This window comes from Snodgrassella sp. M0351, assembly GCF_016100575.1.
In the GTDB taxonomy this organism is placed as follows: domain Bacteria; phylum Pseudomonadota; class Gammaproteobacteria; order Burkholderiales; family Neisseriaceae; genus Snodgrassella; species Snodgrassella alvi.
In genome coordinates this window covers 980,414-1,038,084 of record NZ_JACFSG010000001.1, presented here as the reverse complement: position 1 = coordinate 1,038,084, position 57,671 = coordinate 980,414, and the positions used below count along the sequence as shown (strand labels likewise).

At 39.2% G+C, this 57,671-nt stretch carries 52 protein-coding genes and 1 tRNA gene (2 of these 53 running past the window's edge); 27 read left to right on the top strand and 26 right to left on the bottom strand.

Features of this window, described 5'->3' with window-relative positions; genetic code table 11:
- The 5 genes from H3V01_RS04665 to H3V01_RS04645 form a co-directional block, all read right to left on the bottom strand.
- Positions 1–9 carry the start of a hypothetical protein gene (locus H3V01_RS04665; RefSeq protein ID WP_084553126.1) on the bottom strand. 336 nt of this gene lie to the left of the window's left edge, so the window shows 9 of its 345 coding nt (coding positions 1–9); it begins with the start codon at positions 7–9; the stop codon falls past the left edge of the window.
- A 266-nt stretch (positions 10–275) separates the two neighbouring features.
- Positions 276–1,085: an enoyl-ACP reductase FabI gene (fabI, locus tag H3V01_RS04660; protein ID WP_025330840.1), complete on the bottom strand. Its 810-nt coding sequence runs from the start codon at positions 1,083–1,085 to the stop codon at positions 276–278.
- A gap of 157 nt (positions 1,086–1,242) precedes the next feature.
- Complete coding sequence (gene trxB, locus H3V01_RS04655) at positions 1,243–2,199, bottom strand: thioredoxin-disulfide reductase (RefSeq protein WP_198186116.1); 957 nt, start codon at positions 2,197–2,199, stop codon at positions 1,243–1,245.
- A 134-nt stretch (positions 2,200–2,333) separates the two neighbouring features.
- Entirely contained in the window at positions 2,334–2,525 is a 192-nt protein-coding gene (locus H3V01_RS04650) for a zinc-finger domain-containing protein (protein ID WP_037395126.1), read from the bottom strand.
- 92 nt (positions 2,526–2,617) lie between these two features.
- Positions 2,618–3,541: a branched-chain amino acid transaminase gene (locus tag H3V01_RS04645; RefSeq protein ID WP_041879414.1), complete on the bottom strand. Its 924-nt coding sequence runs from the start codon at positions 3,539–3,541 to the stop codon at positions 2,618–2,620.
- 329 nt (positions 3,542–3,870) lie between these two features.
- On the opposite strand from H3V01_RS04645, the gene H3V01_RS04640 reads away from it, so the two are divergent.
- The 3 genes from H3V01_RS04640 (at position 3,871) to pyrF (ending at position 6,350) form a co-directional block, all read left to right on the top strand.
- A complete protein-coding gene (locus H3V01_RS04640) occupies positions 3,871–4,212 on the top strand; it encodes a LapA family protein (RefSeq protein ID WP_084553124.1) in 342 nt (113 codons plus the stop codon).
- Between the two features lies 1 nt (position 4,213).
- Positions 4,214–5,398 carry a lipopolysaccharide assembly protein LapB gene (gene lapB / locus H3V01_RS04635; protein ID WP_025330835.1) on the top strand — a complete coding sequence of 395 codons (1,185 nt, stop codon included), beginning with the start codon at positions 4,214–4,216 and terminating at the stop codon, positions 5,396–5,398.
- Positions 5,399–5,621: 223 nt separating this feature from the next.
- Positions 5,622–6,350, top strand: a complete 729-nt coding sequence (pyrF, locus tag H3V01_RS04630; RefSeq protein WP_198186115.1) for an orotidine-5'-phosphate decarboxylase — start codon at positions 5,622–5,624, stop codon at positions 6,348–6,350.
- A 76-nt stretch (positions 6,351–6,426) separates the two neighbouring features.
- Here the strand turns inward: pyrF and ubiM are convergent, their stop codons facing one another.
- The gene (gene ubiM, locus H3V01_RS04625) at positions 6,427–7,641 is read right to left on the bottom strand and encodes a 5-demethoxyubiquinol-8 5-hydroxylase UbiM (protein ID WP_198186114.1); all 1,215 of its coding nucleotides are present in this window, start codon (positions 7,639–7,641) and stop codon (positions 6,427–6,429) included.
- 167 nt (positions 7,642–7,808) lie between these two features.
- On the opposite strand from ubiM, the gene H3V01_RS04620 reads away from it, so the two are divergent.
- From H3V01_RS04620 to prmB, 4 genes are all read left to right on the top strand, one after another.
- Positions 7,809–8,432: a Smr/MutS family protein gene (locus H3V01_RS04620; RefSeq protein ID WP_084547799.1), complete on the top strand. Its 624-nt coding sequence runs from the start codon at positions 7,809–7,811 to the stop codon at positions 8,430–8,432.
- 237 nt (positions 8,433–8,669) lie between these two features.
- Positions 8,670–9,182 carry a DUF2062 domain-containing protein gene (locus H3V01_RS04615; RefSeq protein ID WP_051506454.1) on the top strand — a complete coding sequence of 171 codons (513 nt, stop codon included), beginning with the start codon at positions 8,670–8,672 and terminating at the stop codon, positions 9,180–9,182.
- A 4-nt stretch (positions 9,183–9,186) separates the two neighbouring features.
- On the top strand, positions 9,187–9,693 hold the full coding sequence (locus H3V01_RS04610; protein ID WP_025330830.1) for a hypothetical protein: 507 nt from the start codon (positions 9,187–9,189) through the stop codon (positions 9,691–9,693).
- Between the two features lie 77 nt (positions 9,694–9,770).
- Complete coding sequence (gene prmB, locus H3V01_RS04605) at positions 9,771–10,676, top strand: 50S ribosomal protein L3 N(5)-glutamine methyltransferase (RefSeq protein ID WP_198186113.1); 906 nt, start codon at positions 9,771–9,773, stop codon at positions 10,674–10,676.
- 44 nt (positions 10,677–10,720) lie between these two features.
- Here prmB and H3V01_RS04600 read toward each other — a convergent pair whose 3' ends face one another.
- The 3 genes from H3V01_RS04600 to clpB all read right to left on the bottom strand — a co-directional run bounded on the left by H3V01_RS04600 (position 10,721) and on the right by clpB (position 15,362).
- On the bottom strand, positions 10,721–11,194 hold the full coding sequence (locus H3V01_RS04600; RefSeq protein WP_084586808.1) for a CYTH domain-containing protein: 474 nt from the start codon (positions 11,192–11,194) through the stop codon (positions 10,721–10,723).
- A 97-nt stretch (positions 11,195–11,291) separates the two neighbouring features.
- A complete protein-coding gene (locus tag H3V01_RS04595; RefSeq protein WP_198186112.1) occupies positions 11,292–12,611 on the bottom strand; it encodes a serine hydrolase domain-containing protein in 1,320 nt (439 codons plus the stop codon).
- A 177-nt stretch (positions 12,612–12,788) separates the two neighbouring features.
- Positions 12,789–15,362, bottom strand: a complete 2,574-nt coding sequence (clpB, locus tag H3V01_RS04590; protein ID WP_037395109.1) for an ATP-dependent chaperone ClpB — start codon at positions 15,360–15,362, stop codon at positions 12,789–12,791.
- A gap of 796 nt (positions 15,363–16,158) precedes the next feature.
- Between clpB and H3V01_RS04585 the strand changes: the two genes are divergently transcribed.
- Positions 16,159–16,461, top strand: a complete 303-nt coding sequence (locus tag H3V01_RS04585) for a hypothetical protein (RefSeq protein ID WP_198186111.1) — start codon at positions 16,159–16,161, stop codon at positions 16,459–16,461.
- A 652-nt stretch (positions 16,462–17,113) separates the two neighbouring features.
- Here H3V01_RS04585 and H3V01_RS04580 read toward each other — a convergent pair.
- The 6 genes from H3V01_RS04580 to yaaA form a co-directional block, all read right to left on the bottom strand.
- Positions 17,114–20,374, bottom strand: coding sequence for a type I restriction endonuclease subunit R (locus H3V01_RS04580; protein ID WP_198186110.1), 3,261 nt, complete (start codon positions 20,372–20,374; stop codon positions 17,114–17,116).
- Between the two features lie 5 nt (positions 20,375–20,379).
- Positions 20,380–21,723 carry a restriction endonuclease subunit S gene (locus tag H3V01_RS04575; protein WP_198186109.1) on the bottom strand — a complete coding sequence of 448 codons (1,344 nt, stop codon included), beginning with the start codon at positions 21,721–21,723 and terminating at the stop codon, positions 20,380–20,382.
- Complete coding sequence (locus tag H3V01_RS04570) at positions 21,723–22,274, bottom strand: hypothetical protein (protein WP_198186108.1); 552 nt, start codon at positions 22,272–22,274, stop codon at positions 21,723–21,725. Before H3V01_RS04570 ends, H3V01_RS04575 begins: the two co-directional genes overlap by 1 nt.
- Positions 22,275–22,328: 54 nt before the next feature.
- Positions 22,329–23,975: a type I restriction-modification system subunit M gene (locus H3V01_RS04565; protein WP_198186107.1), complete on the bottom strand. Its 1,647-nt coding sequence runs from the start codon at positions 23,973–23,975 to the stop codon at positions 22,329–22,331.
- Between the two features lie 964 nt (positions 23,976–24,939).
- Positions 24,940–25,030: transfer RNA gene (locus tag H3V01_RS04560), tRNA-Ser, on the bottom strand.
- Between the two features lie 107 nt (positions 25,031–25,137).
- Positions 25,138–25,920, bottom strand: coding sequence for a peroxide stress protein YaaA (gene yaaA, locus H3V01_RS04555; RefSeq protein WP_198186106.1), 783 nt, complete (start codon positions 25,918–25,920; stop codon positions 25,138–25,140).
- A gap of 208 nt (positions 25,921–26,128) precedes the next feature.
- On the opposite strand from yaaA, the gene H3V01_RS04550 reads away from it, so the two are divergent.
- From H3V01_RS04550 to H3V01_RS04540, 3 genes are all read left to right on the top strand, one after another.
- On the top strand, positions 26,129–27,313 hold the full coding sequence (locus tag H3V01_RS04550; RefSeq protein ID WP_198186105.1) for an O-succinylhomoserine sulfhydrylase: 1,185 nt from the start codon (positions 26,129–26,131) through the stop codon (positions 27,311–27,313).
- 158 nt (positions 27,314–27,471) lie between these two features.
- Complete coding sequence (gene trxA, locus H3V01_RS04545) at positions 27,472–27,801, top strand: thioredoxin TrxA (protein WP_037395093.1); 330 nt, start codon at positions 27,472–27,474, stop codon at positions 27,799–27,801.
- Positions 27,802–28,525: 724 nt separating this feature from the next.
- A complete protein-coding gene (locus H3V01_RS04540) occupies positions 28,526–29,788 on the top strand; it encodes an MFS transporter (protein ID WP_025330819.1) in 1,263 nt (420 codons plus the stop codon).
- A 103-nt stretch (positions 29,789–29,891) separates the two neighbouring features.
- Here the strand turns inward: H3V01_RS04540 and H3V01_RS04535 are convergent, their stop codons facing one another.
- The 3 genes from H3V01_RS04535 to aroA all read right to left on the bottom strand — a co-directional run bounded on the left by H3V01_RS04535 (position 29,892) and on the right by aroA (position 33,806).
- Positions 29,892–31,280, bottom strand: coding sequence for a phosphomannomutase/phosphoglucomutase (locus H3V01_RS04535; protein WP_198186104.1), 1,389 nt, complete (start codon positions 31,278–31,280; stop codon positions 29,892–29,894).
- A 91-nt stretch (positions 31,281–31,371) separates the two neighbouring features.
- Positions 31,372–32,412 carry a Holliday junction branch migration DNA helicase RuvB gene (gene ruvB / locus H3V01_RS04530; RefSeq protein ID WP_041879459.1) on the bottom strand — a complete coding sequence of 347 codons (1,041 nt, stop codon included), beginning with the start codon at positions 32,410–32,412 and terminating at the stop codon, positions 31,372–31,374.
- 80 nt (positions 32,413–32,492) lie between these two features.
- Positions 32,493–33,806 carry a 3-phosphoshikimate 1-carboxyvinyltransferase gene (gene aroA, locus H3V01_RS04525; RefSeq protein WP_198186103.1) on the bottom strand — a complete coding sequence of 438 codons (1,314 nt, stop codon included), beginning with the start codon at positions 33,804–33,806 and terminating at the stop codon, positions 32,493–32,495.
- Between the two features lie 193 nt (positions 33,807–33,999).
- Between aroA and H3V01_RS04520 the strand changes: the two genes are divergently transcribed.
- From H3V01_RS04520 to hfq, 15 genes are all read left to right on the top strand, one after another.
- The gene (locus H3V01_RS04520; RefSeq protein WP_084547712.1) at positions 34,000–34,617 is read left to right on the top strand and encodes a hypothetical protein; all 618 of its coding nucleotides are present in this window, start codon (positions 34,000–34,002) and stop codon (positions 34,615–34,617) included.
- Between the two features lie 173 nt (positions 34,618–34,790).
- The gene (gene cmk, locus H3V01_RS04515) at positions 34,791–35,465 is read left to right on the top strand and encodes a (d)CMP kinase (protein ID WP_198186102.1); all 675 of its coding nucleotides are present in this window, start codon (positions 34,791–34,793) and stop codon (positions 35,463–35,465) included.
- Between the two features lie 223 nt (positions 35,466–35,688).
- Positions 35,689–37,374 carry a 30S ribosomal protein S1 gene (gene rpsA / locus H3V01_RS04510; protein ID WP_037395078.1) on the top strand — a complete coding sequence of 562 codons (1,686 nt, stop codon included), beginning with the start codon at positions 35,689–35,691 and terminating at the stop codon, positions 37,372–37,374.
- Positions 37,375–37,380: 6 nt separating this feature from the next.
- The gene (locus H3V01_RS04505) at positions 37,381–37,698 is read left to right on the top strand and encodes an integration host factor subunit beta (protein WP_037395076.1); all 318 of its coding nucleotides are present in this window, start codon (positions 37,381–37,383) and stop codon (positions 37,696–37,698) included.
- 147 nt (positions 37,699–37,845) lie between these two features.
- Complete coding sequence (gene zapE / locus H3V01_RS04500) at positions 37,846–39,006, top strand: cell division protein ZapE (RefSeq protein WP_041879476.1); 1,161 nt, start codon at positions 37,846–37,848, stop codon at positions 39,004–39,006.
- An 88-nt stretch (positions 39,007–39,094) separates the two neighbouring features.
- On the top strand, positions 39,095–39,520 hold the full coding sequence (gene ndk, locus H3V01_RS04495; RefSeq protein WP_084585077.1) for a nucleoside-diphosphate kinase: 426 nt from the start codon (positions 39,095–39,097) through the stop codon (positions 39,518–39,520).
- Positions 39,521–39,598: 78 nt separating this feature from the next.
- Positions 39,599–40,360: a hypothetical protein gene (locus H3V01_RS04490; RefSeq protein ID WP_198186101.1), complete on the top strand. Its 762-nt coding sequence runs from the start codon at positions 39,599–39,601 to the stop codon at positions 40,358–40,360.
- A 99-nt stretch (positions 40,361–40,459) separates the two neighbouring features.
- The gene (gene rlmN, locus H3V01_RS04485; RefSeq protein ID WP_198186100.1) at positions 40,460–41,542 is read left to right on the top strand and encodes a 23S rRNA (adenine(2503)-C(2))-methyltransferase RlmN; all 1,083 of its coding nucleotides are present in this window, start codon (positions 40,460–40,462) and stop codon (positions 41,540–41,542) included.
- A 4-nt stretch (positions 41,543–41,546) separates the two neighbouring features.
- Positions 41,547–42,311 carry a type IV pilus biogenesis/stability protein PilW gene (gene pilW / locus H3V01_RS04480; protein ID WP_041879487.1) on the top strand — a complete coding sequence of 255 codons (765 nt, stop codon included), beginning with the start codon at positions 41,547–41,549 and terminating at the stop codon, positions 42,309–42,311.
- The gene (locus H3V01_RS04475; protein WP_198186099.1) at positions 42,311–43,201 is read left to right on the top strand and encodes a RodZ domain-containing protein; all 891 of its coding nucleotides are present in this window, start codon (positions 42,311–42,313) and stop codon (positions 43,199–43,201) included. The genes pilW and H3V01_RS04475 overlap by 1 nt, the downstream gene beginning before the upstream one ends.
- A 1-nt stretch (position 43,202) precedes the next feature.
- Positions 43,203–44,471: a flavodoxin-dependent (E)-4-hydroxy-3-methylbut-2-enyl-diphosphate synthase gene (gene ispG, locus H3V01_RS04470; protein ID WP_025330805.1), complete on the top strand. Its 1,269-nt coding sequence runs from the start codon at positions 43,203–43,205 to the stop codon at positions 44,469–44,471.
- A 66-nt stretch (positions 44,472–44,537) separates the two neighbouring features.
- Positions 44,538–45,830, top strand: a complete 1,293-nt coding sequence (gene hisS / locus H3V01_RS04465) for a histidine--tRNA ligase (RefSeq protein ID WP_198186098.1) — start codon at positions 44,538–44,540, stop codon at positions 45,828–45,830.
- Positions 45,830–46,456, top strand: coding sequence for a YfgM family protein (locus H3V01_RS04460; RefSeq protein ID WP_041879496.1), 627 nt, complete (start codon positions 45,830–45,832; stop codon positions 46,454–46,456). Before hisS ends, H3V01_RS04460 begins: the two co-directional genes overlap by 1 nt.
- Positions 46,457–46,588: 132 nt before the next feature.
- Positions 46,589–48,040, top strand: coding sequence for a ribosome biogenesis GTPase Der (der, locus tag H3V01_RS04455; RefSeq protein WP_084547720.1), 1,452 nt, complete (start codon positions 46,589–46,591; stop codon positions 48,038–48,040).
- A gap of 85 nt (positions 48,041–48,125) precedes the next feature.
- A complete protein-coding gene (gene hfq / locus H3V01_RS04450) occupies positions 48,126–48,374 on the top strand; it encodes an RNA chaperone Hfq (RefSeq protein WP_025330801.1) in 249 nt (82 codons plus the stop codon).
- A 50-nt stretch (positions 48,375–48,424) separates the two neighbouring features.
- On the opposite strand, the gene H3V01_RS04445 is transcribed toward hfq, so the two are convergent.
- The 7 genes from H3V01_RS04445 to H3V01_RS04415 form a co-directional block, all read right to left on the bottom strand.
- Positions 48,425–48,757, bottom strand: a complete 333-nt coding sequence (locus H3V01_RS04445) for an SMR family transporter (RefSeq protein WP_084553110.1) — start codon at positions 48,755–48,757, stop codon at positions 48,425–48,427.
- Between the two features lie 260 nt (positions 48,758–49,017).
- Complete coding sequence (locus H3V01_RS04440; RefSeq protein ID WP_025330799.1) at positions 49,018–49,695, bottom strand: epoxyqueuosine reductase QueH; 678 nt, start codon at positions 49,693–49,695, stop codon at positions 49,018–49,020.
- Positions 49,696–49,824: 129 nt separating this feature from the next.
- Positions 49,825–50,322 (bottom strand): thiol peroxidase, encoded by a 498-nt coding sequence (tpx, locus tag H3V01_RS04435; RefSeq protein ID WP_037395044.1) that lies wholly within the window; start codon positions 50,320–50,322, stop codon positions 49,825–49,827.
- Between the two features lie 290 nt (positions 50,323–50,612).
- A complete protein-coding gene (locus tag H3V01_RS04430; RefSeq protein ID WP_198186436.1) occupies positions 50,613–51,113 on the bottom strand; it encodes a dihydrofolate reductase in 501 nt (166 codons plus the stop codon).
- 5 nt (positions 51,114–51,118) lie between these two features.
- The gene (locus H3V01_RS04425; RefSeq protein WP_198186097.1) at positions 51,119–51,913 is read right to left on the bottom strand and encodes a thymidylate synthase; all 795 of its coding nucleotides are present in this window, start codon (positions 51,911–51,913) and stop codon (positions 51,119–51,121) included.
- 36 nt (positions 51,914–51,949) lie between these two features.
- Positions 51,950–53,023 (bottom strand): tRNA dihydrouridine(20/20a) synthase DusA, encoded by a 1,074-nt coding sequence (gene dusA / locus H3V01_RS04420; protein ID WP_198186096.1) that lies wholly within the window; start codon positions 53,021–53,023, stop codon positions 51,950–51,952.
- 171 nt (positions 53,024–53,194) lie between these two features.
- Positions 53,195–55,798: an SEL1-like repeat protein gene (locus tag H3V01_RS04415; RefSeq protein WP_198186095.1), complete on the bottom strand. Its 2,604-nt coding sequence runs from the start codon at positions 55,796–55,798 to the stop codon at positions 53,195–53,197.
- A 426-nt stretch (positions 55,799–56,224) separates the two neighbouring features.
- Here H3V01_RS04415 and H3V01_RS04410 point away from each other — a divergent pair, with 426 nt between their 5' ends.
- Positions 56,225–56,419, top strand: coding sequence for a CsbD family protein (locus H3V01_RS04410; protein ID WP_025330793.1), 195 nt, complete (start codon positions 56,225–56,227; stop codon positions 56,417–56,419).
- A gap of 147 nt (positions 56,420–56,566) precedes the next feature.
- On the opposite strand, the gene H3V01_RS04405 is transcribed toward H3V01_RS04410, so the two are convergent.
- Positions 56,567–57,671 carry the 3' portion of an MFS transporter gene (locus H3V01_RS04405; RefSeq protein ID WP_198186094.1) on the bottom strand. Its footprint extends 80 nt past the window's final position, so only the last 1,105 of its 1,185 coding nucleotides appear in the window; the start codon falls outside the window, past its right edge; the stop codon is at positions 56,567–56,569.

Here is a 57,671-nt window from a genome sequence, read left to right as displayed (position 1 = left end):
TTTCTTCATTATATTTTTGAATTTTATACACGAATGAATTGTCGGGATGAGAGGAGTTACATCTGGCATCAGCTCTGTTGCCATTATAAATAGAAATAATAAAATTATTAGAAATTATTATTGATAAATAGACTTTAGTGATTCAAAGCTTACATTACAAAAGCCAAACCTGAAAAAAGTTTGGCTTTGCATTTACTGAGTTTTATATCAAAACAGCTGATACAAAATATTTTATATACTCTAAATTAAGTTTGATTAATAAAACTATTTACAATTTAGCTGTTATGAGTACTTACCAGATCTTCCGGTACGCCCAGAGCATTGATACTGTAACCGCCATCAACATATGTGATTTCGCCTGTGATACCTGAAGCCAGATCTGATAACAGGAAAGCAGCAGTATTTCCAACTTCATCAATAGTGATATTACGACGAATTGGATTTTGTGCGGACACATGAGCCAGCAAACGGCCGAAATTGGCAATGCCTGAAGCAGCAAGAGTTTTAATCGGGCCTGCTGAAATACCATTGCATCGAATTCCTTCCTCTCCGAGGCAGGCTGCTGTGAAGCGGATACCTGCTTCTAATGATGCTTTAGCCATGCCCATTACATTATAGTTAGGTATGGCACGTACTGCACCAAGATAGGTCAGGGCAAGAATAGAGCTGTTATGGCCACTCATTAACGGACGGGCAGCTTTAGCCAGTGCAGGCAAGCTATAAGCAGATACTTCATGAGCCGTCATAAATGCTTCGCGTGTAATACTATCCAGAAAATCCCCGTTTAAGGCTTCTTTTGGTGCAAAAGCAATAGCATGTACCAGACCATCAAGCTGTGACCAGCTTTTCCCCAAATCAGAAAACAACTGGCTGATTTCATCATCACTTTGTACATCACAGCGATATACCAGTTCTGAACCCAGTTCGGCAGCCATTTTGCGTACCCGGTCTTCTAGTTTGTCTACAACATAGGTGAAAGCCAGTTCTGCTCCCTGTTCACGACAGGCTTTGGCAATGCCATAGGCAATAGAGCGTTCAGAAATCATACCGGTGATGAGGATTTTTTTGCCTTGCAAAAAGCCCATAATTATTATCCTTGAACGTGATTTGTGTTTAGCTTAAAGGTCGCATTATAACTAATATTTACTTTTACGCGAAATATAGCGCTAGAGTAGAAACTTTAAAACCGGCTGATGTGATGACATTCAGCCGGTCAATATATAACTAAATATAACTAAAAAATTATTCAGTTAATCCGGATAAATAATGGTCTGCATCGAGTGCAGCCTGACAGCCTGATGCAGCGCTGGTAATGGCCTGACGGTATATGTGGTCTTTCACATCTCCTGCGGCAAATACGCCGGGAATATTTGTTGCGCCGATGTTGCCATCATTACCACCTTTGGTAATGAGATAACCTGTTGCATCCATATCCAGCTGACCTTTGAAAATTTCGGTGTTGGGCTGATGGCCAATAGCAATGAATATGCCGGTTACTGCCAGAATTTCACTTTCATTATCGGCATAATTAATGCGTACTGAGTTTACTCCTTTGTCATCACCAAGAATTTCATTAACGGTAGCATTAAGTTTAAGAATGATTTTGCCTTCTTTTACCCGTTCCAGTAATCTGTCAATCATGATTTTTTCAGCACGAAAGTTGTCACGGCGATGTATCAGGGTAACGGTACGTGCGATATTTGCCAGATACAAAGCTTCTTCAATCGCAGTATTACCTCCGCCGACAACAGCTATATCCTGATCTTTGTAAAAAAAGCCGTCACAGGTGGCACACGCGGAAACGCCTCTGCCAGCAAAAGTTTCTTCACTGGGTAATCCCAGGTACTTGGCAGAAGCACCTGTTGCAATGATTAATGCATCACAGCTGTAACTTCCCATATCACCAATAAGAGTAAACGGGCGATGCTGTAAATCCACCTGATTGATATGGTCAAAAATCATATTGGTACCAAAGCGTTCGGCATGTTCCAGAAAACGCTGCATCAATTCAGGACCTTGCACACCATAGACATCAGCCGGCCAGTTATCCACTTCGGTTGTTGTCATCAACTGACCACCCTGTGCCATACCGGTAATCAGTGTAGGTTTCAAACCTGCACGGGCTGCATAAACTGCAGCTGTATAACCGGCTGGTCCGGAACCAAGGATAATTAATCGGCTGTGTGTGAGTTCGCTCATGACATTTCCTTATTATTTGGGCAATACTAGGTAGGATAAATGGAGGTAACTGTACCACAATATCAAAAAAGAATTAAATTCTCCAATTTCGATTTAATAGAATAGTTATTGGTTATCTGCACGCCTGAACAAAGTTAGTGATGATTGTCAGCAATACCATCCAGATGATATTGTTTGCCACAATAGGGGCATTCAATACTACTGTTAGATTGAATGGGTAAAAATACCCGGGGATGACCATTCCATGTTTCATGTTCCGGGCCGGTACATATCAATGGTAAATCATGCGGTGTAATGGTTGTAACTGATTGGGCAGTATTACTCATAATTATTTCCCTTGGTTGAGCTGAGAGCTAATCATACAAAACAGGCCTGATTACAGCAAATAATGTTGTAATCAGGCCTTTTATTCAGATAATTAAATGATATAAGTCAGCCAGGATTCATATTTGGTATTTTTGCCATGAACAATGTCAAAATATCGCTGCTGAATCTCTGTAGTCAACGTACCGCGGGAGCCACAACCAATTACGCGACCGTCAACTTCACGGATAGGTGTTACTTCAGCTGCCGTGCCTGTAAAGAATACTTCGTCTGCGCAATAAACTTCATCACGGGTAATATGCTTTTCAGTAACGGTTAAATTCATATCAGCTGCGATAGCCATTACTGTACGCCGGGTAATCCCATCCAAAGCTGCATCCAGAGCCGGTGTGTAAAGTTTGCCATCATTGACGATAAATATATTTTCCCCGGATCCTTCAGCAACAAAACCGTTTGAATCCAGCATTATTGCTTCATCATAGCCATTACGGGTAGCTTCGGTATTAGCCATAATAGAATTCATGTAGTTGCCATTGGCTTTGGCTTTAATCATGGTGATATTGGGGTGATGACGGGTGAACGAGCTGATTTGCACGCGAATACCCTTTTGCATACCTTCTTCGCCAAGATAGGCTCCCCATGGCCAGGCAGCCACAATTACCTGTACATCATTTTGATCTGGTGCTACACCCAGTTTGTTTGAACCATAAAAAGCCATAGGTCGAAAATAGCAGGAAGCCAGTTTGTTGGCTTTAACTACTTCAATGTGAGCCTGATTGATTTCTTCCATTGTGAATGGCAGATGCATGCCAGTAATTTTGGCGGAGTTAAACAGACGTTTAGTATGATCCTGTAAACGGAAAATGGCTGTTCCGTTTTGCGTTTCATAAGCACGTACGCCTTCGAAAACCCCCATACCATAATGCAATGTATGAGTTAAAACATGAGTTTGAGCATTTCTCCACTCAACAAGATTACCATTAAACCAGATAAAACCGTCTTGGTCGGCCATAGACATAATAAAACTTCTCCAAAATAAGACATTAAGCTGCGGTGGCCGGAACCCTGTGTTGCAATGGATAGGGCAAGGCAGGATTGGTGACTAGGCAGTACAAAAAATAATGGTAACAACAGCTGTTGGTCTTATCTTTAGCCGATAGCCGCTGTTACTTTATGTAAAAGTAAATATTATCACTGCCTGTTTTGCTTGCCAATGCTGAAAGCAGGGGGCAGTTTTTGCTAAAAAGGCGTGAAATCGTTTAAACTGTGTTGCTTCCTCAATAATCCGGCTTGTATCTGACGTCTGATTAAATCTTCAGAAAACAGTACAGAGTAAGGTGAATAAGTATGAAAATTATTTATGCATTAATAAAAATAGTGGTATTGCTGATATTGTTGCTGCTTGCTGTAAGCAATACACAAATGACTGCATTCAATTATTTACCCGGACAAACTGTCAATTTGCCATTAATTGTCCTATTACTGATATTTTTTATTATTGGTGCTGTTTTTGGTGTGTTTGCCATGTTTGGGCGGTTATTACGTCTGCGCAGTCAGGTCAATCAGTTACAGACTAAGCTTGATAAACAAATTAAGGCAGCCGCTCAGGCAGTACATACTGAAAATCTTGCCACTACTGCTACTCAGTCACAATCCGGTAATTTTGATCAGAAGAAAGTAAATAATTAATATGGATAGTAATGATTTCTGGATGTGGCTGGCACCAGTTATTTTGTTACCTGTATTTTTTGCTATGGGCTGGTTTGCTGCCCGGGTAGATATGCGGGCAGTGCTGAAACAGGCGAAAGCCATTCCGGAAGGATTTTATAAAAGTCTGGATGCTCTGGCTGAGAATAAAAGTGCGGTTGCAGTACGTGAACTGGCTGAGGTTGTCGATCAGCAAAATGATGCCCGTCAAAGCACGTATGAGCTGCATCTGACATTAGGGAAGTTGTACCGTCAGCGTGGTGAAAATGATAAGGCCATCGCTTTACATCAGAAATTACTGGAGCTACCAGAAACTATCGCAGAACGTCGTGATATTGTCGCTTTCGAACTTGGACAGGATTATCAGGCCGCCGGTCTGGTAGACCGTGCTGAGCAGATTCTGGTTGGTTTGCTTAATGGCAGTAAAGCCAGACAGGCACGGCAGATATTGCTGAATATTTATCAGCAGGATCGGGACTGGGAAAAAGCCATTAAGCTGGCAGAAGAACTCAGTACCGGAGATCAGACTTATCAATTTGAAATTGCTCAATTTTATTGTGAGCTAGCTCAATTAGCTTTGTATCAGTCTGAGTACAATAAAGCACGTGAGTATATTTTTCAGGCTCTGGCGGTTAATCGCAAATGCAGCCGGGCTAATATGATTCTTGGTGATGTAGAACTGAAACAACAAAATTTTCAGGCTGCTGTAGATGCTTATAGCGCTATTGAAAAACAGAATTATGAATATCTCAGTCTGGTAGGTGAGCGTTTATATGATGCCTATGATGGTATGAATAAAGCAGCAGACGGTCTGGAAGTTTTAATTGGTTTTGCCCAGACGTTTCCGCAGCTGGATTTATCTGGCGTGATATATGAAAAGTCTTTACCTGTATATGGTGAAGACCGAGCTACCGAAATTGTTATTGATCTGGTGCGGCGTAAGCCTACTCTGACTGGAACTTACCGTTTACTCGGCGTTTTACAAAATACTATCAGTTCGAAGTGGAAAGCCGAAGTTGATATGATGCGTTCAGTAGTGGGCATGCAGATGCAAAAATCTGTGATGTACCGTTGCCGCCATTGTCATTTTAAATCTCAGGTATTCTTCTGGCATTGTCCGGCTTGTAATAAATGGGAAACATTTACGCCAAATCGGATTGATGTGTAGTTGGCTGATAAGTCTTATCAGTTGCTGAATATTTGCTCTGATGTACAGAAATTCTGCACACAATCAGTTACAGATGATTTTTTAAAATCATAAATGACTTTTAAAAATAATATGATATTAAATTGGAGTTTAATATCATATTTAATATTTCTATGAATAAGTTTTTAGCAATATACATATATGTGTATTGTTAAAGACAATATTGAATGATGATTTGCGAAATATGAATCCATTGATGCTTGATACTACTTTAATGAATCAGAAAGCAAAACCTGTCATTGTGGCGCTGGATTTTGCCAATGCTGAAACAACACTGGATTTTGTTCGTCAGTTGGACCCGGATTTGTGCCAGCTTAAAATAGGTAAAGAACTATTTACTGCTACTGGCCGCTATCTGGTTGAGCAGCTTGTATTACAAGGCTATCGGATTTTTCTTGATTTAAAATACCATGATATTCCCAATACCGTAGCGTCTGCCTGTAAAGTGGCTGCTGATATGGGCGTGTGGATGGTAGATATGCATGCATCGGGCGGTCGAAGAATGATGGAAGCTGCTGCTGAAGCTGTTAGTAATTGCAGCCAGCCGCCATTATTAATTGCAGTAACGGTATTAACCAGTATGACTCAGAATGAACTGGCAGAAATCGGTATAAAATCATCCATAGATGAAACAGTTATTCGTCTGGCTGAATTAACCCGGCAATCCGGTCTTGATGGCGTGGTTTGTTCTGCTCAGGAAGCATCTTTATTACGCGGACAGCTCGGGCAGGATTTTTTACTGGTTACGCCCGGTATCAGATTACAAAATTCAATTACAGATGATCAGCGGCGTATTATGACTCCAAAAGCAGCTTTAGCTGCAGGCAGCAGCTATCTGGTAATGGGCAGACCGGTAACGCAAAGTCAGAACCCAATTGAGCTATTGCAACAAATTAATAACGGTCTGATTTAAGCAGAAAAATTTTGATAAAAAATAGCTGCTAACACATATATGGTTAGCAGCTATTTTATTGGTTGTATAAATTGGATTATCCGGTTAACTGTTTGCTAATCAGTTTTTTCACCGGAGGCAGATTATTGCTGATACGCAATACCAGTGAGCGCATCAGTCGGGCAGGGTGGCTGTCGTTAGTAAATAAAGACACCATAGCGTTAGTTCCGTGATACAGAATCCGAGTATGCGGCATATGCTGTCTCTGGTATTGAGCTAGTAATGTCTGGCTACCAATATCTTTTCCTTTAGATACGGCTTCGTTAATCAGTTTGGACAATATGCCTACTCCGCTTAGTCCAAGATTAAAACCATGAGCTGTTACTGGGTGCATACCAACTGCCACATCTCCAATAAGGGCACTGCGCTGAGCATAAAATGCATTGGCATGGACGCCGACAAGCGGGTAATGATGAACAGTGCTAACCAAATGCATCTCACCTAGTTTACCTTTGAGCTGTTGGGTAATATCTGCGGCCAACTCAGCAGGAGACATGGCTAGAATGTCTCCTGCATGTTCATTATTAATAGTAACAACACAATTAGTGAGATTTTCTTCAAGTGGCAGCAGAGCAAGAGTACGCCCGTAATGGAAACACTCCAGTGCAGTATGCTGATTACTCAATGTATGCTGCATTCGGAAAACAATTACTGTACGCCCGAAATCATGAATCTGAGCCGAAACACCCAACTGGCGGCGTGTATTGGAAAAACGGCTATCGGCAGCAACAAGTAGTTTCCCTTTGATTAGCCGGCCATCATCCAGCTTGGCTTCAATTTGATTTGCATGATCATTTTTTACATCAATAATACTATGGCCAGTAATTATATTTACATTATTAAAGGCCTGGACTGCTTCGTATGCAGCACGCCGGATATTATGATTACTGATTAAAAAACCCAGTGTATTGGCCGGTTTGCCGCGAGCCATTGTTGGCTGTTCAAAATGGAGCTGATAGTTAGAATAGCCGTTAATTACTTTAGCATCACGCAAAGGATAAATTTCATCTGGTGCAATTTTGTCCCACATATCCAACTGCTGCATTAATTCTTTTGAATAATGTGTCAGAGCAATTTCCCTGCCATCAAAAGGCGGGTGCGCCAGTACAGCCATTTCCTGTTTTTCAACTACAGTAATTGAAAGTCCTGATGGAGCTAAAGCGCGTGCCAGACTTAAACCAGCAGGTCCGGCTCCGACGATAATGACATCAGTTTCTTTATCTGAGTGTGAAGACACATTATTTGCTGCCATAAAATCCATTCCTGAATGAATATATTCAATACAGCGTTAGAATAACTGAAAATGAGCTTGAATCCTATATCCGTTTGAAAGAAAGTTAATAAACGTCAAGCTTAACCCTTAAATTATTGCTCTGTTAAAATCATGGTAATAGGATTTATATATGAATGATTATACAAATGGTTAAAAACTCATTTCAGGATCAATTGCAGCAACTGGGTAAACAGGCTAAAGCGAAACGTCTGGCAGAAGAGCAGCAGGCAAAAGAAGTACAAAAGCGCCAGACAGATGTCAATTTTGCTGAAGCGATCGGAAAAGATATTACGCCATTAAAGGCAAGAAATCAGTTTCAGCATCCGCGTGATACCAGCCCGATTAAATTGCGAACCCGTCAGGAAGAATCAACAGATGAAAGCAGCTATTTTTATGTTGGTGAAAATCAGAATGATACTGCACCGCCAGTGTTCAGTAAAAATGGTCGCGGTACAGCTGATATTAAGCGCTTGCAGGCGAAGCAATGGCCTATCGTAGCTTATGTAGATTTACATGGCTATCGTCAGGATGAAGCTCAGGAAGTATTGAATGAATTTATTGATTATATTCAGCAATATGGAGTAGTAGGTGAAATAGTCCATGGCAGCGGACTGGGATCAAAGGATTATCAGCCTGTATTGAAAACACTTGTACGCCGCTGGTTAATGGCACACCCCGAAGTGCTGGCTTATGCTCAGCCAAATGAGCGTAATGATGGTGCAGTATATGTGCTGGTTAAAAAGAAGCATCGTGCGTTTGAACGGGAATAAATTTGTGTTTAATTACCTGTTTTAACCAATCAGCATAAAGTAAAAGTGAAAATCAACAGAATCAGGTTAAACCGGATATTGGTATTGAATTATTATCATCGCAAATATCTGATTTTTTGTTTGATTTATAATTAAAAAATTAGGTTATGTTTTTTAGTATGATAATCTGTATTGATAATTTTCAAATTTGGTCTCGGCAAGATGATAGATAGAAGCCTAACCAAATGGATTCAGTATATGCGGCAAAAAATGCCAACACAGGCATCATTATTTGCTTCTCCATGGTTTAAACCATTTGCACGCTGGTTTGACAGGCCATATTACTGGCAGCTCAATCGAGAACGTGCTGCCTCTGCTGTAGCTGTTGGCATGTTTTGTGGTCTCATGCCCGGACCTACCCAAATGCTTACCGCTCTGATAGTGGCTTATGTGGTACGCACACATTTACCCGTGGCACTTTTAACTACACTGTATACAAATCCGCTAACTTATATACCCTTATATTACTGTGCTTATCAGATTGGTGAGGGCTTATTATATGGTCAGTGGGGCAAAGCCATGCCTGAATTGCCAGAGTTTAAATTAGGTCATCTCGGGACTGAATTATGGCAATGGCTGATTCAGTTTGGTAAGCCTTTACTTTTGGGTGTGCCAGTATTGGGCATGATACTTGCAACCCTCGGATATATTGTGGTCTGGAATGGCTGGCAGTGGTTTGCCCGCAGACATGTGACCACCATTCAGAAATAAAGACATGCAAAGATCATTAACGGATAACGAGTTGAGGTTGGTCAGAAAGTTTCTGGGTAATGCAGCAGACTGGACAAAAGTGCAGATAGTACGTGATGCATGGTGGCTAGTACATCCGCATGCTGCCATAACATGCGGAAATCATATTATTTTTCCGGCGGCATATTATGTTGATGATTTTACTCAGTCGGATTTGAGCATGCAAGGCTGGCTGATGCATGAGCTTATGCATGTCTGGCAAAGCCAGCATGGTTTTCCAATTTTATTTGCCGGAGTCTGTCTTGCACTTAAAGCAGGCTACTATCAGGCTCGTGCCTACCGGTATCCGCCTCCGGAAACAATTATCAGCCTCAATCAGCTGAATATGGAGCAACAGGCGAATATAGTACAGCATTATTTTCTGGCATTAAACGGTGATAAACGGTATCAGCATTCACAGGTGGATTTTCGTCGCTTGCTTAAACCGCTTATCAGACATCCGGATAATCGTAGTCTGTTACCGCATTATTAACAGCCGGCTTTGGCCGGTTATTTTAGATAACTTTTTAACTGTTATAATTCACACTTGTTTTATTGCCGGAGTGATACATGTCTGTATTTGAAGCAGCAGCGCAGCAACTGCATACTGTACGTGATTTTTTACGCTTTACTGTAAGTCAGTTTCAAGAGGCAGAATTATTTTTTGGTCATGGAAATGATAATGCCTATGATGAAGCTGCCTACCTGATTTTACATACCTTACATTTGCCACTGGACACATTAGAACCGTTTCTTGATGCCCGTTTGCTCGACACAGAAAAGTCACTGCTGCTACAGCTTGTTCAACGCCGTACCAGTGAACGCATACCAGTGGCTTATCTTACCCATCAGGCATGGCAGGGAGCATATGAATTTTATGTTGATGAAAGAGTAATCGTGCCGCGTTCATTTATTTATGAGCTTTTAGGTGCACCGCTTCATCCATGGATTGAATATGATGAACTGGTACACAGAGCACTGGATTTATGCACGGGCAGCGGTGCACTGGCTATTCAGATGGCGGACATTTATCCGGATGCGATGATTGATGCAGTAGATATCAGTCTTGATGCGCTTGAAGTAGCAGGTATGAATATTGAAGACTATGGATTAGAGGATCAAATCAATCTTATTCATACCGACCTGTTTACCGGTATTGATACAACTTATGATTTAATCGTGTCAAATCCGCCCTATGTAGATGCCGAATCAGTCGCACAATTGCCAGAAGAGTATCTGCATGAGCCAGAACTGGCATTAGGCAGCGGGATTGATGGTTTGGATGCTACTCGGCAGATTATTCAGCAGGCTGCCAGATATCTTAACCCAAAAGGGGTATTGCTGGTTGAAATCGGACATAATCGCGAAGTACTGGAGCAGGCATTTCCAGAATTGCCATTTACCTGGATGCCTACCAGTGGCGGAGATGGTTTTGTCTTTTTGCTGACACGCGAACAATTATTAGGTGAAGCGTAGATTAACTGTGATATATCTGGTTAGATTGTTCAGAAGTCTGCAAATTAAGAATTATGCCACGATGTAAAAGGCTTTCTGACCAGATTATTATTGTAATATCTGGGATCATCCGATACTTCCTGTCCTATCCAGTCTGGAAAAATAATATGCTCATCAGTGTGGTTTAATTCAACTTCAGCCACAATCAGGCCTTGATTCACACCTAAAAATTCATCAATTTCCCAGATAAGTCCATTTAAAGGTATGCGGTAACGATATTTTTCAATTATTGGCTGCTCTGCCATATGAGTGAGCATATGTCTGGCATCTGCAACCGGAATTGAGTATTCAAATTCGGTACGGGTAATGCCACGATTTGTGCTTTTAATCGTTATCCATGCTTTATCATCACAAATACGGATACGTACGGTTCGTTCTTTAACCGTCGATAAATAGCCCTGACAAAGATGCTTAGCTGATGCCAGATTCCGCCACGCATTGCCTACTACCAGAAATTTACGTTCAATTTCCTGTGCCATAATAAAATCTTGTGAATCAAACTATATGCCAAAAAGCACCAGAAACTGTTTGGCAGTAAACTGGTGCACAGATTTGTGTCAGGCTAAATAATAACAGTTATGATGCAAGTCTGTTAGCAATTGCATTAAACATTAAAGATGCTTCCAGTGGCTGTTCCAGAAAAGAGGGCTCAGCTTTAGGCCAAGTAGACCATTGCACAATAACCAGCTTCTGTTTCTGATTAACCATAATAATCTGTCCGTAAATTCCTAAAGCCCACATGCTGTCCTGACTGTTCAGCCCTGTTTTTGGAGAAACATCATTTACAATAGCCGGTACACTATTATTCCACCATTCATAGCCATAACTTCCTTCCGGATGCAGTTTGCTGACTGAATTTTTCGCCTGATTCCAGTTACGGGAATCTTTAACCCAGTTTTTAGGTAAAATCTGCCTGCCATCTGGCAGCGTACCATTATTCATTACGAAGAGGCCAAATTTACCCCAGTCTTCAAGCGTGGCATTAAATCCGTGTGCACCCACATCATGTTGTCCCACGGTATAACTGTGCCACACACCATCTCTGTTCATACCGAATGGTTGCCAGATTTCATTCTGTAGATATCGGGCAATACTTTCACCAGTTGCTTTTTCCAGTGTGTCTCCTAGCAGCCATGCACCACCGGATGAATAAGACCATGCTTTACCGGGCTTAGCATATGATTTGCGGCCGGGTGCTTTTACCAGACTGTTAACGCACGTATAAGTATCAGGATTAGCCTCACATTGAGTAAGTTGTGAAAAATCTGATTTCGGATCAGTGTAATCTTCGTTCCAGTTCACACCAGAAGTATGTTGAAGCAGTTGACGAATTGTCACGTGCTCCCATGCTGTTCCCCGCACATCAGGATTATATTTCACTATCTCATCATTCAGCGATTTGATTTTACCTTCTTTAAGAGCAATACCTACAAGTGTAGAAACCACCGATTTACCCACTGAGCGTGATGTCCAAAGTGTAGTAGGATTATTACCATTGGCGTAATAATCCCATACTACTTTGCCATCTTTAATTACCATCATTCCAGTTACATTATTACGCTTTAAATAATCTTTTAGCAGATATGACTGACCATGAATCTGATAATTTACATTAGACAGATTTTGAGGCGCTCTGGGCAGTGGCAGGCCATGAGCAGCGTGAAAAACATCACCGGGATAAGAGCGATAGTCATTACGAAAGCCAATTGCCCGTTGTTGCTGATTCCAGCTTAACATGTTTTTGACATCCGGTAATTTTTTGTCCAATGGAGAAGGGCAATTGTTGAGACCTAATGATTTACAGCTATTTGGCGTAGTTGCTGCATGAATGTTAAAACTGGTAGTTAAACACAGACTTAATAAAGCAGTTTTAAAAGTTTTATTTATCATTTTCATAAAATATTCTGTATATCATCTAAATTATTATCAGGTATCTTAGAAGCTTATAAATGCCACCAATATTTAAAGTAATAATTTCAATGATTTTGGTTTATTAATTATATAAAATAAATATATAAAGCTGATTTGAAATTAAAAAGAAACCTGCTTTACAGCAGGTTTCTCAATTGATAATCAGGCAAAAGTCAAAATACCATCCTGAGCCGTTAACATAATTGTACTGTTAGGAGCATAGTCTCCAGCCAGTAATTCTTTAGCCAGTGGATTTTCGATTTCAGTCTGAATGGCCCGTTTCAGAGGACGTGCGCCATAGACCGGATCAAATCCCACCTTAGCCAGTACATCCAAAGCGGCATCATCAACCTGTAAATGTAAATCCATTTTTTCCAGACGCTGACGCAGACCGGCAAGCTGGATATTAGCGATAGCACGAATATTGGATTGGTTAAGACTATGGAATACAACAACTTCATCAATACGGTTAATCAGTTCAGGGCGGAAGTATTGTTTAACTTCATCCATTACTACTGCCTTAATCGCAGCATAATCATCGCTTTCCATTTTCTGGATTTCCTGACTGCCAATATTGGAAGTCATAACGATAACCGTATTTTTGAAATCAACTGTACGTCCCTGACCATCAGTTAAACGACCATCATCCAAAACTTGTAGCAAAATATTAAATACATCCGGATGAGCTTTTTCGACTTCGTCCAGTAAAACCACACTATAAGGATTGCGGCGTACCTGCTCAGTTAAAAAACCGCCTTCTTCATAACCAACATAGCCGGGAGGTGCACCAATTAAGCGCGCAACGGAATGTTTTTCCATATATTCCGACATATCTACACGAATCAGATGGGTTTCGCTATCAAACAAAAAGCTTGCCAGAGTTTTACACAACTCTGTTTTACCTACACCGGTGGGGCCGAGGAACAAAAAGCTGCCATATGGTTTATTCGGGTCTGATAAACCGGAGCGTGAGCGGCGGATTGCATCTGCTACAGCGCGTACAGCTTCATCCTGTCCCACTACACGTTCATGCAATACTTCTTCAATTCTCAATAGTTTTTCCCGTTCACCAGCCATCATTTTGGATACCGGAATACCGGTCATGCGCGAAACAATTTCGGCAATTTCTTCTGAACCTACTTTAGTGCGTAACAGCTTGTTAGGCTGATTATTCTGTTGCCCGTTGTCAGCAGCCTGTAACTGGGATTCAAGCCGGGGTAATTCTTCATACTGCAGCTTAGCCACTTCTTCCCATTTACCATTACGCTTAAGCGCATCCATCTTAACTTTTAGCTGATCAATCTGCTCTTTAATTGTAACGCTGCCTTGAGCTTTGGCTCGTTCTGCTTTCCAGATTTCATCCAGATCGGCAAACTCACGCTTAACATTATCCAGCTCTTCATCCAGCAGTGCCAGACGCTTTTTGCTGGCTTCATCATCTTCTTTCACCAGAGATGCGCGTTCAATTTCCAGCTGTATTTCACGGCGTTTAAGCTTGTCCATACTTTCAGGCATAGACTGGCTTTCAACTTTAATTAATGATGCAGCCTCATCAATCAGGTCAATGGCTTTATCTGGTAAGAAACGGTCGGTAATATAACGATTAGATAATTCAGCAGCAGCTACTATTGCCGGATCAGTGATTTCTACACCATGATAGATTTCATAGCGTTCCTGTAAGCCACGTAAAATGGCAATGGTATCTTCAACTGTTGGTTCTTTTACCAATACTTTCTGGAAACGGCGTTCCAGAGCAGGGTCTTTTTCAATATATTGACGATATTCATCCAATGTTGTCGCACCGATGCAATGCAATTCACCCCGCGCAAGAGCCGGCTTGAGCATATTACCTGCATCCATAGCACCATCGGCTTTACCAGCTCCTACCAGTGTATGTATTTCATCAATAAAAATAATGGTATTGCCTTCGTCTTTAGCCAGATCATTAAGTACTGCTTTCAGGCGTTCTTCAAATTCACCCCGGAATTTTGCACCGGCAATCAAACTAGCCAGATCCAGCAAAAGCAAACGCTTATTTCGCAAAGAGTCTGGAACTTCATTATTCACAATTCGTTGAGCTAAACCTTCAACAATAGCAGTTTTACCTACACCCGGTTCACCGATGAGTACAGGGTTGTTTTTAGTACGCCGTTCAAGCACCAGAATAGTGCGCCGGATTTCATCATCTCGCCCGATCACAGGATCCAGCTTACCCGAACGTGCTTTTTCAGTCAGGTCGGTTGTATATTTTTTCAATGCTTCACGTTGATCTTCTGCGTTAGGATTATCCACACTTGCGCCTCCGCGAACGGCATCTATCGCCGAATTCAATTTATCTTCTGTAACACCAGCCTGTTTCAGAATACGTCCGCATTGTCCGTTTTCCTGAACAGCACCAAGCAAAAACAACTCGCTGGCAATATAAGCATCATTACGTTTAATAGCAGCTTTATCCATCAGATTGAGAATGTGCTGCAATTCAGTACTGGGTAGGATTTCACCCCCCTGACCGGATACTCTGGGTAAACCATTAATAGTAGAGTCAACCTGCTGTTTAACCTGTGCAACATTTGCACCAGCCTGGGTAAGTAAAGCAGCACAGCCACTATCATTATCATTCAGTAAAGCCTTCAATATAAATACGGCTTCCAGATAACCGGCATCCTGTCCTAAAGCAAGACTTTGTGCATCTTGTAAAGCTTGCTGAAACTTTGCGGTAAGCTTATCGAATCTCATCAAAATTTCCTTTAGTTATATTTTCATTAACAGATATATTGGTATCAGAAAACTAATGTCAAGTACCAGTATGGATAAATATTTTGATTGGATTTAAATTCCTGATTTATAAAAAATCAACCTAAATATACTTATATTTTTTATTTATGTTTATTGAAGAATTCAAGTCTAAATTTCCTACTTTGTATAATTTTATGGTGCATTATCAATATTATTGAAACAAAATCTATATGAGTAGAAATTGTGAGCGTTTATCAGGATATTTTTAATTCAAAACGTCTGAAGCTACTGAACTTTAATTTCAATTATGTTGTTTTACTTTTTCAATTTACTTAATAAATTAAAAATGTTTTAAAAACATATATATATGATTGATTATTTTTATTATTCAGCCTTTACTATCATTTCAAAGTACTTCAGAATTTCACAAATTTTGTGAGTATATCTGTGGATAACTATAAAAAAACAAGGTGAATCAATCCAATTTAAGCGTGATTAATTTTTGTGCAATTGCTTTGCTTATATCTCTAATATTTTGAGAAAAAAGTACTTGAAATTTTGATTTAGAATTTTAAATTTCTCTATTCCCGTATTTGTGAGAATAAAGATAAATTTTTAACGAATGTAATATCAGATATTTATATCAATAATATCTGAATAACTTGAATATTAATTCAATTTCTCCATGCTAATTTCTGTAAATGGTGTAAAATTTAGATATTGAGATTTTTTTAATATATGAGCCATGAGAACTGAAGAGTTTAATAAATGCCGTGAATTTCTTGAAGGGCAAATCATGCGAACTCCTGATAATAAAGAGTTGATTGCTACTTATCAAAAATTGCTCGAACTGAAAAGCATTTATGATACAGAAATTCATATATCAATGCTGGATAAAAAAGCTCGGAAAATGGAGTTTCAGCAACATGTTCAAACAAGTTTATCTTCAGGATCCAGTAGTGCTGAAGATAATCCCGAGCTGAAAGATGGTAATTCCAAATATACTGAACTACAAGAAAATCAACCTAATTTGATGGCAAATCAAACAAACTGGTATAACTATCAGCGAATTAAGCATCATGATTTCGGGAATAGTTAATTAGTTTCACATGGTAGAGTATAAAAATATATGTCTATGATATGTATGTTAAAATTGTAAAATAAAAGTTTCAGGATATCGATGCGAAACTTTTATTTTACATATCACAATAATTTGCTGAATCTTTTAAAAACTATAAGGATTTTGCTTTTTATAAGTAAATAATTTTGCTTTTAAAGTAGTCATTTCTTCTAATATTCTTTAGTTGAGACAGAAAATGCTGCTTTCTTCTATCTATCTCATTATTAAAAATTAAATTTTTAAAATTTAATTTTATACTTTTAATGGCAGTTACTGAAAATAATATTTCAATATATTTTGTAATAATTCTTCAAAACAGCCACCTTCTAGAGTCACAAATAACAGAATAACTTTATTTTGAAATTAAATGCTACTTCTAGTAAAGCTCCCGATAAATTAAAGTTATGAAATTTGTTACATTAACATCGGATGTTTAAAATCAAAGTATTAATGCTGTCATCTTTTTAAAACCAAACTAATTGACAAAGGAATTGGGGATTACTCTTATAATGGGCTTTAAAAGTGCATAAAAAGTGATTTTGCCAGCACAGTCACGTATGTTAAGTACATTAAGCAGTGACTGCACTTTACAATTTAACTTTATATGATTATTAAAAATAACTATAAATAATTATTTTCGTTTGCTGTTATCGGCAATTTTTATCATCATTGCAGCATAAATTAGCTCTTGAAGCTCCTTCATTTTTTTAGGATCTTTCAAGCATGTCATGGTTATATCATTATTTGTTTTACCTGAAGCAAACATCGCATTAATGAGCTCTTTAGGGAAGTCGCCCAGCATGACGTGTTGTTTAGTATTATTTTTTAATTGATTGATAATAATTGGGTTATCTTCTAATTTATTGGTTATATTTGTGAAGTAGCTTACAGTATCGTTTTCCGTCAGCTGATCTCCGCTAAATAGACTATTAAATCTTGCAATTATCTCAGACAGTAATACTTTATTTTGATCTTTAGGCGAGCCTGTTCCTATACCTGTTGTGGGTGGTAATTTGCTATCTTTTGCTTCTTCAGCCTTGAGCTTAATATCTTGTTGTTTTAAGCGTGCCAGGCGATAATGTGTCATTTGCACATTACTTAAATCAATTTCCTCAATAAATGGAGTTTCTTTTAATAATGGACGTAAATAACGCGCATAGAGATTTAATTTTTCCAAGCGTATATCTTCATAATTAACCAACTGAGACATAAATTCATAAAAGCGGCTAAATGAACCTAAGTCTTTTTTAAAGATTTCTAGACGATCTTTTTCTTTTTTAGCTTCGTTTAGTGAAGTTTGTGCATTATCAATAATGACATCATCAGTTGTATTTTTGACATGCTCATAAAATTCCAGTGCTTTTTTATAAGTTTCTACAGCATTACTATAACGTTTTTGCCAGCGGTCTATTGCTGGTTTACAAATATTGCTTATGGCCGCACTACTTTTATTTTCATCAAAAAATGCTTGGCAGAACTGCTCTACCTCCGTCCACTGAAAAATACCCGCTGCTTTTAATTTTTCAAATAGATCAAAAATAATATCAGGATCAGAAACATCAATAAGTTCGGCTGTTTGGTAGTAAGGCAAAAAAGCTTTTTTTATTTCTTGTGGATCGTTACAAAAATCAATAATAAAGGTGCCTGTTTCTTTTTTTCCTGGATAAGTACGATTCAAGCGAGAAAGTGTTTGAACACAATCCACCCCTCCTAGTTTTTTATCCACATACATAGCACATAGTTTGGGTTGATCAAAACCTGTTTGGAATTTATTGGCAACAAGCATCACTTGATAATCATCTGTATCAAATGCTTTGCGCATATCCCGCCCTTTAAGGCTGGGGTTCATATTTATTTCTGTAAATTTCTCACCCAATAAACAAGCACTATCAGGATCATTTTCAGTGAAGCATACTTCGCCAGAAAAGGCCACAATTGCCTGAATATTGGTATATCCTTTTTCTTGAATATAGCGGTCAAAGGCCAGTTTGTAACGTACAGCTTCTTTACGTGAACTGGTAATTAACATTGCTTTGGCTTGTCCCGCTAATAAGTCCATAATATTATCTTTAAAGTGCTCTATAACCACTTTTGTTTTTTGCGCAATGTTATGTTCTTGCAAACGTACCCATTGATTAAGTTTAATTTTTGCTTTTTTACCGTCTACCTGATAATCATTGTCGGCAATTTTTCGTGCTAATTTATACGCTACTTTATAAGATGTGTAGTTTCGCAATACATCTAAAATAAAGCCTTCTTCAATTGCTTGGCGCATTGAGTAAACGTGAAATGCATAAGGTTTGTTTTTTTTAGAGGGCGGTAGCGTTGGGTTAGGTAAAACTCCAAACAACTCTAATGTTCTAGGTTTTGGTGTAGCCGTAAAAGCATAATAGTTTAGATTAGCGTTGCCTCGTCTAGCCTCCATCATGTCATTAAGTTTATCTTCGATATCTTGTTCTTCCTCATAGTTCTCTGATAGTAAAACATCTTTAACTTTATTCGCTGTTTTTCCTGTTTGGGAAGAGTGTGCTTCATCAGCTATGATGGCATAGCGACGTCCTTTTAGCTGCGTATCTTTCTCTATGAAATCCAATACGTGAGGAAAGGTTTGAATGGTCACAATAATAATAGGTTTGTTAAGCTTGAGTGCATTAGCCAGTTTTTCTGATTTTGAACCACTACCTTCTTTATGTGTTATTTTGGCTACCATCCCTTCTTCATGTTCAAATTGATAGATAGTATCCTGTAACTGATCATCCAATACGGTTCTGTCAGTCACAACTATGACTGAGTGAAACTGTTTTTCGCCATGTTCATTATGAAGTGTTGCCAGTTGATGTGCTGTCCAAGCGATAGAGTTAGACTTTCCAGAGCCTGCACTATGCTGGATAAGATAGCGATAACCAGCACCTTTATTTTTTGCCTCAGCTATTAATTTTTTGACAACATCCCATTGATGATAACGGGGGAAGATCATAGACTCTTGTTTTTGCTTGCGTCCTGTTGCATCTTCTTTTTCTTTAATTTCCAGATGGATGAAACGTCCGATAATCTCTAACAAGGTTTCAGGGTATAGGACTTCATCCCATAAATATTGAGTAGCATATTGATTAATATCTTCAGGAACATCATTGCCTTTACCACCTTCTTTTGTACCTTTGTTAAAAGGTAGAAAGTTTGTTTTACTACCTTCTAGTCGTGTAGCCATATAGATTTCATACTGACTTACCGCAAAATGAACGAGCGCCCCTTGTTTAAATGTTAGTAGGGGTTCTGGTTTTTTTATCTCTGGGTCCAAAGGTAAACGCTGAGTTTTATATTGGCTAATGGCTTTATCAACACTTTGTTGAAACTCTGATTTAAGCTCCAATGTCGCAATGGGTAAGCCATTTAAAAACAATACCAGATCAATACGGCAGGCCTTAGCTTTTTCTCCAGTCTCTTGCAACTGCTCAGCTGTCGCATAGGGACTATAAACCAATTCAGGAACTAAACGGAAACAATTAGCCTGATAGCGGGCTTGAATATCGGGGTTTAATTCATGTTCAGGTTTAAATTGACATAGCGAGAAAGAGCAATTACGAATCCGCAAACCGTGGCGCAATACGCCTAGTGTACCAAAGGTTCTGAGTTCTTTGTCCACCGCATTGGGATCAGCTTTTTGTAACTGTTTTGTTAAGTGCTCTATAAAGTGTTGCTCAGTATTTTCAGGAAAAAGCTGAGTAAATTTTTGCCATTCCTGAGCTTGCGTGGTTTGAATAAAAGCCAATGTATCTTCGGAATATAAGGCATATTTTCTATTATAGAAAGAAGACATACCGAGTTGCCAACCTTGCGCACATAATGCATCAATAATATTTTGCTGAAATATTTTTTCTAGACTTTTATTCATTGAGTTTAATCCGTTACTGTAGGAGCTTGCCAGTTACGCACGTCTATTTTACCTGTAACGGCTGCGGAAATTAAAGCTGTTCGGTGTTCTTTTAGAAGGTCTATCACTTGATTTGTTTTATCATTCAGTTGATTAATTATAAAGATTTCTTTTTCAATAAAGGAGCATATTTTTTCTTGCTCCTCTAAAGGCGGCATTGGACACTCGATATCTGCTATTAATTCTAAATTTAGTCCATCACGTAAATCACCACCAGATAAATTTCTAATATTCTGGTAATTAATTAATAACCAGTAATATAAATATGTAGTGATAAATTTATTTTTATTAGGAATAATAGCTCCCATTGATTGATTACAAGTAGTATCTATATCTACTATTGCAACCATTCCCTTAGTTTTTCCTTGACCTGCTAGTGCAATTACTAACGAGTTCCTAGGTATCCACTTTGCGCTACTATATAGGTATCCTTTTTTAGTTATATATGCCGATGGTGTTGTGATTTTTTTTTGATTAACAGACCCTGAATTTAACCAAGGTATAGTTCCATTTTCCCAATATTCTTCTTTATTTTTTGATGGAGTACCTCCAGAAAAAATCTTAGTACTCCAGCGCATTGGTGTTTTCCCCCAATGATAAGGAATATTTTTTACCCAATCTATTTCGGACTCTTTCATAGACACATTAGGATTTAAACCTTTAGTCACAGCATGACTAATCACTGCCTGACGCTTTTCTTCTAATAATTTGATAAGTTGTTGCTGTTGTTTTATAAGGGTATCTATTTTATAGGTTTCGTAATCTAAAAAAATAACTATATTTCTTTGCTCTTTTATTGTTGGCTTTGGTAGAGAAAAGTAGCCAAGTTCATCGTTCGATAATTCTAGGAATGTAGTTCCCTTACCCTTGGCATTTAATTCTTCTGTGCATATACTTAATACATATGCATAGAAGTAAGAAGAACTATCCTGAAATGGTACTAATGATTTACAACCTTGATTAGTACACAATTCAACTTTTGCTAAACCAATAGAACCGATAGGAGCTCTACAAGATAGAATAATAGAGTTTATAGGGACTATAGATGTTCCACAAGAGGCTAAACCTGATTTGGTTATCTTTCTAATAGAGTTTATGATATCAAAAGATGTCAATTTACTTAAATCGGAAGGTGTTATCCAGATAATATCTCCATTCCAGAAATTATCATTACCTGACTTTGGCGTCGAGCCATTAATAATAGAAAAATATCTCTTTAATGGAATTACAGACCAATTACTTGGAATCTTTCCCAACCATTTGACTCCTGAATCTTTATATTCTGGATAAGCTTTATATTTCTCCACCATCAGCTATGCACCTCTCGTAATAGCTGCATAATTTCGCTGGTTAGCTGATCTAGCTCCGCATCGATTTCCTCTAAAGGTCTGGGTGGCTGGTAGATATAGAAATGACGGTTAAAGGGTATTTCATAACCAACTATGCCAATCTCATGATCTTTATGGTCTTTTTTTCCTGCATCAATCCAAGCATCAGGCACATGAGGGGCTACTTCTTGCGTAAAGTAGTCTTCTACCAGTTGCTTGGTTGGAATTTTAGGATTAAGCGGGATATTTTCGTAATCACGCAATTCGCTGTCTGTTTCAAAAGTCACTATTTTACCTTGGTAGCTCCATTCGCCATAAAGTGGGTTAGATTTCTGAGTTTTAAGTGATTTTTTGATAATAGGTTCAGCCTTAGGCTCTTTCCAGCTAATGGCTTCAATCAGCTGTTTGTATTCGTTTTTATCAAACTCTATACTTTCGGCTTTAGCTGTTTTTTTCAAGACAGGTTCAAAGCTATTAAAATCATTAAAAACCTCCGTGCCTAACTGTTGTTGCAGTTGTTTTGCTTTTTCCATAAGGGCTTTTTGAGCAAGCCATAATTTAGCATTTAAGATTTCTTTAATATCTTTTTATTTGAGTTTGCTTTGTTCTTGTTTCAGACGGGCTCGAATATCTGCCTCAAAGTCGTTGAGCTCACCATAGGTTTCTGCTGTCCATTGATGACCATAATCATGATATATCATCTGCATAGCTTCAGTATAGTTTGCTTTATTGGAGTAACGGAGCTTTTCTATATTTTCTCCAGTAAATTGACACGCCAAGCGCAGAGGTCTTTCAATCGTAATTCGCCGATAACCAAATTGATAGGGTTCAAAAACTTTGCTTAGCGGTTGGTTTGTTGTCGGATCAGTTTGTGAGGCTTCACTAAATTGCCCAAAAGTTTGAATAACGGTAGCAGCATGTTCTTCGGTAAGATAGTTACGCTTTGAACCTAATGATTTGCGCATCTTATCGAAGAGGTTAACTGCATTAATCAGTTGGACTTTACCTTTACGCGCTGTATTTTTATTATTGGTCAGTATCCAGATATAGGTAGCGATACCTGTGTTATAAAACATATCATTAGGGAGTGCTATGATGGCCTCAAGTAAATCATTTTCTAAAATATGGCGTCGTATTTCACTTTCACCACTGCCAGCTGAGCCTGTAAATAGCGGAGAACCATTTAAGATAATACCAATACGGCTGCCACCATCATCAACATCTTTCATTTTACTCAGCATATGCAATAAAAATAGTAATGAACCATCAGAGACACGAGGTAGTCCAGCACCAAAACGTCCGTTGTAGCCCTCTAGATGCTCTGTCTTGACAATATTTTCATCTTTTTTCCAGTCCACGCCAAAGGGTGGATTAGAAAGCATAAATTCGAATTGTTCACAGCGAAGCTTATCATCAGTAAGGGTATTGCCTAATTTAATTCTTTCAGGGTCTTGCCCCTTAATCAGCATATCTGCTTTGCAAATCGCATAAGATTCAGGATTAAGTTCTTGGCCGAATGCTACAGGAACTATTTCACTATTCATTGCATGTAGTGTTTCCATAGCAGAAGATAAAAATCCTCCTGTCCCTGCTGTTGGGTCATAAATATAAACAATTCTTCCACTGGAAGAAAGGACGTCGTTTTTGTCTATAACAACTAAACTTGCGACCAGCTCCACAATATCTCTTGGGGTAAAGTGTTCTCCCGCTGTTTCATTGGAGCTTTCTGCAAAACGGCGGATTAACTCTTCAAATACCAACCCCATTTCATAGTTGGAAACAGCCTTGGGGCTAAGGTCTGTATGGGCAAATTTTTCTATTACTTTGTAGAGTAAGTTGGCACTTTGCAGTGAAGCAATATGCTCTTCAAATTTAAAATGCGTGAAAATTTCACGGGCATTTTTAGAAAAGCTTTGAATATAGCTGTTTAAATTAGTCCTAATATCTTTATAACCTAATTTAGACAGGTTCATTGGGGATAGATTGTAAAAAGACAGATTTGAAACTAATTGCAATATATTTATGAGGCTTTCCTCAGGGAGGTTTTGCGATTTTATTTGTTGATAATGCTCTAGAATTTGCTTTTTACTTGGTTCTAGGACACATTCCAGCCGACGTAAAAGTGTAAAAGGTAAAATGATACGTCCATACTGTGATTGCTTAAAATCACCTCTTAATATGTCTGCTACTGACCAGATAAAATTGGCTATTTCTGAAAAACTCTTAGATGTCATTGCTATGCCAGAGTATAATTTAAACACTAAATAAAATCTTTAAATATACCACTTATTTTTTTTGATGAACATATGGATTAATTATTCTCTGCCAGTATACGCACGTTTCGTGATAGTATTTTTATAAATTAACTCGTTTGTACGTAGTAGTAGCTAGCATCGAAAGTTTTATTCATGCTGTAATTTTGTTAGTGTTGGTAGGCTTATTTAAGCGCAATACACATCCTAAAAAGGTATAAATAGAAATTGGTCTTGGTTACATTTTATAGATAATAAAACTAAACTACAGTGAATATGAGTAGACAGATAGCATGGTCACTGTTAGTACAAATGTTTATTCAGAAATTTCTATCTATTTTTTGTAAGAAATCTGTATCAGTTGCTTTATATGTAACTCGAAGCGACTCTTTTCCGGGATAAAATATCTGTATGATTCTTAGCCTATTGTGCACTAACAACCTAGGATATCTTCGGACTATCTGTGCTGCTATAGCGTTTTATTCTCTGTTTAATCATTTTTTACAAAAAATTTTACATGTAAAATTCTTTTTTCAAAAAGTGATGGCATTATCTGTTTTATATTTTTGTCAGTTAAGAGAAGAGAAATACCCCTAAGCACCTCAAAAACATTTTTCAAGGGACTCTAATCAATATGAAGTGCTGTTTAATGAAACAGCAATTTGAAGTATTTTGCAAACATTCTTTTTCAAAAGGTTTTAATGCCCGCGATGTCTGCACCATGTTACAAAACTGTATCTGGTATGCACCATTATCATAAAGTCCTAGCTTAGTTATTTTACTAACTGTCAGTGCCGTTATTTTGCGTAATTGATGCTTAGTATTCGACCTGAAATTTAGGGTTAGATTTTATTATATGCGTACTGAATATACGTGTTGATAAAAATTGCCTACTAAAAATTAATACAAATTAATAATTTTTAGTAGGCAATTAGTTTTAATGATCTGGCGGAAGCGGTGAGATTCGAACTCACGGAGGGCTATCAACCCTCGACGGTTTTCAAGACCGTTGCATTAAACCGCTCTGCCACGCTTCCGTCTTTGAAGATGCGCATAATAGACGATTAATGCGGATTTGCCAAGTGTTTTGTATAAGCAAACAGAGAATTTCTGGTTAAATCGTTCATTTTATTTTTGATTAAATTTAGTGATGGCTGTTTTCATCACGCAGGAATACCCATTCTGTCTCACTGGATGAAGCTTTATCATAATAATAGCCATCATAATCGAATTCTTTTAACTGTTCCGGATCTGTTAACTGATTTTCTGCCGCGAAGCGCATAAACAAACCTCGTGCACGCTTAGCATAAAAGCTGATAATTTTATATTTACCGTTTTTCTGATCTTTAAAAACAGGTGCAATAACAGGTACAGATATTTTTTTAGTATTTATTGCTTTGAAATATTCTTGTGACGCGAGATTAATAAGTACTTTATATTCTTCTGACTGTATATTCTGTTCAATGGTGTTGGTAATGATGTCTCCCCAGAAAGTATATAAATCTTTGCCGCGAGCATTTTTAAGTTTAATACTCATTTCTAAACGGTAGGGCTGAATTAAATCTAAAGGTTTAAGAACACCATATAAACCTGACAGAATAGACATATGTTGTTGCAAATAATCTAACGCAGATTCAGTTAAATGCAGCGCATCCAAGCCTTCATAAACATCACCATTAAAAAGATATACAGCCTGTTTGGCGTTTTCAGGTGTAAAAGGGGGCTGCCAGTTATGGTAGCGTTCGGCATTTTGTAAAGCGAGTTTATCGGAGATACTCATAAGAGTAGCAATTTCGTGGGGAGCCAGTTGTTGTAGTAATGGCATCAGTTGTTGTGCCTGATCCAAAAGTTTAGGTTGCGTATACTTTTTGGTAGGAATCTCTACTGATTCATTTAATTTTTTTGCAGGTGAAATGACAAAATACATTTTTGATCCTTATTTTCAATTATTTTTTCCCATATATAATTTATCAAAATGTATGATAAACATATACTGAGGCACTACTATTTGCTTGATGTATGGGGGTTGAAATAAAGAATACTATATTCTTTGTTTATAAAAGCCGGTTATTTGCACAATTATAAAAAAAGCGGCACAATTCTTTACTCAATATCTATAGATAAATTAAACAATCATGTCTACTTTACAATTGCATCCTGAAACTATCGCCATCCGGGGTGCTAAGGAACAAACTCCCTTCAATGAACACAATTCTGCACTGTTTCTGACCAGTAGTTTTATGTTTGAAAATGCAGAAACTGGCGCATCTTTATTTGCAGGTTCTACACAAGGTTATACTTATACACGTACTAATAATCCTACTGTTGCAGCGTTTCAGGCAAGGGTGGCTCAGCTCGAACAGGGAGAGGCAGGCCTGGCAACGTCTACAGGAATGGCTGCAATCAATGCTACTTTTCTTGCTTTGTTAAAAGCTGGCGATCATTTGGTAGCCAGTAAAAGTTTGTTTGGAACTACGATTGGATTACTGAATAATATTTTGCCACGTTTTGGAATTGAAGTGACACTGGTGAGTCAGACTGATATTACTGAATGGCAGGCCGCTATCCGTCCTAATACCAGAATGCTTTTTGTTGAAACGCCGTCTAATCCGCTGAATGAACTGGCTGATATCACTAGACTTGCAGAAATTGCACATAATAATCAGGCTATACTGGTTGTTGATAACAGTTTTTTATCGCCGGCTTTGCAACAGCCGTTGCGACTTGGGGCAGATTTATCAGTCGAGTCTGCTACTAAAGCGATTGATGGTCATGGGCGTGTAATGGGGGGAGTTATCTGCGGCAGTGCAGCATTGGTAAATGAAATTTTTTTACATGTCCGTACTACCGGCGAAGTATTGTCACCTTTTAATGCGTGGATACTTCTAAGTGGTTTGGAGACTTTGTATATCCGAATGGAAAAGCAGTGCGCTAATGCGCTGGAGGTAGCTCAGTTTCTTTCAACGCAACCACAGGTAATAACGGTACATTATACTGGTCTGTCTAATCATCCGCAGAAATCACTGGTGCAAAAGCAACAGCAAGGTGGCGGAATTGTTGTAGCTTTTGAAGTTAAAGGTGGTGAAAAAGCTGCCTGGCAGGTAATTGACATGTTAACTCTGTTTAGTAAAACCGGAAATCTGGGCGATGTTAAATCAACTGTCACTCATCCATGGACGACTACACATGGCCGTATGCCTCCGGAAGCTAAGCTGGAAGCCGGAATTCAGCCCGGACTGATTCGCTTATCTGTCGGTTTGGAGCATGCCTCTGATTTGAAAGCTGATTTGGCTAATGCATTAAGTAAGATAAATATTTGATGTATTGAAAATAATTTTCAGATTAATTTAAACAGCTATTAGTGTTTTGTGTATATGGTATCTGATTATCATGTAATCAGTTAGTTTTATTTTACTATTGCATTGATAGCTGATTAGCTATATTTTATATAGAAACCCGATAATAAAAGGAAACCATAATGAGTAGCGATTTAATTGTTCATGTAGGTGATGGCAATTTTGATAAAGAAGTTTTGCAGGCGAATGTACCGGTACTACTGGATTTCTGGGCTCCCTGGTGTGGGCCATGCAAAATGATTGCGCCGATTCTGGACGAATTGGCTTCGGCTTATCAAGGTAAGCTGAAAATTGTGAAACTTAATGTAGATGAGAATCAGGATACTCCTGCTAAATTTAATGTTCGTGGTATACCCACATTGATGATATTTAAAGATGGCGCCAGTGTTGCTACAAAAGTTGGAGCTTTGAATAAAGGACAACTGGAAGCATTTATCAATGCATCTATTTAATAATTTCTAACTAAATTAAGAATTATTTCGTGCTTTTGAATAAACTGAATCATATATAAGCCAGATAAATAGCTTAATATGATTTAGTCTTTCAAAAGCATAATTTTTATTATTTGTTTTTATCTATTATTTTGTAGCTGGCTGGTTTTTCAAAATTTTCTCTAATCCATTAACTGCAAGTTAATTTGTATAAACTGAATAAATATTCTTATAATAAAGTTTTTTACTGGATTAATATAACAAATAGATTTAATGTCTTATAATTTTATTATTTATTGAATTTAAATAATAATTAATCCATTACCAAAACATATAATACTATTGCTATCAATATTTATAATTCATAAAATATTTGTTTATGTATTAATCTTGAGCTTAATTAAAATTGTGTTTATAAAACTTCATTTAATACTTTTGTTCATGCTATGATGTTTTTTGTGTCCTGTGTAAATATGGTGTAAATCAAAAATCCGATAATTAGTGAAATATAGTTATATTTGTAAAATTGAACAGAATATTTTATTAATTTGACATTTTGAAAGCATAATATTGTTCTAATAATGCTTAAGTTTGATTAATGTTTTATTTTTTGTTTAAATTAATGTAATTTAATTATATTGTTTCTTATTTTAAGTATTTGGGAACTTTATTGTGTACGTAACACGGGTTTTGTTAGAATGATTTTGTGATATTTCATTCGGAATTAAACGAAAGCGAGTACGCTATGAATCATAAATCCAATATGTCAGTTTCTCCACCAAATGCTGATCAATCCAGTGCATTAAATAAAACGTTTATAATTGCCTGGTTTATTTGCGCCATTTTCTATTTTGTACAATATGCATTACGCTCGGCTCCAAGTATTATGCAGGCTGAAATTATAGACACTTTGCATATTTCTAAAGTTGAAATGGCTGGCATTATCGGTCTGTATTTTTATTCATATGCTTTCTTTGCACTGGTATCAGGTGTGATGCTGGATCGTATCGGGCCGCGTTTTACTGCCTCGTTGGGTATTATTTTAGTTGCTATTGGTTGCGTACTGTTCTGTTCCGGAACAGTTATTACTGCTCAATTCGGTCGATTCCTGCAAGGTGCAGGCTCCGGGCTTGCTTTTACCAGCGCGGTATTTTTGGCCACACGCGGTTTTCCGAAAAAATGGCTGGCAACTGCTGTCGGTATGACTCAGTGTTTCGGTATGCTTGGCGGATTTATGGGACAAGCTGTTGTATCGCCGATTATTAAAAATCAGGTGCTTACATGGCAGATGTTCTGGATAGTAGCTGCTGGTATACTGGTTGTAGTTTTCTTTGGTTCAGTGTTATCTACACCACGTACTCGTGAAGGTAAAATTGACTGGAGTGGTTTAAGCCATCCTTATATTGTGGTATTGAAAAATCCGCAGTCTTACATTTGTGCTTTCATCGGTGCCATGATGTTCCTGCCTACCAATGTTGGTAATATTGCATGGGGAAATCAGTTTTTACAGGACGGACTGATTGCTAAAGATGATATAGCCTTACGTTTGGCAATGGTTCCGCTAGGCTGGGTAATTGGTTGTCCGATTTTAGGTTATTTATCTGATGTAATTGGTCGCCGTAAGCCAGTTGTGATGGGTAGCCTTATTGCTATGGGCATTACTGGTGGTTTTATTGTTTACTTGCCTGATGTTATGCCGCCTTTTGTGATGGGTTTATTATTCGGTATTGCTTCCGGTGCAGCAATGATCCCTTATACAATGATTAAAGAAGTGAATCCTGATGAAGTTAAAGGTACAGCTACTGGTGTGATTAACTTTTTCGTATTTGTGATTAGTGCAATTATGACCAATATGTTTAATATTCTGATTGACCATCTGACAAAAGCAGAAGGTCAGCTGAATTTGAAAGTTTTCCAAACTGCAGACTATGTTTTTGTAGGTGGTTTGATTCTGGCATTTATCATGACAATGTTTGTTCGTGAAACCGGCAGTCAGGCTAAAAAATAATGTTTGAGCGGATATAATAATCGGCTTTAAAATTAAAACGGCTACTTTATGTAGCCGTTTACTTTTATATTTTAAGTCAGAAAATTATTGGGTTGAAGTAAATTCAGTCCCAGTTTAAGTCTGGATTTTGAGCAATAACTGCTTTGAACTGAGCGATAATATTATCTAAAGCTTGCTGATTATCAGCTTCAAAGCGTAATACTAGTACAGGAGTGGTATTGGAAGCTCTCATCAGGCCGAATCCATCTTTAAATTCCACACGCAGTCCGTCTATAGTAATGCGCTCAATCTCATTTTCAAATTGTGCATTTTGTGCCAGACTGGAAATAATTTCATGTCCGGTTTGTCCGGCCGGAACAGCAATATTCAGTTCTGGTGTAGAAACTCCTTCAGGTAAATCATTTAAAACAGCAGAAGGATTTTCATGTCTGGATAAAATTTCCAGCATACGTGCGCCTGCATATAATCCATCGTCAAAGCCTAGCCAGCGTTCTTTGAAGAATACGTGACCACTCATTTCACCGGCTAATAATGCATTGTGTTCTTTGATTGCTGCTTTGATAAAACTGTGACCAGTTTTGCTCATGATAGCTTCACCACCATGCTGTTCAATCCAGGGTTTTAATAATCTGGTGGATTTTACATCATAGATAATTTTTGCTTGCGGATTGCGTGCGAGAACATCAGCAGCAAAGAGCATTAGCTGACGGTCAGGATAGATAATCCGTCCATCTTTTGTTACAACACCAAGACGGTCACCATCTCCATCAAAAGCTAGTCCGATTTCGGCATCGCTTTTTTGCAGTACCTGAATTAAATCCTGTAAATTGGCGGGTTTAGCCGGATCAGGGTGATGATTGGGAAAATTGCCATCTACTTCGCAAAATAATTCCTGTACTTCACAGCCCAGAGCGCGATATAAATCGCCGGCATAGGCTCCAGCTACCCCGTTTCCGGCATCAATAACAATTTTCATTGGTCGCTGGAGCTGAACATGATTAGTTATATAATTAATATATTCTGATGCAATAGGTAAGGAAACAACATTACCGGTATGTTCAGATTGAGCGGCAAGCTCGTCGGATTCGATAATTTTACGTAAAGCCTGAATATCATCTCCAGCCAGAGTAGTACCCGCCAGCATCATTTTAAAACCATTATAGTCGGGCGGATTGTGACTGCCTGTAATCATGATACCGCTGCCCCGGCAATGTTCAATAGCTGCAAAATACAGCATTGGTGTGGCAACCATACCTATATCGATAACATTGATACCGCAGGCAGTGATGCCCTGAATCAGACTTGTTGCCAGAATCGGACCGGACAAACGGCCGTCACGTCCTATTGCAATCTGATCAACTCCTTTGCTGAGGGCTATTGTGGCAATAGCACGGCCAATCAGTTCGGCAGTATCTTTATTCAGTGAAACATCTACGATGCCGCGGATATCATATGCTTTGAATATGCCGGCATCTATCTGTTTGGTATTCATGTGTTTTTCCTTGTTTGTTCCTGTATTTGGATCGAGGTATGTTTATATTTAATTGATATTTGATGATAAGACCGGAATATTAGTGCAACAATTAAGCTTTACTGCTCGGTGTAGGTAAGCCAAAATGACTATAACTTAGTTCAGTGGCCATGCGTCCCCGCGGCGTGCGCTGTAAGAATCCTTGCTGAATTAAATAGGGTTCGATAACATCTTCAATGGTATCAGTTGATTCACCTATTGCCGCGGCAATATTATCCAATCCGACAGGTCCGCCTGAAAATTTGTATAAAATTGCTTCCAGATATTTACAGTCCATAACATCCAGTCCAGACTGGTCAATATCCAGCATTTTTAAGGCTGCATCTGCTGTAACGGCATTTATTTCACCCTGATGTTTTACTTCTGCATAATCTCGTACACGTCTGAGCAGACGATTAGCGATACGCGGTGTACCGCGGCTGCGTCTGGCTATTTCTGCCGCTCCGGTATTATCAATTTTGAGTTGCAGCAGCTGAGCCGATCGGCTCACAATCGTAGTTAAATCTGCATTATTATAAAATTCCAGACGTGAAACTATACCGAAACGATCTCGCAATGGATTAGTTAACATGCCGGCGCGTGTAGTTGCTCCGACCAGAGTAAATGGCGGGAGATCGATTTTGACTGAACGCGCAGCGGGTCCTTCACCAATCATGATATCTAGCTGATAATCTTCAAGTGCCGGATACAATATCTCTTCTACTACAGGATTCAGCCGGTGAATTTCATCAATGAAAAGTACATCATGCGGTTCCAGATTGGTAAGCAGTGCGGCCAGATCGCCTGCGCGTTCGAGTACAGGTCCCGATGTCTGACGTAAATTGACGCCAAGTTCATGAGCAATAATATGTGCCAGAGTGGTTTTACCAAGTCCCGGAGGACCAAACAATAAAGTATGATCCAGAGCTTCGTGCCGTATTTTTGCTGCCTGAATGAATATTGAAAGCTGCTCTTTGGATTTGTGCTGACCTATATAATCTGATAACGCACGCGGACGCAGAGCTCGTTCGAGTAGCTCTTCCTGTGCTGAAGCTGTCTGCGGGCTGATGACGCGTTGTGGCTGTGCGCCTGATAGTTGGTCTGTTTGTAACATGAGTAAATAAAAAAATAAATTATATCAATATTGAGCTGAAACCTGAGTAAATGGAAAACAGACTAAGTAAAGTTATGATTTTAAACAGGTGTGCACATGCTGGCAAAAACCTGAAAATATTCAGGAAAGGTTTTATTGACACACTGCGGATCATCAATATAAACAGGTGTTCCTAGTAAACTGATAAGTGAAAAACACATGGCCATTCTGTGGTCATCATAAGTGCTAATATGAATATCTGAATGTAATTTTGCCGGTGGTGTAATGCTGATGCTGTCTTCAGTCTCTAGTACTGTGGCACCTAATTTACGTAATTCGCAAGCCATGGCATTGATTCGATCAGTTTCTTTAACACGCCAGCTGGCAATATTGCGAATATGGCAGGTACTTTTGCTGGCAAGAGCGACGATAGCCAGCGTCATAGCTGCGTCAGGGATATTATTAGCATCAATATCAAAAGGCAGGATGTTCTGATGTGGCGCACGGGATATTTCAATAAATTGTTTACCCCAGTGTACAGTCGCTCCGATTTTTTCAAGCTCTTGCACAAATGCTACATCACCTTGAATACTTTGATTATCTATGCCATTGACACGAATAGGTTTTCCTGAAATCAGACCGGCAGCAAGAAAGTAGGAAGCACTGGATGCATCTCCTTCCACATAAATTTGAGCCGGAGCATGGTAATGTTGTCCTGCATTCAGTCTGAATGTCTGAAAATGATCATGTTCAACGTCTACTCCAAACTGTTTGAGCAGATTCAGAGTAATTGCGATATAAGGTTTAGAAATTAACTCACCTGTAACTTCGATAGTATACTTTTTACCTGTCAATGGTAGGGCAATGAGTAATGCAGTTAAAAACTGGCTGGAAACATTACCTTTAACACTAATATGATCGGTATTCTGTTGACGGATTTCATGAATTTGTAATGGCGGAAAACCGTTTTGTCCTTTATACTCAATCTCGGCACCTGCCATTCGCAATGCATTAACCAAATCGCCGATAGGACGTTCATGCATACGATTTACACCATGTAAATAATATTCACCGCCTGTTATCGCTAGTACTGCTGTTAATGGTCTGAATGCAGTACCTGCATTACCAAGAAACAAATCAGCTTTCTGTTTAGGAAATTTACCCTGACAACCATATATTCTGATATTTAAACCAGAATTGGTACTTTCTATGGGAAGATATTCAATTCTAACGCCAAGTGTTTTCAATGCTTCCAGCATATAACGGGTGTCATCTGAATCAAGTAAATCATAAATTTCACTGACATTATCCGCCAATGCAGCAAGGAGTAAGGTGCGGTTGCTGATACTTTTGGAACCGGGCAGATTAATACTGGCAGGATGACAGGTACAGGCTTTTAAATGCAAGGTCTTCATGTATAAATTGGTAAATTTGAGGTATTTGATTGAAAGTTTATCAGTTAATTGTATTGTGGGATATGCATATCAATCGCAAACAGGATAAATATACATAAAATTGGGAACCATGAAGGAGTATAATTCAGATGAGCAGCAGTAATATTGGTTATAATAGTAAATATATTAATATATTAATTTAGTAAGTATAAATATGAATTTTGATTGGCGCTGGTCTAAATCCAGTACGGTTTGGTTATTAATGATACTGGCTGTTCCTTTTGTTCAGCAATTACATATCAATCCTGACTGGGTATCCTATGTAGAAAATACACAAACCATTTTTCTGCTATTTTGTTTTTTATTTACTTTACTTTCAACTTTATGCAGTGGTTTAAAAGGAAAAGAGAAAGCATTCTGGCTCTGGGCATCATTATGGTGGCTGGTATTGCTGGGTCGTGATCAGAACTGGGGCAGGCAAACTTTTTCCGGATATTCTCATGCTGTGTATCATGGAATTGCTGCTGTACTAATTTTAGGTCTGATTTTAATGTTGCTGTGGCCGCGGCTACGTGCAGGAATCCAGTATTATTACCATCAACCGTTTCCTGTATGGAATTTCCTTTTGGCTGCAGCCGGCTTTCTGCTGGCTGATGCAATTGAGCGTGGTCGCTGGATTGCACAGTTTATTTTGTTAAATCCAGTTTATGATGATATGCTTGAGGAATTGTATGAATGTCCGTTTATGCTTGCATTATTTACTGTCTCTGCAGTATTGCAATGGCGAACAATTATGCAGATGAAAAGATCTTTAAAGCAGGTTAAGGTGTAATATTTCATTGATACAGATAAAAATTGAGCCATCAGAGTTTGCTAACCAGTCTGATGGCTCATTAGTTTTTGATATAAATGATATCAGTTTGTGTTTAGAACGAATTTTCTGATATATAAATATAATTCAGGACAATCTATAAGGCTGAAAAGAGCTTGTTAAAAGGTACTAATATGGTTGCAATACAATCAGAACCGCGATTAAAGGTAATTGCAATTGATGGTCCCAGTGCATCTGGAAAAGGAACAGTAGCAGCAAGGGTGGCGGCTATTTTGTCCAGAGATTATCTGGATTCCGGGGCGCTTTATCGGTTAACTGCATTATATGCGCAGCAACGGAATATAAACTGGCATAATGAACATGATGTGGCTGCTCTCGCACAAGAACTTCCGGTAGTTTTCAAGAATGATTCGATCATTCTGAATGGTGAGGATGTAACATCAGCTATACGGACAGAAAGTATTGGCATGGGTGCATCAGCTATTGCGGCACTGCCTGAAGTACGGACTGCATTGTTACAACGTCAGCGAGATTTTTTAACTCCAAGAGGACTGGTTGCTGACGGAAGAGATATGGCTTCTGTTGTTTTTCCGCAAGCCGAACTCAAGATATTTCTTACAGCCAGTGCACAAGTACGGGCGCAGCGGCGAGCTTTGCAGTTAGGGCTAGCTGTTGATGGTCCGGACTTTATGCAAATTCTTACTGATATTGAAAAACGTGATCAGGCGGATCGTCAGCGTACAGTGGCACCGCTTAAGCCAGTCAGTGATGCAAAAATTTTAGACACTTCCTCTCTTAATATTGAAGAAAGTGTGAAAAAAGTACTTGATTGGTATCGAAAAATCTAAAATTAGGTTATAATTAAGCTTTTTGTACTAGCATTCTTAGCATTTCAATATTTGAAAATGTTTGAATTTTGTACTAAATAATTGTTTTACATATTTTATGCTGACAGGCTTGTAATGGATGTCAGTAGTAATTATATGGTTTGACTGGCACAGTCAGGGTGTGCCGGTTTTGATTAACTAACTTTTGTATCCCCTGACGATACCTGTTTGAGAACATAAATATATGACTATGGAAAATTTTGCCCAGTTGCTGGAAGAAAGTTTCACCTTGCAAGAGATGAATCCCGGCGAAGTCATCACCGCAGAAGTTGTTGCCATAGACAATAATTTCGTCACTGTGAATGCCGGTCTGAAGTCAGAATCTCTGATTGATGTGAGCGAGTTCAAAAATGCAGCGGGCGAGATTGAAGTTAAGGTTGGCGATTTTGTCACCGTAACTATTGAATCTGTGGAAAACGGTTTTGGTGAAACCAAGCTGTCACGTGAAAAAGCCAAACGTGCTGCTGACTGGATCAAGCTGGAAGAAGCCATGGAAAATGGTGAAATTCTGTCTGGTGTGATTAATGGTAAAGTCAAAGGCGGTCTGACTGTGATGATTAACAGCATCCGCGCATTCCTGCCTGGTTCACTGGTTGATGTACGTCCGGTTAAAGATACCTCTCACTTTGAAGGCAAGGAAATTGAATTCAAAGTTATTAAACTGGATAAACGCCGTAACAATGTTGTGGTTTCACGCCGTGCTGTTCTGGAAGAAACTCTTGGTGAAGAACGCAAAGCCTTGCTGGAAAACCTGAAAGAAGGTTCAGTAGTGAAAGGTATTGTGAAAAACATTACCGATTACGGTGCTTTCGTTGATCTGGGTGGTATCGACGGTCTGTTGCATATTACTGATCTGGCATGGCGCCGTGTTAAACATCCAAGCGAAGTGCTGGAAGTTGGTCAGGAAGTTGAAGCTAAAGTATTGAAATTTGATCAGGAACGCAGCCGCGTTTCTCTGGGCCTGAAACAGCTGGGTGAAGATCCGTGGAATGGTCTGGCCCGTCGTTATCCGCAGGGTACCCGTCTGTTTGGTAAAGTTACCAATCTGACTGATTATGGTGCATTTGTGGAAATCGAACAGGGTATCGAAGGTCTGGTACACGTTTCTGAAATGGACTGGACAAATAAGAATGTTCATCCAAGCAAAGTAGTTCAGATGGGTGATGAAGTAGAAGTGATGATTCTTGAAATTGATGAAGATCGTCGTCGCATCTCTCTGGGTATGAAACAATGTCAGGCTAACCCATGGCAGGAATTCGAATCCAACCATGAAAAAGGCGATAAAATCAAAGGCGTTGTGAAATCCATTACTGACTTTGGTGTATTTGTCGGCTTGCCTGGCGGTATCGATGGTCTGGTTCATCTTTCTGATCTGTCATGGACAGACGGTGGCGAAGAAGCTGTACGTCAGTTCAAGAAAGGTGAAGAAGTTGAAGCTGTGGTTCTGGCCATTGATGTTGAAAAAGAACGTATTTCTCTGGGTGTAAAACAGCTGGCTGGCGATCCGTTCAGTAATTATGTCAGCGTAAATGACAAAGGCAGCATCGTAACCGGTAAAGTGAAATCACTGGATGCTAAAGGTGCTGTTATTGCATTGGCTGATGATGTTGAAGGCTATCTGCGCGCATCAGAAGTTTCAAATGATCGTGTTGAGGATATTCGCAACGTCCTGAAAGAAGGCGATGATGTTGAAGCTGTGATTACTACGGTAGATCGTAAAAATCGCAATATCAATCTGTCTATTAAAGCTAAGGATGCTCAGGAAAGCAGTGCTGCTATGCGTTCGTTGTCTACTAACAACAATGCTTCAGCCGGTACTACCAGCCTGGGTGATTTGTTAAAAGCTAAATTATCTGGTGAAAGCGAATAAGCGGTTATGACGAAGTCGGAATTAATGATTCGCCTGGCGGAATTATATACTGCTAATAATGATAGTACTGTATTAAATGCTAAGGACGTTGAGCAAAGTATTAAGATTCTTGTTGATACGATGACTCGAGCTTTAGCTAAAGGTCAGCGAATTGAAATTCGTGGATTTGGTAGCTTTGATTTAAATCACCGTCCAGCTCGTGTTGGACGTAATCCTAAAACAGGTGAAAAGGTGTCAGTACCGGAAAAATATGTACCGCACTTCAAACCTGGTAAGGAATTACGTGAACGTGTTGACAAAGCTCTCGTATCTAAAGATAAATAATTCTGTTTTATTTTAGATAGACGTTAACGCCGCAGTTTCTGCGGCGTATTTTTATTTTATGGTGGTCGGATGTTAAGTAGGTGTGCTAAGGTTACGTCTTTTAACTTTTGCTAAATACAATTCTGACATCTAGAAGAAATCAATTATATGACCACATCAGTCTTTGTTGCTCCCGAATTTAATAATCAAAGTCCTCTTACTTGGTATCAGGCTGCAGAACAGCAACCCGGATTTATACATGATGCAGCTCAGTTACGTGCAATTAAACAACTGGACAGACTCTGGACAGAGTTGATGATGTTCAAACGTAAACGAAACCGCTTTCTCGGGCGCAGTCTGCGTTCGCCGCGTGCACCGAAAGGTTTGTATATGTATGGCGGAGTCGGGCGTGGCAAAAGTTTTTTAATGGATGTTTTTTTTGGATGTTTACCATATCGGCGCAAACGCAGGGTACATTTCCATGCTTTTATGGCAGAAGTACAGGAACGATTAAAAGATCATCATAGTCAGACTAATCCATTAAGTGCAGTCGCACAGGATATTGCTCGTGAAGTAAGAGTGTTGTGTTTTGATGAATTTCATGTCAGTGATATCGCTGATGCTATGATCCTGGGAAGATTACTTGAGGGCTTATTTGAGCAGGGTGTGGTTATGGTGGCTACGTCCAATTACGCTCCGTCTGAGCTTTATCCGCAAGGTCAGAATCGTTCCAGTTTTTTGCCTACTATTGCACTAATTGAAAAAGAGCTGACTATTTTAAATGTAGATGGCGGTGAAGATTATCGAATGCGAACATTAAAGCCGGCAGATATATTCTATATACCAGCAGATGCAAGTAGTGAACAAAAATTAACAGAGTTATTTCACAAAATTAATGGTGAACAGGAAATTACTGGCGGAGAAATTGAAATACTTGGGCGTAAATTACCATACAAAGCAATTTCTGATACAACAATCTGGTTTGACTTCAATACATTATGCTGTGGTCCGCGCTCACAAAATGATTATCTGGAACTGGCAAAAAAATTTCGCGTATTAATTTTGTCAGATATACCCAAAATGGGATCTGGTCAGATGGCTGAAGCACGGCGGCTTACCTGGTTAATTGATGTTTTGTATGATTATCGTATTAAGCTATGTGCCAGTTGCGAGGTCGCTATAGACGATATCTATACAGACGGCGATTTCGCCAACGAGTTTACTCGTACAGCCAGCCGTCTAACAGAAATGCGTTCAGAAGAATATTTAACTTTGCCTCATTTAACACTTGATAGTGAAAATGCAAGTATAGGAAAAGATATTAAATAAGACTGAATTTTGTTAAAATGACAAGATATGTTTTTTGAAGCAATTTTGCGGCAAAAAATTAGTATATTCAATATTTATGGAAACAAATATGACTATCGAGCGCACATTATCTATTGTTAAACCTGATGCAGTTGCTAAAAACGTTATCGGACAGATTTACAGCCGTTTTGAAAATAACGGGCTGAAAATTATTGCTGCTAAAATGAAACATTTGTCTCAAGCTGAGGCTGAAGGTTTTTATGCTGTTCATAAGGAACGTCCGTTTTTTGCAGATCTGGTAAATTTTATGATTAGCGGACCAGTGATGATTCAGGTGCTGGAAGGTGAAAATGCAGTCGCCAAGAATCGAGAATTAATGGGTGCAACTAACCCTAAAGAAGCCGCTGCAGGCACAATTCGTGCTGATTTCGCTGATTCAATTGATGCCAATGCTGTTCATGGCTCAGATAGCCTTGAAAATGCAGCTATTGAAATTGCATATTTTTTTGCAGCCGATGAGCTATGCGCTCGTTAATACTGTAAATAAATTTACTGAACTTAGTCCACCTGTACAGGTGGACTAATTTGTATAAATACAAGTAGGAGAAATAAAATGTCTGATTTTTTTAATTTATCTGTTTTGAAATCGCTTCCGGTTCAGAAATTTAATGAAACCAAACCATTTCCAAATCATTTATTTAAGGAAATATTACTACCCGAAGCATTTAATGAATTGTATAACAATTTTCCCAGTCTGGATCTATTTGAAAAGCATGTGAACAGACCGCGCGGAAAAAGCGGGCAGCGGCCTCATAATCGATACTATCTGGCATTTGAAAAATCTATCTATCATAAAAATGATCAGTCCGGACTTGGCGTAACCAAAATTGAGCAGTTGCCGAATGTATGGCAGAAATTTGTACGTGAGGTACAAACATCGGAGCCTTATCTGGAGTTTTTAAATCGTTATTTAAATCTTGATGAGTATACTATTCGTTATGCATGGCATGTAGGTGAAACTGGTTCTGAAGTTTCACCGCACTGTGATAGTCTTGATAAAATCGGTACACACATTTTTTATTTCAATACTTCAGCCGACTGGGAAATTGAATGGGGCGGTTCCATTTTAGCTCTTGGCGGTAAAAAAACAGATAAAACGAATCCTGATATCAGTGATTTTGAAACTGTGGAAGGTTTTGATATCCGCGATAACAGCAGTTTTTTATTTAAAAATACTTCCGACGGATGGCATGCAACTGAAGTTTTGACTTGTCCTCCAAACCACTATCGTCGTTTATTTAATGTCATTGTTCAGAAAAAGAAAACGGAAACACCACTGAAAAAAATATGGCATTATCTGTCTGGTAAAAATTAAAGAATTGTATAGATTGTTGAATAAAGTTGTATTATCAGCATAATAGAATGACTGAAAACTAGTTATTACTATTTATTGCTTACTTAATGTATTACCCTGATGAAAACCAATTTGCTAAATTTTGACTTACCCGGTTTAACTGCCCATTTTGCTCAAATGGGAGAGAAACCTTTTCGTGCCAGACAAGTGATGCGCTGGATGCACTTAGGCGGAATAGCCGATTTTACAGACATGACTGATCTGGCTAAATCTTTGCGTCATAAACTACTGGATAATGCGGAAGTAAAAGTACCGGATTTACTGATTGAACAAAAATCAGCTGATGGTACATGCAAATGGTTGCTTGATGTTGGTACTGGTAATGGTGTGGAAACGGTTTTTATACCGGAAGATACCCGGGGTACGTTATGTATTTCTTCGCAAATAGGCTGTGCATTGGAATGCATGTTTTGCTCTACCGGCAGACAGGGTTTTAACCGCAATCTGACCACAGCAGAGATTATCGGGCAGTTATGGTGGGCTAACAAAGCCCTTGGTGTTACACCTAAGGATGAAAGAGTAATTTCCAATGTGGTTATGATGGGAATGGGCGAACCATTAGCCAATTTTGATAATGTGGTGACAGCATTAAGTATCATGCTGGATGACCACGGCTATGGTTTATCACGTCGTCGTGTAACTGTATCAACCTCTGGTATGGTACCCCAGATGGATCGTCTAAAAGAAGTTATGCCCGTAGCATTAGCTATTTCACTGCATGCTTCTAATGATCAGGTGCGTGATAAACTCATTCCATTGAATAAGAAATATCCGCTTAACCAGTTAATGGCTGCATGTCAGCGCTATCTGGTAAAAGCACCGCGTGATTTTATTACCTTTGAGTATATTATGCTGAAAGGTATTAATGATGCTCCCGAACATGCGCGTGAATTAATCGCTCTGGTTAAAGATGTGCCGTGTAAATTTAATCTGATACCGTTTAATCCGTTTACCAATTCGGGGTTTGAACGTTCAACAAATGAACGTATCCGTGTATTTCGTGAAATTTTGCAGGAAGCAGATTTTGTAGTAACAGTCAGAAAAACCCGTGGTGATGATATTGATGCAGCATGTGGTCAGCTTGCGGGAAAAGTAAAAGATAAAACGCAGCGACAACAAAAGTGGCAATTTGTACAGGGATGATTCGATGAAAAAATTGGGGTTAACTCTATTATGTGCACTGGTATTATCAGCCTGTGCTACTCAGACTATGAACAAAAAACCGACAGCGGCACAGCGAGCCAGAGAGGTTGCACAGATTAAAACTCAGCTGGCGGTAGAGTATTTGAAAAATCAAAATTACCGTCAGGCTGTTGAAGCAATTGATGAAGCGATAAAAAATAATAGTAGTTCACTTGATGCATGGTTGATACGCGCTCAGATATGGCAGTATTTAAAAGAACCGGCAAAAGCAGAAGAGAGTTTTCAGCGTGCTTTGTCATTAGCATCAGATAGTGCAGAAGTAAATAATAACTATGGCTGGTTTGTGTGTGATGTTTTGAAAAAGCCGAATGCATCATTAGCTTATTTTGATAAAGCTTTGGCTGATCCGACTTATCCTACACCGGAAATTGCTCAGTTCAATAAAGGTATTTGCAGTAGCCGAATGGGGCAGTATCAGCTGGCTAACAGCTATTTTGAACGATCTTTGGCAGCTAATCCAAATTTTATTGCTGCAAAGAAAGAAATGGCTCGTAATAATTTGTTGGCAGGTAATGCTTCGGATGCCAATTATCTGTTTAAGCAGTATCAGAGTCAGATAAATAACTTATCTGCCGATGATTTATTATTGGGGTGGAGAATTGCAAGATCTTTGGGTAATATGCAGGCCGCTTACGAATATGAAGCACAACTGCGTAATAATTTCCCTTATTCTGCTGAGTTAGAGCAGGTTTCTACAGGAAAATTCTGATGAATGAGCAAACCAAAAATCCCGAGTCCGGCCCAAATGCAGCAGTTACTCTGGGAACATTACTTTCACAGGCACGAAAACAGAAAGGACTGTCTGTAGGTGAAGTTGCCGAACGTTTAAAACTGCCGGCACGGCAAATTGAGGCAATGGAAAGCGGTAGCTATAAAGGTTTGCCAGAAGCTGTATTCATCAAAGGCTTTTTAAGCTCATATGCCCGTTTGCTCGAAGTAGATGAAAAAGAACTGAAGCAATATTTTCATCAGATTTTTCCTGCTGCCAGTCATTTGTCAACTTCAGACAGTAATAAAGTCGTTTCTGCGGATCTTGATTTTAAAGGTAAGCCGCAGCGTCGTCATTTTCCACGCTGGCTGATTGTTGTATTGGTAGTAATTTTAATTAGTGCAGTGGTATATGCATGGCAGACTAAATCTACTTCTGAAAATGCCAGACAAACTGCTACAGCCGGTCAGGAAGTATCTGTGCAAACAGCTTCTATTAGTGATATCGCTGCCAGCAATATTCGTGTTATACCAATGACGGACAATGAACACACCGGTTCCCAGCCTGTTACCGAAGTTACTGCAGCCAGTCAGTCTGCTGGTACAAGCAATACTACAGATACACAGGTTTCTCAGCCTGCTGTATCAGCTTCAGATACACTGGTAATAAAACTTGAAAACAGAAGCTGGTTGCAGGTAAGTGATAAAAATGGCAAGGTGCTCATCAGTCAGGTTGTAGATGCCGGTAGTACACATCAGTTTAGCGGGGCTGCTCCGTACAAAGTAATACTTGGTTATACCCCTGGTGCCAGTATCCGGTTTGCCGGCAAAGATATCGCTATTGAACAAAACAAGAAAAGAACCGCAGCAATGACGGTAGGTGGAAATTGAAATGACCTTGGCTGGAGTACGAAGGAAAACCCATCAGGTAAAAATTGATCATGTAGTTATCGGATCTGAAGCACCCGTCAGAGTACAGTCTATGACTAACACTGATACTGCTGATGCTGAACAAACAGCCATTCAGGTAAAAGCACTGGCAGATGCCGGTTCCGAACTGGTTCGAATTACAGTTAACTCACCTCAGGCGGCGGCCAGAGTATCTGAAATTCGCCAGCGTCTGAATGACATGGGCTGTAATGTCCCCTTAGTTGGTGATTTTCATTTTAATGGCGATCGCCTGCTTAAAGATTATCCGGATTGTGCAACAGCACTTTCAAAATACCGGATTAACCCGGGTAATGTGGGTAAAGGTGTGAAGGGCGATGAAAAATTTGCTTTCATGATTCATACAGCAGCAGAGCACAATAAAGCTGTTCGCATCGGAGTAAACTGGGGCTCGCTGGATCAGGCTCTTGCAAAGCGCATGATGGACAATAATCTGGCTTTAGCAACTCCTCAGCCTGCAGAATCAGTTATGAAAGAAGCATTGATTGTTTCTGCACTGGAATCTGCGCAAAAGGCAGAAAGTCTTGGTTTACCGGCTGACCGGATTATATTGTCTTGTAAAGTATCTAATGTACAGGATTTAATAGAGGTATATCATAACCTTGCTTCCCGTTGTATGTATCCGCTGCATCTTGGTTTAACCGAAGCAGGAATGGGGAGTAAAGGTATCGTAGCGTCTACTGCGGCTTTGGCTATTTTATTGCAACAGGGTATAGGTGATACCATTAGAGTATCGCTTACTCCTGAGCCGGGAAGTGCACGGACACAGGAAGTAGTGGTTGCTCAGGAAATCCTGCAAACCATGGGATTGCGTTCTTTTACGCCGCTGGTAACAGCATGTCCCGGATGCGGACGTACAACCAGTACCGTGTTTCAGGAACTGGCGCGGGATATTCAGCAGTATTTGCGTGAAAAAATGCCAGTATGGCGGCTGCAATATCCGGGCGTTGAAAATCTCAATGTAGCGGTTATGGGTTGTGTTGTTAACGGGCCTGGTGAAAGTAAACTCGCCGACATTGGCATATCTTTGCCCGGTACGGGTGAAACACCTGTTGCTCCTGTATATGTGGATGGCGAGCGCAAAACCACCTTAAAAGGCGAACATATGGCTGAAGAGTTTCTGGCCTTAGTAGAAGAATATATTCAGACCAATTATGGTGAGCAGGGTAAAAAGCGGGAAACAGCGAAAGTGATTCCGATTACGGCTTTATAAGATAAATATACTGTTATAGCTGTCAGCAGCTAATATAGTTTAATAGGGATATACAAATTAATTAATATGGGTCAGAAAATCCAGGCCGTTAAGGGCATGAATGATTTACTGCCAGTAGAGCAGAAAGATTTTAAACTGACATCTGCACTCTGGCAGGCGTTTGAAGACGTAGTGGTCGCATGGACACGCAGTTTTGGTTACAACCAGATTCGTACACCGGTTGTTGAGCAAACTGGTTTGTTTGTACGTTCAATAGGTGAAGAAACCGATGTTGTGGGCAAAGAAATGTATACATTTGCCGATTCCAACGACAAACTCAGCCTGAGCCTGCGGCCGGAAGGTACAGCCTCCTGCCTGCGTGCAGTTGTTGAGCACAACTTACTTTATAATAGTCCGCAAAAATTATGGTATATGGGGCCGATGTTCCGGCGGGAACGTCCACAAAAAGGGCGGTATCGTCAGTTCCATCAGGTTGGTGTTGAGGCATTAGGATTTAACGGCCCTGATGTAGATGCCGAGCTGATTGCCATGACTGCGAATCTCTGGGAACGGCTGGGTATTCGGGAATACCTCACACTTGAATTAAATACTCTGGGTAATCAGCAGGAGCGCACTGCTCACCGTACTGCACTAATTGCTTATTTACAACAGCATGAAGCCATTCTGGATGAGGATAGCCGGCGTCGTATGCATACTAATCCGTTGCGTGTGCTGGATACCAAAAATCCCGATTTACAGGCAATGGCGAATGCTGCGCCTCGTCTTATAGATTATCTGGGTGCAGAATCACTTGCACACTATAATACTTTAAAAAATATGCTGGACGGGCTTGGTATCACATATGTAGAAAACCCGCGTCTGGTTCGTGGTCTGGACTACTATAATCTGACCGTTTTTGAATGGACGACAACTAAACTTGGCGCACAGGCAACTGTATGCGGTGGTGGTCGTTACAACGGGCTGATTGAAGAGCTTGGCGGTAAACCAGCGCCGGCTATTGGCTTTGCATTGGGTATTGAACGTCTATTACTGCTTGTACAGGAATTTGACAAACTGCTTATTAACAATGCGCCTGACATATATATCATGCATCAGGGAGAAGGAAGCAGTCTGATTGCCATGCAGCATGCCGCATTATTACGGGCAGCAGGTTTGAATGTTTATTTACACTGTGGTGATCAGAGTCTGAAAGCCCAATTGAAAAAAGCTGATGCCAGTGGTGCTGCAATAGCAGTAATCGTTGCTCAGGAAGAGCAATTAAACAATACCCTAACGCTTAAGAATTTGAGTACTCATGAACAACAGACTGTTGCTGCCGAAGCAGCTTTACAGTTAATCCAACAATGGAAGAATGCATAATGGTTGTACATATTCAGGATGAACAGGAAGTTGCAAATTTCAAATATTTCTGGCAACGCTGGGGACGCTGGATTTTTGCTATACTGGTTATATTGTCATTGGCATATCTGGGTTACGTGCTGTATCAAAGTCATTTACGCAGTAATAATGAAAAAGCAGCAGAAGTATTTGATACATTTATTTCACAGGCGAGCGCCAACAATTTGACTGAGAGTAAAAAAGCACTTGTACAATTACAGGAAAAATATCCTGATACCATGAATGCAACTCAGGCTACACTGATGATGGCCGGTTCAGCATTTGACGATGGTAAATATGACGAAGCCATCCGCCATTTGCAATGGGTTAAAGCCAGACAGCATGATGACTTATTGCAAACAATCGTTGCGCAGCGGCTGGCTACCGTATATTTACAGCAAGGTAAATACAATGAAGCCTTACAGGCGCTGGACGTGAAAGTAACCAATGAATTAAAGCCGGTTTTGCTTGAAACCAAAGGTGATGTTTTACAGGCACAGAAGAAAAATACCGAAGCCGTTGCTGCTTACCAGCAAGCTTTGAATTTATTATCAAAAGATTCAGTACAGCGTGAAGTCATCCAAATGAAAATAAGCAGTTTGAGTTAATCAATGCTTAATAAAACCTGAAATTCCGGCCGGAAAACCAGCAGGAATTTCAGGTTTATCAGTTGTACTGAAGCTTGCCGCTGGCAGGCTATTGCTGTTTTAGAGCAATAGAAATTATCTGAAAGAATGAATATGAAACCAACGATTGTTCTGGTTGGTCGCCCGAATGTAGGCAAATCAACATTATTTAACCGTCTGACCCGTACACGTGATGCACTGGTTGCCGATTTACCCGGCCTAACCCGCGACCGGCATTACGGGCACGGCAGAGTGGGAAGTAAACCTTATCTGGTTGTTGATACCGGTGGTTTTGAGCCGGTAGTAGATAGCGGTATCTTATATGAAATGGCTCGCCATACTCTGCAAGCCGTAGATGAGGCGGATGCAGTTATCTTTCTGGTAGATGGACGTACTGGTCTGACACCACAGGATCAGATTATTGCCAACCATTTGCGCCAGAGTTCCCGGCCTGTATATCTGGCAGTGAATAAAGGTGAGGGCGCTAACAGACCGATTCTGGCAGCAGAGTTTTATGAATTAAGTCTGGGAGAGCCTGTCGTTATCTCAGGAGCGCATGGCGACGGCGTGTACGGACTGATAGAAACTGTACTGGAAGACTTTCCCGAAGAAGAGGAACCGGTAAACAGTCATCATCCGGTTTTTGCAGTTATTGGTCGGCCGAATGTCGGCAAATCAACTTTGGTTAACGCAATCTTGGGTGAGGAGCGGGTTATTGCTTTTGACATGGCCGGTACCACACGTGACTCAATTCACATTGATTTCGAGCGCAACGACAAACCTTTTACCATTATCGATACCGCCGGAGTACGTCGTCGTGGCAAAGTAGATGACGCCATTGAGAAGTTTTCCGTTATTAAAGCAATGCAGGCTATCGAAGCGGCTAACGTAGCTGTACTGGTACTCGATGCACAACAGGATATAGCCGATCAGGATGCAACTATTGCCGGCTTTGCGTTGGAAGCTGGGCGTGCTTTAGTTGTTGCAGTAAATAAATGGGACGGAATAACCGAAGAGCGCAAGCAACAGGTTAAGCGTGATATAGCACGTAAACTGTATTTTCTTGATTTTGCTAAATTTCATTATATTTCGGCATTGAAAGAAAAAGGAATTGACGGGCTCTTCAGTTCAATTCAGGCCGCCTATGATGCTGCAATGATTAAACTGCCTACCCCGAAAATTACCCGCGTATTACAAAGTGCGCTGGAACGACAGCAACCTCCGCGCGCCGGCTTAATTCGCCCTAAAATGCGTTATGCCCATCAGGGCGGCATGAATCCGCCAGTTATAGTCATACATGGTAATGCCTTACAGCATATCAGTGATGCTTATACCCGATATCTGACACAAACATTTCGCAAAGCATTTCATTTACAGGGTACACCTTTACGTATTCAATATAATGTAAGCGAGAATCCATATCAGGAAAATGACAGCAAACCAGCGCAGCCATTGCGTCGTGTCAAACTAAGTAACCGGATTGCCAAGCGTGAACAGATAAAACAATCGAAAAAGCAGGTAAAGCGTAAAAATAAAGTCAGTTCAAAGAAAACAAATGCCCATTAATGTGATAGCATTGACACTGCTTTCTAAATCGCTGTACGCAGGTGCAGCTAAGCGATAACATAATCAAAAAAACAGGAGTAGCCAAATGAGCGCCAAAGGACAAATGTTACAAGATCCTTTCTTGAATGCACTGCGAAAAGAGTATGTGCCAGTTTCAATTTATCTGGTAAACGGTATTAAACTACAGGGTCAGGTGGAATCATTTGACCAGTATGTTGTACTTTTACGTAATACTTCAGTAACACAAATGGTATACAAACATGCGATTTCCACAATTGTGCCTGCACGTGCAGTAAGCTTGCAGCATGAACCGAAACCTGCATCAGCAGAATAATACAGTCATACTGCATTAGCAAAAAGCCGTGGATTTCCACGGTTTTTTTGCTAATGAGTCATCGATTTGGAAAACAGATTAATCACAATAACACCCACCAGTATCAGACCGATGCCAATAATTGCCGGCATATCCAGCTTTTGTCCGAATTTGATCCAGGCTATGATTGACACACAAACAATGCCCACTCCGGACCACACTGCATAAGCAATGCCTACAGGCATAGTTTTCAGAGTTTGTGCAAGCGAATAAAACGAAATAATATAGCCCAGAACAGAACAAATACTGGGCATCAGCCGGGTAAAACCATTACTCAGCTTAAGCATACTGGTTGCAAATATCTCAGCCAGTATAGCGATGGAAAGAAAAATCCATTGATTCATGTTTATCCTTCTCGTTACTGCATTAGTTTCCTTGTGCAGCTATATTACGTATGGTTGGTATAAACTGAGTACAAATTTATCGAGTTTTACATAATGTTCAACCCAAAATTTTCAATATCAGCTTGAATGAAAATGAAGCCATTCCTGAAAATTTAACCTGAACACTTTCCCATATAAAAACGGATTCAAGTCTGAATCCGCTTTTAGAGAGTAATACTGATGAAGTGACTCAAAATACAACCAATGATTAGCAAAAATACTTAAGCCTTTTCTTCAGTACCATAAAATTTCGTACCAATTTTAATGCTTTCTCTGCCATGCTCACGCCGCCAGGCATTGCTGTCACGTAAAGAATAAGCACAGCCACAGTATTCCTGCTGATAAAACTGCTCACGCTTACTAATCTCAATCATACGCTGGCTGCCGCCACCTTTACGCCAGTTATAATCCCAGTAAACAAGATTAGGATATTTTTCTGCCGCACGTTTGCCGCAATCGTTTATTTGCTGCATATTTTTCCAGCGGGAAATCCCTAATGAGCTGGTAATAACCGAAAAACCATTTTCATATGCGTACAATGCTGTGCGTTCAAAGCGCATATCAAAACACATAGTACAGCGAATGCCGCGTTCCGGTTCAAACTCCATTCCTTTAGCGCGTTCAAACCAGTTGTCCATATCATAATCAGCATCAATAAAAGGAATATTGAATTTTTCCGCAAATGCCTTGTTTTCATCCTTGCGGATTTCATATTCTTTTTTCGGGTGAATATTAGGATTATAGAAGTAAATCGTATAATCAATACCAGAGGCCAGCATTGCTTCCATAACCTCACCAGAGCAGGGCGCACAGCAAGAATGAAGCAATACTTTATTTTCCCCGTTGGGAGGAGTTAATTTCGGGCGTTGTATATCGGTAGTCAGTTTTTGTGGGTTCATTGATGTGATTTCCTGTTATTCTAGTTAAATATCTTTATCAGTAGATTTTAGCAAAGCTGCCAGCTCAACGACATAGTCCGAAAGAAAAAAAGCGTTCAAATATCTGAACGCTTGTATGAAAAAGTCATTTTAAAGAGCGGCTAATGCCTGCTCATAATCCGGCTCTGTCGTAATTTCAGCCACTAACTGACTGTATAAAACCTGATTATTTTCATCCAGCACAATAACAGCACGGGCACATAAGCCGGCTAAAGCACCGCTGCTCAGTTTAACCCCGTAGTTTTCCTTAAATTCAGGATGACGGAATGTTGACAGAGTTTTTACCTGATCCAGCCCCTCTGCACCACAAAAGCGAGCCTGCGCAAATGGCAAATCGGCAGAAATACACAACACAACAGTATTAGAAAGATTGGCCGCAGCTGCATTAAAATGGCGTACAGATGCAGCACAAACACCTGTATCTACACTAGGGAAAATATTCAGTACTTTACGTTTACCGGCAAAATCGGTAAGCGATAATTCATTTAAACCGGCATCAGTCAGCGTAAAAGCTGGTGCTGTACTGCCTGTTTTTGGAAACTGACCACTGACTTCAACAGCGGTACCTTGCAGAGTTACTGTACTCATGACTGCATCCTTCTGATGTTTAATTTGATTAACAATGTGCAGACTTATTGTGGGGGATTGGCAGGGAACTGTCAAAGATTATCTATGCTGATTATATGCAGTAAATAGCAGACAAATATAGCGCCTGCATAAACGCAGAAAACCAACATTTTTCTGACAATTCAGCAAAAACGTAAATCTTAGAAAATACAACTAAGAAAATTTACAGCATCATCAATCAGCCAGTCTGCATTGCAGTCTCTGATTTCAGAGCAATCGGAATGAATACAAACTGGCTTGCGCAATAAAACTTACTCAACACCAGACCGGCGTACATAATGCTGTAAATCATAAGCAATATTATTTTTACTGCTTACATGACTGCTGCTTTCAGTTTGCTGCCAGATATCCGTATCAATTGCCGGAAAAAAAGTATCTCCGGCAACATCAACATGAATTCTGGTTAACCGCAAATCGGTAGCCAGAGGCATCGCCTGAGTATAAATTTGTGCCCCGCCCATAATAATAATTTCAGAGCAACCTGCTAATTGTCTGAGCGCATCTTCAACACTGTGACACAAAATTGCTCCGCTGAATGTCTGCGCATCCTGCCGGCTGATAACATAATTGGCGCGGCCTGGAAGCGGTTTTCTGGGCAGCGACTCCCAGGTTTTACGTCCCATAACAACCGGTTTGCTCATAGTGTAACTTTTAAAAAATTCAAAGTCTTCTGGCACATGCCAGGGAATACGGTTATTTTCGCCAATACAGTTATTATCCGAAAGAGCGGCAATCAGCGTAATTTTATTCAGAGTATTCATACAGCTACTGGTGCTTTAATGTGGGCATCCGGATGATAATCAGTAAGCGTAAAATCTTTAAACTGAAAAGAAAACAGATCTTTTACATCAGGATTCAGATGCATTTGCGGCAGTTTTTTCGGTGAGCGGCTTAACTGCAGTTTAGCCTGTTCAAAATGATTACTATATAAATGAGCATCACCCAGCGTATGAATAAATTCCCCCGGCTCTAAATCACATACCTGAGCAATCATCATCGTAAGCAGAGCATAGCTGGCAATATTAAAAGGCACACCCAGAAAAATATCAGCACTGCGCTGATAAAGCTGACAGGAAAGCTTGCCTTCAACCACATAAAACTGAAACAGAGCATGGCAGGGCGGTAAGGCCATCTCATCTACCAGTGCCGGATTCCATGCAGATACAATCAGGCGGCGGCTGTCGGGATTGTGTTTAATCTGTTGCAGCAGATTACTGATCTGGTCGATATGGCGGCCATCCGGTGCCGGCCAGCTACGCCACTGATAGCCGTATACCGGCCCCAGATTACCATCAGCATCTGCCCATTCATCCCAGATAGAAACATTATGTTCATGCAAATAGCCGATATTAGTATCGCCGCGCAGAAACCAGAGTAACTCATAAATAATTGAGCGTAAATGCAGCTTTTTAGTAGTCAGCACAGGAAAGCCATCAGCCAGATTAAAACGCATCTGATAGCCAAAAACCGAGCGCGTACCCGTACCGGTACGGTCTGCTTTATCTGTGCCCCGATCTAAAACGTGTTGCATTAAGTCAAGATACTGTTGCATGCGGATTTATCCAAATAAAAACGGCCTAATTGTAACTTAAATCAACTCAGACTGGCTTGCGGCACTTTCTTTTACCGCCTGCCATGCTTCCGCAATCAGGCTGACATCGTTATTTTTTAATAACGAAGCATCAGACAGCATTCTCCGCCATTGGCGCGCACCGGGTAAACCATGCATCAGCCCCAGATAGTGCCGAGCCATATGGCGCAATGAAATATCCGGATTAGCCAGTTGCCGGTGAGCATAGTCAATTAACTGATTAACCAGGTCTTCATATTCAACAGCCGGCTGGCGACTGGCGTAAAATTCAGCATCCCAGCTGCGCATCAGCATCGGATTATGATAAGCCTCACGTCCGACCATTACCCCGTCAACATACTGCAAATGCCGGTGAATTTGTGCATTATCAGTAACCCCGCCATTAAGAATAATTTCCAGATCAGGAAATTCCAGTTTCAGACGATAAACATAATCATAACGCAAAGGCGGAATATCACGGTTATCTTTCGGCGATAACCCATCCAGCCATGCATTGCGTGCATGAACAACAAAAATACGGCAGGGCGTTTTTTCACGTAGTGTACCGACAAAATCAGCCAGAGGCTGATAGGCTGTTTCCTTATCCAGACCGATGCGATGCTTAATCGTAACCGGAATATTAACCGCTTCCTGCATAGCATTTAAGCATTGTGCTACCAGTTCAACTTCACGCATCAGGCAGGCACCAAAAGCGCCTTGCTGTACCCGCGGGCTGGGACAGCCGCAGTTAAGATTAATTTCATCATAATCATAACCGGCAGCAATTTTAGCAGCCTGTGCCAGAATTGCCGGCTCACTGCCGCCCAGCTGCAAAGCAACAGGTTGCTCCTGCGGATGATAGGCCAGTAATCTGTCACTGTTGCCATGGATGATTGCATTAGCATTAATCATCTCTGTATACAGCCACGTATTTCTGCTAATCAGTCTGGCCATATAGCGATAATGCCTGTCTGTCCAGTCCAGCATCGGCGCTACGGATAAAGTTCTTTTCGGTTTGGCATTTTGCCGGAGTTGATGTGCATCACTCCCTGCTGTATATTCTGCGGCAATTAACTGTTTATGTTCCTGCATAATCCGGCACTCTTTTAACACCGCCAAAGAAATACCGAACGGATATTTCCGGCCGGTATTTAGTCGGTTAAATTTCTGATACAGGCAGATTATACATGGGATAACCGAACTGCCAGTTTAGCAATAGCAGTAAAGCTGATATTTTAATCAATCCTGCTGTTTTAGCCTGAATCAGCGCAACGGCATTTCAGATTTAATCAGCTTGATTTCTCTTTCACGCCGTTTCTTTTTAAAATGATTTTGCAGCCATATTTTATGCTGCATCTTACATTGCGGCCCCAGATAAATATTATCAATATATTCTTCTACATGTGTATATTCGACATACAAACTGTTAGCTGACTGATAATCTTGTGGTTCAACAATATTATCATCGGCAATGTGAGTAATATAAATCATCCGGCACTCATCTTCATCTTCAAAAGCAGCATGTTTTATCAGGCAGGAAATGGGTAAAACCGCCAGACTGAGCAGTTCGTCCAGATTGGAGATTTTTTTTAACTCAGGATTATTCGAAAGTTCTTCAATCAACTTTTTTATTTTTTTTAAATTGTTACGAATATAACTGATTTTTATAGGTTCATTTAATGATTTAATATATTCATCCCACTCACTATCAATGGCTTTTGCTGTTTTTTCATTTTTGTTTTCCAGATAAAAGGATTGTTTATTGCGTTTGGCTAACGCTATATATCCTGTTTCTGGATCAAAATACAGGCAGCGGTATAAAGGCAACGGATAAAGAGTATTGGCACTTTTAACCTCGATTTGCTCAGTTTCAAGTTTTACTTGTTTATTTTCTAACGATTTTATAGATTTTATACTGTGTAATGAGATTATTTCGTTATTGATACTGCGTTCAGTATCCAGACCAAAGAAATTTTTATTAAAAGCAATACTGACACCAGAACCAACAATGTTATCTTCATTACCGTATAATCGAAATTGATTTAAAGAGTTATGATTAAAGGAAAAACTGGCTAAAAAGCTTTTAATTTCATTATCAGGATTATTGCTGATATTCAGCCAGCTGGTTAATATTTGATTTTCACTGGGGTCATTCATAAAATCTACGATATTAAGCCGAAATTTACTGGGATTTTCCCCTTTAAGCAGATTAAATAATACAACTGGTTTGGTATAATGAGCGACCCGTCGTTCCGGCTTTTTTTCAATATGTTTATTATTATCTAATTGATTAAAAACTAATAAAGTATTTTTTATATCATTAGCTAAATCACATATTTTTTTAATTCTAGCAAAGATTATTTTATTAAGCTTTGCAAATTTATTTTTATTTGAAATAAAGCTGGAATCATTTTGTTTTAATTTTAAAATAAATTGGGCACAAATATAATAATATGGATGACAATTAGAATAAGTAGCTACTTTGGCAACTTCAAAAAAACAGCTTTGAGCTTTAGTTAATTTTTTAAAAATTTTACTAATATACATTTTGCCTAATTCGAATTTAGCTTGAATATACGCATTAGGATTATCTTCCACAGAAACATTGAGATAACAGGTTTCAGCAATACTATAATTGTGTTTTCTATAATAACAACTGCCTAAATTAAACTGAGCATTAGCATAAAGTTTAGGATTGTTTTCTGTAGTGATATTTGAAAAATATGTTTTAGCTTTATCATAATCCTGTTTTATAATAAAATATATAGCTCCTAGATTAAACTGAGCTAAAGCATAAGTTTCAAAATCTTCTTCTTTAGTGATATTTGAAAAATATTTTTCAGTCTGATCATAATCGTGTTTTATTTTAAGATACATATTTCCTAACTCAAACTGAGCTTTAGCATAACATTTAGGATTATCTTCTTTGTTGATATTTAAATAAAAAGCTTCAGCCTGATCATAATCGTGTTTTATTTCTTGATATATATATCCTAATTTAATCTGAGCCTCAGCATAGGTTTCAGGATTGTCTTCTTTGTTGATATTTAAATAAAAAGCTTCAGCCTGATCATAATCGTGTTTTATTTCTTGATATATATATCCTAATTTAATCTGAGCCTCAGCATAGATTTCAGGATTGTCTTCTTTGTTGATATTTAAATAAAAAGCTTCAGCCTGATCATAATCGTGTTTTATTTTTTGATATATATATCCTAAACTAAACTGGGCTAGAGCATAACGTTCTGGATTATCTTCTTTGTTGATATTTAAATAAAAAGCTTCAGCCTGATCATAATCGTGTTTTATTTCTTGATATATATATCCTAAACTAAACTGGGCTAGAGCATAACGTTCTGGATTATCTTCTTTGTTGATATTTAAGTAAAAAACTTCAGCCTGATCATAATCGTGTTTTATTTCTTCATATATATATCCTAATTTAATCTGAGCCTCAGCATAGATTTCAGGATTGTCTTCTTTGTTGATATTTAAATAAAAAGCTTCAGCCTGATCATAATCGTGTTTTATTTCTTGATATATATATCCTAAACTAAACTGGGCTAGAGCATAACGTTCTGGATTATCTTCTTTGTTGATATTTAAATAAAAAGCTTCAGCCTGATCATAATCGTGTTTTATTTCTTGATATATATATCCTAAACTAAACTGGGCTAGAGTATAACGTTCTGGATTATCTTCTTTGTTGATATTTAAATAAAAAGCTTCAGCCTGATCATAATCGTGTTTTATTTCTTGATATATATATCCTAAACTAAATTGAGCTAGAGCATAAATTTCCTTGCCATCTTCACGGGTAATTTTATTTAATTCTTCGATTTGCTGATCAATATCTTTTTCTTCCATTACTATTCCTGTTTATTTATGGCTAAACAATTAATTTGTATGCTGTTCGTAACATAGTCTGGTAGTAATCAAATAAAATAAAATTTTTAACTTTGTCGAAAAAGGAACAAATTTATTAATTTACAAATTAACTAATAATAACAAAAATTAAACTTAATATCATAAAATTCATAATTATCTACAACTATATTTAACCAGATGGATTTTTATTGATAGATAAAGAAAATTGTAAATAAATTGATATTGAGTTAATTAACTGTATGATTTGCCAATTAATTATTTTTATATGTAATTAGCTGCAAATATTGGCGTTTTCCATTGCTTACCGCTAATTGTCTCTCTAAGATAAATTATTGAAGGATAAGAATTTACTTGTATTTAATTGAATACTGTTGCATGCAGTAGACATACAGAATGGAGATGGTTATGAGCGATAACGGATTTGTAGATAAAGCCAAAGGCGAAGTAAAACAGAATGTGGGTAAAGTAGTGGGTGATACTAAAACCCAGTCTGAAGGAATGGTAGATAAGGCCGTTGGCGGCGTGAAAGAAGCCGTGCATGATGTGGCTAATGCCATAGATGGTGCAGTAGATTCAATCAAGAAAAAATTTCAGGATTAATTCTGAAATATGTGCATAAGGCCGCTTATTTCAGCGGCCTTTGATTTGAGTTTATATTTCTTTTAAATCAGACAAATTGGCTACAGCTTAAATTCTTCTGAATTGGTGGTATTAGATATAAAAATGTATAAGTGAAATATATTGGTTTTACTGAGCCGGCTTATGCATCGTTTTGCTGATTAGTAACTGCAACAAACTGAATAAAGTTATCAAAGAGGCAATTAAATAAAGCATTTTTATATTGCCGAAATCAATAATTCCTGCGCCGATAATTGCTCCGATACCTACGGCTCCATTAAAAATAGCTGCATAAATAGCAGAGGCGGGTAAAGCGTTATCATTTCCTGCCAGCCGGATTACCCATGCCTGAATACCAACAAATAATATGGCTACACCCAAACCCCACGCAAACACCAATACCATCAGCATGATTGGATTATGTGACAAGACTGCATTCAGCAGAATCAGACTGCCACAAATCAGCACTAAGCCTGCACCAAGTATACTTTTCAGATATCTGTCTATAAACAGACCACATAACAGATTACCAGCTACACCGGCTATACCGAATACAAACAGACAAACAGCAATCCAGTTGGCAGAAATAGCCATTTCTTCGGCCATAAATACTTCAATATAGGTAAAAGCAGCAAAATGGGCGATGATGGCAGCAGTAGCAATCAGATAAACTTGGCGTAACTGTTTAATCTGAAGAACTGCTGAAAATTGTTTTCTCCCCATTCGGGAAGTACCGGATACAGCCGGCAGGGTAAAAGCCAGAATAATTGCCGTAATTATGGCTAATACGCTCAGCAATAAAAAAGATAAACGCCAGCCAATGGTGCTGCTAATCCAGTTAATAAGAGGAACACCGAGTATACTGGCTATCGAAACACCGCTGAATATAATTGCTGTGGCTCTGCCGGTATATTTGTCTGATACCAGTTGCGCCCCCATAGTGCCAGCCATCGCCCAGAATGCGCCATGAGCAGCTGCACCGGCCAGACGAGCGATTAAAAGTATAGAAAAATGCTCACTAATAGCCGCAATACCATTCGATTCAGCCATCAGCAACATTAATACAATCACTACTGGTTTACGAGGCAGATGGCTGAATGTAGTAACTGAAACAAGGGCAGAAACAGCCCCCAGCCATGCATACAGAGTAACAACCAAACCGGTAGTACCGCTGTTTTGTCCCATAGATGAGGCTATAGCGGATAACATACCAATCGGTGCCAGCTCGGTACTC

Bases quoted from the DNA above. Each gene is read 5' to 3' on its own strand.
- H3V01_RS04580 (WP_198186110.1), bottom strand. From the start codon at position 20,374: ATGAATAAAAGTCTAGAAAAAATATTTCAGCAAAATATTATTGATGCA.
- H3V01_RS04410 (WP_025330793.1), top strand. From the start codon at position 56,225: ATGAGCGATAACGGATTTGTAGATAAAGCCAAAGGCGAAGTAAAACAG.
- zapE (WP_041879476.1), top strand. From the start codon at position 37,846: ATGACCACATCAGTCTTTGTTGCTCCCGAATTTAATAATCAAAGTCCT.
- H3V01_RS04575 (WP_198186109.1), bottom strand. From the start codon at position 21,723: ATGGTGGAGAAATATAAAGCTTATCCAGAATATAAAGATTCAGGAGTC.
- rlmN (WP_198186100.1), top strand. From the start codon at position 40,460: ATGAAAACCAATTTGCTAAATTTTGACTTACCCGGTTTAACTGCCCAT.
- yaaA (WP_198186106.1), bottom strand. From the start codon at position 25,920: ATGTATTTTGTCATTTCACCTGCAAAAAAATTAAATGAATCAGTAGAG.
- H3V01_RS04460 (WP_041879496.1), top strand. From the start codon at position 45,830: ATGGTTGTACATATTCAGGATGAACAGGAAGTTGCAAATTTCAAATAT.
- H3V01_RS04475 (WP_198186099.1), top strand. From the start codon at position 42,311: ATGAATGAGCAAACCAAAAATCCCGAGTCCGGCCCAAATGCAGCAGTT.
- H3V01_RS04640 (WP_084553124.1), top strand. From the start codon at position 3,871: ATGAAAATTATTTATGCATTAATAAAAATAGTGGTATTGCTGATATTG.
- dusA (WP_198186096.1), bottom strand. From the start codon at position 53,023: ATGCAGGAACATAAACAGTTAATTGCCGCAGAATATACAGCAGGGAGT.
- H3V01_RS04445 (WP_084553110.1), bottom strand. From the start codon at position 48,757: ATGAATCAATGGATTTTTCTTTCCATCGCTATACTGGCTGAGATATTT.
- trxA (WP_037395093.1), top strand. From the start codon at position 27,472: ATGAGTAGCGATTTAATTGTTCATGTAGGTGATGGCAATTTTGATAAA.
- der (WP_084547720.1), top strand. From the start codon at position 46,589: ATGAAACCAACGATTGTTCTGGTTGGTCGCCCGAATGTAGGCAAATCA.
- H3V01_RS04620 (WP_084547799.1), top strand. From the start codon at position 7,809: ATGGTTAAAAACTCATTTCAGGATCAATTGCAGCAACTGGGTAAACAG.
- H3V01_RS04425 (WP_198186097.1), bottom strand. From the start codon at position 51,913: ATGCAACAGTATCTTGACTTAATGCAACACGTTTTAGATCGGGGCACA.
- H3V01_RS04415 (WP_198186095.1), bottom strand. From the start codon at position 55,798: ATGGAAGAAAAAGATATTGATCAGCAAATCGAAGAATTAAATAAAATT.
- hisS (WP_198186098.1), top strand. From the start codon at position 44,538: ATGGGTCAGAAAATCCAGGCCGTTAAGGGCATGAATGATTTACTGCCA.
- H3V01_RS04650 (WP_037395126.1), bottom strand. From the start codon at position 2,525: ATGAGTAATACTGCCCAATCAGTTACAACCATTACACCGCATGATTTA.
- H3V01_RS04600 (WP_084586808.1), bottom strand. From the start codon at position 11,194: ATGGCACAGGAAATTGAACGTAAATTTCTGGTAGTAGGCAATGCGTGG.
- H3V01_RS04595 (WP_198186112.1), bottom strand. From the start codon at position 12,611: ATGAAAATGATAAATAAAACTTTTAAAACTGCTTTATTAAGTCTGTGT.
- cmk (WP_198186102.1), top strand. From the start codon at position 34,791: ATGGTTGCAATACAATCAGAACCGCGATTAAAGGTAATTGCAATTGAT.
- prmB (WP_198186113.1), top strand. From the start codon at position 9,771: ATGTCTGTATTTGAAGCAGCAGCGCAGCAACTGCATACTGTACGTGAT.
- lapB (WP_025330835.1), top strand. From the start codon at position 4,214: ATGGATAGTAATGATTTCTGGATGTGGCTGGCACCAGTTATTTTGTTA.
- H3V01_RS04540 (WP_025330819.1), top strand. From the start codon at position 28,526: ATGAATCATAAATCCAATATGTCAGTTTCTCCACCAAATGCTGATCAA.
- ispG (WP_025330805.1), top strand. From the start codon at position 43,203: ATGACCTTGGCTGGAGTACGAAGGAAAACCCATCAGGTAAAAATTGAT.
- ruvB (WP_041879459.1), bottom strand. From the start codon at position 32,412: ATGTTACAAACAGACCAACTATCAGGCGCACAGCCACAACGCGTCATC.
- H3V01_RS04440 (WP_025330799.1), bottom strand. From the start codon at position 49,695: ATGAACCCACAAAAACTGACTACCGATATACAACGCCCGAAATTAACT.
- tpx (WP_037395044.1), bottom strand. From the start codon at position 50,322: ATGAGTACAGTAACTCTGCAAGGTACCGCTGTTGAAGTCAGTGGTCAG.
- H3V01_RS04520 (WP_084547712.1), top strand. From the start codon at position 34,000: ATGAATTTTGATTGGCGCTGGTCTAAATCCAGTACGGTTTGGTTATTA.
- H3V01_RS04535 (WP_198186104.1), bottom strand. From the start codon at position 31,280: ATGAATACCAAACAGATAGATGCCGGCATATTCAAAGCATATGATATC.
- H3V01_RS04565 (WP_198186107.1), bottom strand. From the start codon at position 23,975: ATGACATCTAAGAGTTTTTCAGAAATAGCCAATTTTATCTGGTCAGTA.
- pilW (WP_041879487.1), top strand. From the start codon at position 41,547: ATGAAAAAATTGGGGTTAACTCTATTATGTGCACTGGTATTATCAGCC.
- pyrF (WP_198186115.1), top strand. From the start codon at position 5,622: ATGAATCCATTGATGCTTGATACTACTTTAATGAATCAGAAAGCAAAA.
- hfq (WP_025330801.1), top strand. From the start codon at position 48,126: ATGAGCGCCAAAGGACAAATGTTACAAGATCCTTTCTTGAATGCACTG.
- H3V01_RS04550 (WP_198186105.1), top strand. From the start codon at position 26,129: ATGTCTACTTTACAATTGCATCCTGAAACTATCGCCATCCGGGGTGCT.
- ubiM (WP_198186114.1), bottom strand. From the start codon at position 7,641: ATGGCAGCAAATAATGTGTCTTCACACTCAGATAAAGAAACTGATGTC.
- H3V01_RS04645 (WP_041879414.1), bottom strand. From the start codon at position 3,541: ATGTCTATGGCCGACCAAGACGGTTTTATCTGGTTTAATGGTAATCTT.
- H3V01_RS04490 (WP_198186101.1), top strand. From the start codon at position 39,599: ATGTCTGATTTTTTTAATTTATCTGTTTTGAAATCGCTTCCGGTTCAG.
- H3V01_RS04505 (WP_037395076.1), top strand. From the start codon at position 37,381: ATGACGAAGTCGGAATTAATGATTCGCCTGGCGGAATTATATACTGCT.
- H3V01_RS04610 (WP_025330830.1), top strand. From the start codon at position 9,187: ATGCAAAGATCATTAACGGATAACGAGTTGAGGTTGGTCAGAAAGTTT.
- trxB (WP_198186116.1), bottom strand. From the start codon at position 2,199: ATGAGCGAACTCACACACAGCCGATTAATTATCCTTGGTTCCGGACCA.
- fabI (WP_025330840.1), bottom strand. From the start codon at position 1,085: ATGGGCTTTTTGCAAGGCAAAAAAATCCTCATCACCGGTATGATTTCT.
- rpsA (WP_037395078.1), top strand. From the start codon at position 35,689: ATGACTATGGAAAATTTTGCCCAGTTGCTGGAAGAAAGTTTCACCTTG.
- aroA (WP_198186103.1), bottom strand. From the start codon at position 33,806: ATGAAGACCTTGCATTTAAAAGCCTGTACCTGTCATCCTGCCAGTATT.
- H3V01_RS04570 (WP_198186108.1), bottom strand. From the start codon at position 22,274: ATGGAAAAAGCAAAACAACTGCAACAACAGTTAGGCACGGAGGTTTTT.
- H3V01_RS04585 (WP_198186111.1), top strand. From the start codon at position 16,159: ATGCGAACTCCTGATAATAAAGAGTTGATTGCTACTTATCAAAAATTG.
- ndk (WP_084585077.1), top strand. From the start codon at position 39,095: ATGACTATCGAGCGCACATTATCTATTGTTAAACCTGATGCAGTTGCT.
- clpB (WP_037395109.1), bottom strand. From the start codon at position 15,362: ATGAGATTCGATAAGCTTACCGCAAAGTTTCAGCAAGCTTTACAAGAT.
- H3V01_RS04615 (WP_051506454.1), top strand. From the start codon at position 8,670: ATGCGGCAAAAAATGCCAACACAGGCATCATTATTTGCTTCTCCATGG.